Raw genomic sequence first — 53,850 nt, 5'->3', positions numbered from 1 at the left:
GTGTTACGAATTTATTGAATCGTTTTCCTTCGCCTGATGCTGCATCTAATTTAAAATCTGAGGAACAAAAAAGACAATTTAAAAATATTTTTCAAAAAGTTTCAAAACAATATAATATTATTAGTAAAGAATCTGAATTTTTTAAAGATGAAGAGTTACAGAATTTTTTTTCTAAAGACAATTATAAAAATTATCAAAATCAATATAAAGACATAAAGAGGCAAATAGATTTTAATGAAAGAAATATTCCTGGGGACAGCGGTTCATCTCCGACTGATTTCGGTGGAGAAGTACTTGATGGAGAAGAAGTAAATCCAATAATGTTGGAGCACCGTATTATTGATGCAGACCATATTGAAAAATTATTAAAAAATAAAAACAATTATAATAATCCTATAGAAATTAAAAAAATTTCAAAAATGATAGAGCAAAAACTTGCTTTAGATCTCATACTAGAACAAAAACATAAATTAGAAAGCACTAAAGAACAATTAGATTCACGTAAAGCAATTAAACCTACAGATAATTATATTCAAGATCGTGATGAATTTAAACAACGAAAAAAAGAAGAACGTTTATTAAAATTTGAAAGTGATTATGGTATTCCTAAAAATGTTTGTGAAAAATGGTGTCAAGATTTGGCTAAAAATTTAAACATCAAATCCGATATAGATGAAAAATTGAAAAATTCGTCTGCTGCTAAAATAGTTTCGCAAAGAAAAGAATTAATCGAAAAAGAAACCCAAAAATCAAAATCAACATTATCTATTAGAAATGAATTAATAAAAGAAATTAAAAATAATTTACAAGAAATTGTTAATAAATATTTTTAAAGATTGTACATTGTAGTAAACCACCCTAAAACACGATTGAGGATAAAATATAAAAATAAAGAGGGATAGAAAATGTCATCAAAATATCAAAAAGAAGCCAATGAATTAAAAAATACATTATGGCAATTAGCTAATGATTTAAGAGGACAGATGAATGCTTTTCAATTTGGCAAATATATTATGGCTTTGTTGTGTTTTCGATATTTATCTGAAATGTATGAAACGTATTATAAAGATTTAGTTTTGGAGGATCACCAAGATAAAGAAAAAAATCAAGAGAATAGAAAAAACGTTCAAGATAAAGAAAAAAATCAAGAGAATAGAAAAAACGTTCAAGATCAAGAAGTAGATGAATTTTGGAAAGAAGCAAAAGAAGAAATTATACAAAATTCTAAAGCCACAAGATATTACTATATTGCTCCTGAATTTTGGTGGACAAGATTGATTCAAAAATTAAAAGATGAAAAGTTTGACACCAGAGATTTATCAAGTGCTTTTGAAGAAATTTATAATTCTTCGCAAGATTTACAAAAGGATTCAGACAATAAAGTATCTTGGGCGGATATATTCAAAAATATTAATTTACAACCTTTGGGTGATAATGATAAGAAAAGAATTAGCAAATTAAAAAACATTATGTACGCTATTCATGAATTTTGCCCTTATCACAATGGTATCGAAATGTTAGGAGAAGTATATGAATATTTAATGGAACAGTTTGCTTCTAATACAGGCAAAAAAGCAGGAGAGTTTTTTACTCCAGTGAAAACATCAGATTTAGTTTCACAATTAGCAATTCAAAGTTTTGATAAAGAGCATGCGATCGATCATGTTTATGATCCTGCGTGTGGTTCGGGTTCTTTGTTGTTGAGAACAGTTCAAGCAATTGAATTAAGAGATGGATTAATTAAAAAAGAAGAAGATGGTAGGTTTTCTCGCATTAAAGGAAAAAAAGGTTTTAAGGGTAACATTTATGGACAAGAAAGTTCAGAAGAAACTTACCAATTGGCTCATATTAATATGATTTTGCATGACCGTAAACCGCAAAATATTTATTTAGCTAATGCAAATACTATTACAGACCCAAGACACAAAGATATGAAATTTGATATTATCGTTATGAATCCTCCTTACGGTTTAAAAAATAAAACTTTAACTGAGGATTTAAAAAAACCTCATATTAAAAAAGACGACCGATTTGAAAATTATAATTTACCTACCAAAAATGCAGATTATGCTTTTTTATTACACGCCTTACATCATTTAAAAGAAGATGGTACTTCTGTGATAATTATTCCTCCGGGAGTACTTTTTATTACCGATAAAAATGCCAAAAATATTCGTCAACAATTAATTAATAATCATATTTTGCATACAATTATTTTATTACCTCATAATCTCTTTTTTGCAACAGAAACCTATGCTTACATCGTTGTAATGTCTAAAAATAAACCTTATAAAGATGTGTTTTTTATAGATGCTAGAAGTGATTTTGTGCCTGAGAAAAATAGAAATTCTTTGAATGATAAACATATTGAAAACATTGTTAAAACATTTAAAAAGAGAGAAAATGTTGACGGATATGCAACTTTAGTTACTGTAGAAGAGATTCAAAAAAATGATTATAATTTAAGTATTCATAAATATGTCATGAGAAAAAAATTTGAACCTCCTGTTGTTGATGTTGATTGTTTATTGACAGAAATTCAAGAATTAGAAAAACAAGAAATTGATGAATTTAGTGTTTCTAAATTAAAACATTTATTGATAGAAAAATAATCAATAAGTTAAAAAATAGGTAAAAAAATTTATAAATTCCAAATTACCCTAAATTATGTTTTATTTGAGAAATGATAGTTTTCATTGGTTATTCCTTTGTTGNTTTTTTTTTTTTTTGAAATTTTGGTAAAGAAAAAAACCATCATTTTCGATGGTTTTTTTAGATATTTAGTTAGACTCCAATGTTTTAGTCTAGGCGAGATGCCTAGACTTTTTTAATATTAAATAAATATAAATTAATAAATATTTTTTTCTTATTTTTTCTTAAAAAAATTAATTTTATTGTTACTTTTTGTTTTTAGTGTGTTAAAATATTAATAATGAGTCGTCATGAAAAAATAATTTCGTGATTAGCAATTAATTTTTGATAAATAAAACACAGCAAGAGTTGAGCTTATAAGTCGAAAATGAATTGTATGCAAAATCGTTCTTTTCATTTTCATAACCAATTATTTTTTGTAATTATTAATTGTTTTCAAATAAATGAATGAAGGCGAGATTCTTTATGTTTCCTAAAAACAAACATAATATTAAATTAATTATAATTTGTTTAATTATTGTTTTATTTATCATAGGTTTTGTTTATGATTATAAAAATATCATAGACATTTTTGATACTATTAAAAAACTAAATGACGCCCCAATGCCAACACCACATTTGGAACCTAAGGAACTTGATAAAAAAATTATCTTGTTTATTTTTAAGTTTTTTGGAAAAATTACTTTAGCCTCTTTTATTATTAGTTTTTTATTGCATATTAAAAAAAATCACCAAATCAAACGTTTAAAATCTAAATTATTTTTATGGTCTAAATTATCTTTTCATGTGAGTCAAATTGGTGAAGAGGTTTTAAATGAATGGCCAATTGGCATTGTATTAATTGATGCTCATAGTCAAGAAATTCATTGGCTTAATCCTTATGCGAACTCGCTTTTAAAATATCCTGAAATTAATACTCCCTTAAAGCAAATTAATGAAGCAATGGCGCTTTTAGTTAGTAACGATGATGCTAAAACTATTGTTACTTTGGAAAAACAAAAATTTGAGTGTTTTTATAAAAAAGAATTAAGTGTTTTTTATTTGTTTGATGCCACCGAAAAAGAAGAAATTAAACAATTATTTTTAGAAAAAACCTTAGCTTTATCCATGATTGCTTTTGATAACTTAGAAGAATCTTTGATTCGTTATGATCTTTCAGATCAAACCCAAATTCAAGGGGAATATTTAAGCGCCCTTTCTGATTTTATTGAACCTTATGAAGGTTATTTAAAGCAATTAGTTGATAATCGTTTTTTGCTGCTTTTAAATCGTCAAAATCTTGATAAAATGATGGCAAACAAATTTAGTATTTTAGATACTGTGCGCACTATTTCTCATAAATATCAATTAAAAGTTACTCTTTCCATGGGGGTTGCTTGTTGGAATTTATCTTATGATAAATTATCGATTTATAGTCAAAATGCGATTGAATTAGCACAAAAAAGAGGCGGTGATCAAGTAGTTGTTAATATTGAGAATGAAAAAATTAAATATTTTGGAGCCAAAATTGCTTCTTTAAGTAAACAATCCAAAGTTAGTGCTCGTGTTAACGCTCAAAACCTATTGGATATTATTAAAAATCATCCTCATTGTTTTATTATGGGTCATAATTACAGCGATCTTGATTCTTTAGGATCGATGATTACTTTTTATAAAATAGCTTTAGCTCTTAAACCTGAAGCTAATCATTATATTGTGATTGATGAAGAAAAATTAGATAAAAGTTTGATTCCTGTTTATCAGCGTTTTCTTCAACAAGAAACAACGCCTACCATTAATATTATTACCACTCAAAAAGCTTTGAAAATGATTAATTTCCAAGATTTGATGGTCATTGTTGATACCCAAACAAAAGATATGGTGAATAGTCCAGAATTAATTGCTTTAACTAGTAATATTGTGATTATTGATCACCATCGCGCTACTGAAGAAATTATTCCATCTATTTTTTCTTATGTGGAATCTTCTGCTTCTTCAACGGTAGAGTTGTTAGTTGAAATTATTGATTTCTTGGAACAAGAAGTAAAAATCACTCCCTTTGAGGCAAGCATCATGTATGCAGGGATTTTAATTGATACTAATGCTTTCATCTATCGTACCAGTTCAAGAACTTTTGAAGTAGCTTCTAAATTAAAAGATTGGGGAGCTGATGCTATCGAAGTTAAAAGTTGGTTACGTAAAAATTTTGCTAATGTTTTAGAAATTAACGAATTGATTTCTAAAATGGAAATTTTTATGGATCGTTTTGCTATTATTTGCAGTAATAAAGTTTACGATAATCGTTCCTTTTTAGCACAAGTAGCTGAAAATGTTTTAAATATTAATGATATTGATGCGGCTTTTATGATAGCTAAAATAGCTAAAAATAAAATAGCTATTAGTGCTCGTTCTTACAACCAAGTTAATGTGCAAACCATTATGGAGCAAATGGAAGGCGGAGGACATCTTAATAGCGCTGCTACTCAAATTGAAGGGGATAATATTCAAACAATAGTTGACAATTTAAAACATTTTTTAAAATTAGAATATGATGAAAGAGGTGAAAAGAATATGGAAATTATTTTATTAGCCGATATTCCTAATAAGGGCAAAAAACATGATATTATTAAAGTTAATAATGGTTATGGTAATTTTTTAATTCAACATCAAAAAGCTCTTTTAGCTGACAAAAATAACTTATTGCAAATTGAACAAAATCAACTTTTAGAAAAACAACAACAGCAACAACATGAAATTTTAATGCATAAATTGAAACAAGAAATTGATGATAAAAAAATCACCCTATATATTCAATTAGGACCTAAAGGCAAAATTTATGGTAAAATCACTTTAAAACAAATAGCTGATCAATTTCATAAGATTTACAATATTTATATTGATCGTAAAAAAATTATCCTAGAAAATGAGATTGTTTCTACTGGTATTTATTCTGTTGATGTTGTTTTAACGGACAAAATTAAAGCTACTTTCTTTTTAAACGTTATTGAAAGAAAAAAATAAATGAGTCAATATTATAAAAATATCCCTTTTAGTCCTGAGGCTGAACGCGCTTTATTAGGAGTGTTGCTTTTAAATCCTGAAAAAATAGCTTTTGCTGTTGATATGATTAATGAAAATGCTTTTTATGATGTTAAACATCAAGATATTTTTAAAGCAATGAAAAAATTATATCAAGAAGGACAAAAGATTGATTATGTGTCCATAAGTGGCACTTTAGACAATGAAAAGTTATTGCAAAAAATTGGTGGCATTGATTATTTAATTGAATTAGTAGAAATGACCCCTTCAACGCAATATTTAGATACTTATATGGAGTTAATTAAAGAAACTGCTCTTAAAAGAGAAATTATGGATACAGCTTCTTATTTAGCTAATAAAGGATATGAAGATGTTGATGTCCAAACTTATTTAGATGAAGCGGAAGAAAAAATCTTTAATTTAACTCAAAGAAAAAAAACTAATGAGTTATTAGAGTTAAAAAATTTATTACAAGAAATTAAAATTAAAAACATTCAAACTAAACAAAAAAAAGATTTAGTAGGGCTTTCAACAGGTTTTGAAAATTTGAATAATATTACTTTAGGGTTTAAACCAGAAGAGTTTATTATTATAGCAGCACGACCTTCGATGGGGAAAAGTACTTTTATGCTTAATTTGGCTCTTAATGTTGCTAACACTAAACATAATCAACAAAGCCCACATATTGCTATATTTAGTTTAGAAATGTCGAATGAACAATTGGCTATGAGAATGCTTAGTTCTGTGGCTAAAATTGAACATAAAAAAATTCATTTAAGCCGCGTCAATTCTAATGAAAAACGACTTTTAGAGATAGCTATTTATACTATGAATAAATTAAATATTTATTTTGATGATTCAGCAACAGTTAATATTTTAGATATTAAAGCTAAATGTCGTAAATTGAAAAGTCAAAATAAACTTGATGTTGTCATGATTGATTATTTACAGTTAATCCGTAAAACTAAAAAAAATAATCGTCAAGAAGAAGTAGCCGAAATTTCACAAAGTTTAAAACAAATGGCGCGTGAATTAAAAATTCCTGTAATTGCCTTATCTCAATTATCGCGAGATGTTGAAAAAAGAGAAGATAAAAGACCTATTTTAGCTGATTTAAGAGATTCAGGATCGATTGAACAAGATGCTGATATTGTGATGTTTTTATATCGAGAAGATTATTATCAAAAAGATAAAAAAACAAGTCCTGGTAAAACACAAATTATTGTGGCTAAAAATCGTCAAGGCGCCATCGGTGTTCGCGAATTTAATCTTAACTTTGATTTTATGTTTTTTTCTGAAATAGAACCTTATATTAGTGAAAATTAATTTATTTTTTTAATTTCTCTTATCATTCTTATTGAAATTAAATAATGAAATTTTGGAAAAACAAAAAGAGGTACATATGCTTTCAAGATTAAAAATAATGTATCAAAAATATGAAGATTGGCAAAAACTTTTGCTGCAATCACAAAATATATCTGATAAAATTGAAATTTTAAAAAATTTAAGCAAAATAACTCCAACAGTGGAACTTTATCAAAAATATTTAGCTTTGGAAGAACAATTAGAACAAATAGATATTCTTTTTCAAGAAAATCAAAATCAAGATCAAGAATTGTTATTGGTGGCACAACAAGAAAAAAATGATCTTGTGGAACAAAAAGAACATATTTTATCACAATTACGAATTTTATTGTTGCCTCAAGATCCTCATGATAAAAAAAATGTTATTTTAGAAATTAAAGGAGCTGTAGGAGGGAACGAAGCTAATCTTTTTGCAGCCGATTTATTAAGAACTTATATGAAATATGCTGAAAGTAAAAAATGGAAAGTTGAAATTCTTAATTTAAATCCTAGTATTAAAGGTGGCTTATCTTCGGTAGAATTATTGATTTCAGGTCAAAATATTTATTCTTTTTTAAAGTATGAATCAGGAGTTCATCGGGTGCAACGGGTTCCTGAAACTGAAGTACAAGGTCGAATTCACACTTCTACTGCAATTGTTTTAGTCATTCCTGAAGCAGAAGAATTAGCAATTAAAGTAGATTGGAACGACATTAGAACAGATACTTTTAATTCCAGTGGTCCTGGTGGACAATCAGTAAACACTACTAAATCAGCAGTTAGATTGTCGCATATTCCTTCAGGAATTAGTGTTGCTTGTCAAGAAGGAAAAAGTCAACACGAAAATAAAGAAAAAGCCTTTACTTTGCTGAAAGCAAGAATTTATAATCAAATGTTAATCGCTCAACAAGAAGCGCAAAATCAATATCGTAAAAGTTTAGTAGGAACCGGCGAAAGAAGTGAAAAAATTAGAACTTATAATTATCCGCAAAATCGCGTGACAGATCATAGAATTGGATTAACTTTGTCAAAACTAGATATCATTATGGAAGGGAAATTAGATTTTCTTGTTGAACCTTTAATTGATGCAATGCAAAAAGAAAAGTTGGCTAATAATGAATAAAATTCCTCAGTTCCCCTATGCCAATGACAAACCCAATATTATTATTTTTCCAACGGATACAGTTTATGGGATGGGAACTTTATTATATGACCAAATTGGACTTGAACAAATTTATCAACTTAAAAAAAGACCTATTAATAAAGATATTTTAGTATTATGTGCTTCTTTAAAACAAGCTCAATCTTTGGTTGAATTTTCATCAGTAAGTTTACAATTGGTTGCTCGTTTTTGGCCGGGCCCTTTAACTTTGATTATGAAAACAACTCCTGCTTATTTTCAAAAAACTCAAGCAATGAGTTTAGGAGTAAGAATTCCTAATCATCCTTTAGCTTTAGAACTTTTACAAAAATACGGCCCTTTAAAAACTACTTCTGTCAATGAAAGTAAACAACCACCTTTAAATGATTATCATCAAATATGTCAAATTTATCGCCAAAAAGTAGCTTTTGTTTATCCCAATCATTATCCTATGGCGCAAATATCTTCCACTATTGTACAATTAACCGATGCTAAAAATACTATTTTAAGAGAAGGGCCTCTTGATTCATCCATCATCAAACACATATTAAAGCAACCATGATATCCATATTTTATTCAAAAATGTTATTTTGAGCTAATAAAAATAATTCCAAACCGGTATTAAGGTTAATTAATCCTGATTTAACTTGTTCTTCTAATTTGATTAAAGCTAATAAACATTTTTTTAAATATGTCATATTTGTAATGGTTTGCGCTTCTTTTAATAAAAAAAACGCTTTATTAGTAGAGCATTTTAATATTTGCGATATTGTTTCAGGATGCTGTGCATTAGGCGCCATTTCTTTAATTAACAATAAATCTTTAATTTTATTGGTCATTTGATAGATCACTTGGAATGGATTAATTTTTTGTTTTTTTAATTTTTGATACATTTGATAAGTTTCTATTGTGTGACGATTGATAAAAAGATTAATTAATTTAAAAATATGGGCTTCTTTATGAAAAATAGTTAATTGATTGACTAATTGACAAGTTATGGTTTTTTGATCAAATTGACATAATTTTAATTTCTTAATTTCTTGATCTAAAAAATAAAGATTATAATCAGTTTGTTGTAATAACATTTGAATGCCTTGAGCTTCAATTCGAAAACCATCTTGTTCAAAGATATTATTAACGTAATTATAAAAATCTTTTTTTTCTAAAAAGGGTAACGTTTCGCAAAAACAATGTTTTTGAAATATTGTGTAAGTTGATTCATTATAATTTTTTTTTTCTGCTAAGAAATATAAAGAAATGGTTGGATGAGGTTTTTTCAAATAAGATGTTAAAAAAGCTATTTCTTCTTTTTTGGCTTGTAATAAAATTTCGCTTTGCTTTATAATAATGATTTTATGGGAATCTTTTTGAATGAAAGAAGTGGCTTGTAATTCTTGTTCTAAAACTCCTTGAAAAATGTCTTGGGCTTGATAACAAATAACATCTTTTAATTGTTTTTGATAATGGTTTATCAATGCTTTCATTTTATTTTCAAGAAAAAACTTTTGTTGTCCTATAATTAAATATATGTATTTATTTGACATGTTAAGATCTCACTTTTGCTTTTTTGCTTCTTCAGTTTTTAATTTGTTTAAGGATGCTATATTTTTTACATTTATGCTAGTTCTAAGAATTTATAATTGATCTATTAAAGATTCTATCAAAAAACTACGTTTTATCAAAGAAGATTATTGTAAAAACTAAATTACTTCAAAAATAAAAAATTAATCATGAATCATAATTTTGTTATAATGATATTTGTTAAATTAACTAAATTAAAGATTTTAACTACTAGTTTGGTAATATTTCAATTAACCCTCCTTAAATAAATAACAATATGTTGTCAAGAATTGTGATAAAGGAAATATTAAATATGATTAAAAATGCTATTTTTTTGCGCAGTATTACTAATTTTAAAGACGCCCCTTTAGAAAAATATCCTGAAATTATGTTAATGGGACGTAGCAATGTTGGTAAAAGTACTTTTATTAACACTTTAACTCAAAGAAAAAAACTTGCTAAAACTTCTCGTACTCCAGGTAAAACAGTCACTTTGAATTATTATTTGCTTAATCATAATTTTTATTTAATAGATACTCCTGGTTATGGTTATGCTCAAAAAAATAAAACAATTAAACAACAATTATTGCCTATGATTATATCTTTTTTGGAAAACACTAGTCATTTAAAAGCTATTTTACAATTAATTGATTTTAAAATAGGCCCTACTTTGCAAGATGATCAAATTCATCAAGCTTTGCTTCAAGCTGGATTTCAGGTAATCGTTATCTTTGTGAAAAAAGATCAAGTTAAAAAAAACTTACAACAACAACGCTTAAAAATATTAATTAGTCATTTTAATCATATTCAACATTTTTTTTTGATTTCATCAACTAAATTAGAAGGATTTGAAGAATTGAAAGCATTTTTAGCACACTTAACGCAGCAATAATTATGTCGATTCCAGCGTTAAGTTGGCGGTTTTGAAAAGGGTAACAATAAATCACTTTAATTGAGTCAGAGTAAAACCATCTTGTTCCAAGACACAAGAACAAGAACAAGCCATAAATTAACAAAAGGAAAAATTATTTATGAAAAATAAATATGATTTTAAAGAAGTTGAACACCAAAGATACCAAAATTGGTTACAAAAAGGTTTTTTTATTGCCAGTAATAGTGCCAATAAAAAAACCTTTACTGTGGTCATTCCTCCTCCTAATATTACTGGTAAATTACATTTAGGACATGCTTGGAATAATACTATTCAAGATATTATTGTTCGTTTTAAAAAGATGCAAGGTTTTGATGTTCTTTTTTTACCAGGAATGGATCATGCAGGAATTGCTACTCAAAATAAGGTGAAAGAGCAATTAAAGAAAAAAGGACTTTTAACTTCATCTTTGGATAAAGATGTTTTTTTAAAATATGCTTGGCAATGGAAAGACCAATATGCTACTAATATTCGCAAGCAGTGGCGAGCTTTAGGATTACATTTAGATTATAATTGGGAGCAATTTACTCTTGATAATAAATTGAGTCAAACAGTACAAAATGTTTTTATTACTTTGTATCAAAAAAAACTGATTTATCGTGATTATAAAATTATTAATTGGGATCCTGAAACCAAAACAGCGTTGTCTAATGTAGAAGTTAATTATCAAGAAACACAAGGAAAATTATATTATATTAAATATTATTTATCCAGTCATCCTAAAAATGATAGTCCTTGTTTGGAAGCAAATAATCTTTTTTTAGAAATTGCTACTACTCGTCCTGAAACTATGTTTGCTGATCAAGCTTTGATGGTTCATCCTGATGATTTGCGTTATCAAAGTTTTATTGGGCGTCAAGCTATTATTCCTGGAACTAATATTTTAATTCCTGTTATCAGTGATTCTCATGTTGATCCTCAGTTTGGAACAGGAGTGGTTAAAGTTACTCCAGGTCATGATCTTAATGATTTTGAAGTGGCGCAAAGACATCAATTAAAAGCTGTTTTATGTATGCATGAAGATGGGATCATGAATCAATTAGCCAGTCAATATCAAGGTTTAAATCGTTTTGATTGTCGTCAAAAATTAATTCAAGATTTACAACAAAAACAAGTAATTACTAAAATTATCAATCATGTCCATCAAGTTGGATATTCAAGTATTTCAGGAGCTGTGATTGAACCGAGACTTTCTTTGCAGTGGTTTTTAAAAACCAAAGATATTGCTCAACAAGCCTTACAAGCTAATAAAATTAATTTTTATCCTCAACGTTTTCATTATGTTTTTAATCGTTGGTTAGAAAATATTGAAGATTGGTGTATTTCGCGTCAATTATGGTGGGGTCATCAAATTCCTGCTTGGCACAAAGGGAAAGAAATTAAAGTGCAACTTCATTCTCCTGGTAAAGGTTGGACTTTGGATCATGATGTTTTGGATACATGGTTTTCATCTGCTTTATGGCCTTTTAACGTTTTGGGATGGCCTGATGAAACTTCTTTGGTTTTTCAAAAACGTTTTCCTGTTGATGTTTTAGTGACAGGATATGATATTTTAACGTTTTGGGTTTCTAAAATGGTATTTCAAAGCATTTTATTAACAGGGAGAGACCCTTTTAAAGATGTTTTGTTACACGGTTTAGTAAGAGATAGTCAAGGTCAAAAAATGTCTAAATCTAAAGGCAATGGCGTTGATCCTTTGGATGTAATCGATCAATATGGCGCCGATGCTTTGCGTTGGTTTTTAACTACTAATGTTGCTCCTGGATATGATTTGCTTTATGATGAAAATAAAGTTAAAGCTGCTTGGAATTTTATTAATAAATTGTGGAATATTTGTCGTTTTATTAAATTAAATATTAAGACAACTACAATTGCTGTAGAATTTGATATTAAACAATTATCTTTGCCTCAAAAAGCTCTTTTGCATCAATTGCATGCAACAACACAAGCAATTACTAATTTATATCAAAAATATGAATTAAAAGAAATTGGAAAACTTTTATATCACTTTATTTGGGAAGATTTTGCTAATTGGTATTTAGTTTTTGCTAAACATGATTTAAATAAACATAATTCCTCCAATAACCAAAATACTTCTAATTTTTTAACTTCCCTTATTAAAAATATTTTACAATTGCTACATCCTTTTATTCCTTTTGTAACGGACGCTCTTTATTCTTTTTTTGATACCACTATTAACATCACCCAAACTTTATTATCACCCATGTCATATCACAATCCTCAAGCTTTAAGTGATTTTGAAGATTTAAAGCAATTAGTTGTTAAAATGAGACATTTTAGAAATGAATACAATATTGAAAATGATATTTTTTTAAATATTACCTTAGAAACAACAAGCGCACTTCAACAAGATTTGCTCCCTTTAACCAAACCTTTACAAACTTTATTACATGCTAATACCCTTACCATTACTCAAAAAGTAGCAGATTCCCAGAAAACACTTTTATTTTTAGGAAAAAAAATTAATCTTTATATTGATCAAGCGGCATTTCAATGTTTTAATCAAATTAAAGTACAAAATAGTTTTTTAAAACAAAAAAGGATGCTTTTAGAAGAACTTGCTAGAAGTGAAAAAATTTTAAATAATCCATTATTTTTGAGCAAAGCCTCTCCTCAAAAAATTGCAATTGAAAAAAAGAAATATCATACTTATCGTATGCAATATGATAAATTATTAGCAAGTCACACTGATAAATGTTCATAACCTCAATCCCCTTGTGATCTTTCTCTTTAGGAGCACGTATTGTTATTTGAAATCGATAGAAAAGAAAAAATTATATGAAACAAGATAATGCTATTAAAAAAACTGTTACTATTGCCATTAATGCTGCTATTTTTGTTATTTTAAGTTGTTTAGCCTCAATTCCTATTGCTCCTAATGTTAATATTGAAACAGCTTCTCCTTTTTTGGCTTTTGTTGCTGTATTATTTGGACCTTTTGTGGGGTTTTATGTAGGAATTATCGGACACACTATTAAAGATTTTATTGTTTTTGGCAATGTGTTTTGGAATTGGATTATTTGTTCTGGCGTCATTGGTTTTCTTTATGGCTTGTTACAAAAAATCATTAATCTTAAATATCAATCTTTGAATAAAAAAAAAATAGTAGGATTTTGGTTTTATCAAGTTTTGGTAAATTTATTAGTTTGGGGCTTTCTTGCTCCTGTATCTGATTTATGGATTTATCATCAACCTTGGCAATTAGTTTTTTGTCAAGGTTTTTTAATAGTTATCACTAATATTATTGCCTGTAGTTTTATAGGGATTCCTTTGATGTTGCGTTATAATCGCCACTACACTCATTTTGTTTTGCAAATTTCTTGCAATCCAATAACAATATAGTTTCTTGCGCATCCAGAGTAAATATCCCTTTTTTTAATTATTTTGTACTATTGCCGCCCCATTACTAAAAGAGGATTTTATGAAAAAACCATTAATTATTTTTAAAGATTTTAGTTTCAGATATTATAACCAAAAAAAAGATACCTTAAAAAACCTTAATATTACAATTTATCAAGGGGAAAAAATTTTGATTATTGGTAAAAATGGCAGCGGTAAATCAACCTTTCTTAAATGTATTAATGGGTTAGTTCCTTATAGTTATCCTGGTCAAATAACAGGTAGTGCGATGATTAAAGGCAAATCTTTGGCTCAAACTAGCATTTTTGATTTATCTTCTGATGTTGGGACTATTATGCAAGATACTGATAATCAATTTGTGGGGTTAACAGTGGCAGAAGATATGGCTTTTGCTTTAGAAAATGATTGTGTTACTGTTACTCAAATGCAGCAACAAGTAAATCAATGGTCAGAAAAATTACATTTAAAAGATGTTTTAGATAAAAAACTTCAATATTTATCAGAAGGCGCCAAACAATTAGTGGCTATGGCTGGAGTTTTGATTTATAATCCTGCTATTTTATTATTTGATGAAGCTTTATCAAATCTTGATTCTTTGATGCAAAATCAAATAACTACCTTAATTAAGCAAATTCATGATGAAAATCAAAATACTATTTTGATGGTAGAACATTGTTTAGAACATGTGTTAGATGATTCTTTTGACCGCGTTATAGCTTTTAATGATGGTCAAATTATTGCTGACATGTCAAGTAATCAAATTATTCAAGCTAAAATTTTATTGCAACAAGGAGTTCAAGAACCAACTTATCTTAATCTTTTAAGGTATACTGAGATTAATTTAACTAAAATTAATAATTTGCTAAATTTGGATAAAATGCAAGTGGCTGATTTGGCGCAAGAATTTATGATTTTTCTTGACAAGATGCCAAGAGCTGTTCCAATATCACAATCCTCAACCCCTTATAGTTTAAAACCTTTATTGCAACTTGTAAATGTTTCATACGAAAATGCACAAATACAACCACAGGAAAATTCAAATATTTTAAATGATATTTCTTTAACTTTACATGCAGGTGAAATGATTAGCATTCTTGGAGCAAATGGCTGTGGCAAAAGTATTTTGGCAAAAATTATGGCAGGTCTTTTAATTCCTTCAAAAGGAGAAATTACATGGCAGGGTGAACATTTATGCAAAATACCGTGGTATCAAAAAGTTACTAAAATTGGCTTTGTCTCTCAAAATCCTTATCATATGATTTCACAAAAAACTGTTTTTGAAGAGGTAGCTTTAGGTTTGCTTGCTCAAAAATTGACACACCAAGAAATTCAAAAGCGAGTTCAATTTGTTTTAAATATTTGTGATTTAACCCCTTTATCTAATGATTTGATCAATTCTCTTAGTTTTGGACAAAAAAAAAGATTAACTATTGCTGCGATTTTGGTGTTGCAACCGCAAATTATTATTTTAGATGAGCCAACAGTGGGTCAAGATTTTTACCATTATACTAAATTAATGTTATTTTTAGAAAAACTAAATCAAACAGGAACTACTATTGTCATTATTACAAATGATCTTTCGTTGGCATTAACATATACTCACAAAACATGGCTTTTATCTGAAGGAACTATTATTGCCAATAACACTCCTATATCTATTTTCCATAATGATGTTTTAATGAAAAAGGCAGGCATAAAACCTATGACTATGACAACCCTTTTGCAAAAATTATCGATAGGTATTGGCGATAAAGTGAGTTTGCTTCAAAAAATAGCTACTTTAAATAAGGAGCTTGGTTAACTGATGTATCAAAATCACATTTTAGAATATCGCCCGCAAAATAATTTTATTTATCAAATTCAAGGAGCTACTAAATTAGTATTTGTTATTTTAATATCAATTGCTTCTATGCTTGTTTATCATATTTGGTTTTTGTTAGGCATTGCTATTTTATCTTTGCTTTTATTGTATTTTTCTCAAATTAAGTGGTATCAAATAGCAGGAGTAGTTAAGGGAATTTTATTTTTTTTGTGTCTTAATAATTTGATGATTTTATTGTTTTTTCATAAATATGGAGCTGTGGTGTATCAGGATTCTGCTTCTCCTCTGTTTTGGTTTATTACTCGTGCTCAGTTGTTTTATCATCTTAATTTATTTTTAAAATACTGTTGTATTATCCCTTTGTTTTTGGTATTTATTTTAACTACTAATCCTAGTGAATTAGCTGCTAGTCTAAATCAATGGGGTATTAATTACAAAACTAGTTATGCTTTGGCTTTAACAATTCGCTATATTCCTGGAATTCAAAAGGATTATCAAAATATGAATTTAATGCAACAAGCGCGTGGTTTAAAAAGAATTTCTAATAAGATGCAAAAAATCACATTTACTATTATTTCTTTGATTTTTTGGAATTTAGAAAAAATAGATATTATTACTAATGCTATGCAATTAAGACGTTTTGGACAAAATCCAAAAAGAACTTGGTATTATTATAAAAAATTTAGTTTTTTAGATTTATGTACTCTTTTTTTAGGATTGATATTATTATTATTAAGTATTTATTTATTATATCGTTTTAAGAGGTTTTATTATCCTTTTAATTAAAGCACCCTTCTTTTTGATAGAAGGGTGCTTTTTTAATTATAAAGTGTTAATTGTTGTTGTAAACAGTAATATTTATTTTTTGGGTTATTAAAATAAGTAATGATTAGAAAAATAGCAATAGATAATAAAGACCAAATAATAAAAATATAAAGTTGGACGAAATTAATTTGTAATAATTTATTAAAAGCGATATTTAATTTAGGGAAAATAATAAAAGGAAATTCGGGAATAGAATAATCAATAATATCTTGTTTAGAACACATATTTACTAAATTTCCTTGGGAATTGAAAAGAAACCAATTGTTATAATAAGAATTTGTGGAAGACACTTCTTCTTGCAAACATCCTGTTAAAAAAGTAGTATCTACCATAATTTCTTGGCTTTGGTGGCAAATGTCGTTAGCTAAATGACTATGAAAAAGATGTGGTGCTAAAGCTTTTTTAGAAATATCATTGCAATCACTAATTAAATATATAGTTTCTCCTAATATAGGATTATTTGATGCTAAATTAGTAACCAGATATTCTTTATCAGATGTAAAATTGATGTAAACAAAAGGATTAAAAAAAGTTGCTATATTTTGATATTGTCCTTCTTCATCTTGTAAACCATAAGGTGTTTGAATAGTGATTTTGACTTTGTTGTTAAAAGTATTATAGATAGCATCTGTTATTTGATTATTGTTGTTTGGTTTGAAAATAACTGTATACAAAAAATTAGGAGTTTCATTATCTAATTGTTTTTTGTTAATGATTATGCCTAAATTAGAATCTTTCTGGTTATCAATGTTTTGACACAAAACTACAGTTTGTAATATTTCTTTTTTAATAAATTCTTCTTGATTTTGGTGTTTTTCTCTTGGGTCTTTTTCGTTTTCTTCTTGAGAGATTAAAGCTATTTTCTCTTTTAAATTCGTTTGTTCTTTGGTTAACAACGATTCATAAGAAAGTTCTTTGGTTTCAAATGTTAAAAATAATTTTTCAATATCTTGTGGATATATAGAAATTGTTTCTTGATAAGCTGGCTTTGTCGTTTCTTGATTGTGGAATAATTGAAAGGTCAAAAGGAATGTTTGCCATCGAAGATCCTCCTTAACGGTGAGTTCTAATTTATGATATGTGTTGAAATCGCAATTGACAATTTGTAACGATTCGGAACCGTGTAAATTGATTGTTAAAATTTGGTTAGCACCATTGGGAGACTTACAAATTATTTTATGTTCGGGTTGATTTTGTAAATATTTAAATAAATCTTTTAAAATGATTTGTGTTTTTGTGGGGAATTGTTCTTGTAATTGTTTGATTTTTTGCGGAATATCTTCAGGTAATTGAAATTTCGTTTCGTTGTAATTACTTTGTTTTAATTTTAATAAATGATAAAATAGTTGCTTTACGTGATTAATGTTAATTGATTGTGAAATTCGTAAATATTTATAATAACTTTTGTTAATTCCTATGAGTTTCCCTGATGCATTAAAAAGAGGGCCGCCACTATTTCCAGCATCTAAAGTGATATCTAAATTAATTTCTTTTTCGTTTAAATAAGAAATAATACCTTGTTTAAATAAATTTTTTTTATATTGTATTTGATCTTGTTGTTTGAGTTGAAAAAACAAGTCTAAGAAAGAAAATGGTTGTATTTGTGTTTGTAAACCTTTTTGGCAACCCAATGCATAAATGGTTTCTCCTTGTTCAATATTAATTTCTTGTTTTAAATTTTGTTCATCAAAAGCAACATGTTTTTTTATATTTGCATTGATTATTTCAGTTTTTTCCCCTTGATTGAGGGTAAAAGTGATAATAGCTATATCATCATATTCGCGCTGATTTCCAATAAAAGCATATAATTCAGCCGGGATGTTTCCTATAGTTTCGTTTTCGACATAAATTGATTTTGATGTATTTAGATTATTCCGTTTCTGCGCGTCGTAAAAACTTTCAATTACATGACGATTAGTTAAAGTGTAATATTTTATTTTTTCTTGATTTGGTATTTTTTCTTGTTTAACGATTATACCAGTTCCCAAGCTATATCCTGTATTAATAAACAAAGTAATGGTATTTAATTCAGAAAGTAAAGTTTTGATGTGAGATGATTCTGGTTGGTTTTGTGTTTCCTCCTGTGGTGTTGTTTTGGGAATAGTTGCATTGTTGAAGGAGATTGGCAAAATAACTTTTAAATATTTAATCCCTTTTTCATTTTTATTTTTAGCATTGGTTAAAAATCCTAATAAATTGCCGTTTTCAGTGAAAAAGACAGTTTGTGGATTGGTTGAATCATTACGACTAGAAATAGGTATTTGCACATTTGTTGATATATTTTGATTTGTTAAAGTAATGTTTTCGCTAATAAAACTTTCTTGAAAGGCTATTATTCCAGAAGGACTTATAACAAAAGAATGTAGCATTTGTCCTTGATAGTATTTTTGATTACCTTTTTGGCTATCTAAAATAATTATAGGATACTCGTTTTTAGATGAAAAATTAATAATGTCAAAATCTTGGGATAATTTGTTGAATTCTTGTGGCAGATCTTTGTTTTTTTCTCTCTTTTGTCCTATTTCGTAAGTGTTGTTGAATTTGATTTGAATTTGATTTTTAGGTATTTTTTCATTTTTAGGGGTAATTATCCAATATTTATTATTATCAGCAAATATTATAATGCCTAATGCTTGGTTTTGGTTTGATGTTTTAATTTGACATAATTTATTTTTATTTTGACGGATTTGATTTGATTTTATGTTTTCTTTTTTTTGCAAATCGCTTTTTAATTCATTTTTTAATGTTTCTAAGTGTTGGTTTTTTGTATTTATTTCTTGAGTTATTAGTTTTCTATCTGTTTTAGCTAGCGATTGCCATTGATTGTTGGCAGAAATTAAGTTATTTTTATAATAGATGTTTTTAGGATATCTGATTATTTGAATCAAACCTATACCAAAAATAATGGATATACTAAAAAAAAGTATCAATTTCTTATAATAATTAATTTTTTTCAATTTTGTTTATACTCGCTTATTTTTTTATGTAGTTTTAATGCAGATTAAGATTAATTTGATTTGTTATCAAATGTTTATATTGTTTATATATTTAAAACATTAATCTATATTTGCCTTGCTGTTTTAGTTTAATATTTTTTACAATAATATTGTACCTTAAAATGATGCTTGCCGATCTTAAAAAAATAGCACTTATATATTGACAGTGCCAATTTTTTTTGTTAGAATAAAAATGAACTTAAAAGAATAAAGTATTAAGCATTTATATTTAAGCTCTTTTCATGCATGTAAATTTTATGCATGTAAACGGAAGGACAAAACTTTTAAGTTTATTAACTTTATGTTGAATTTAAAAAAATCGTTTTTTAAGTTTTTTGCTTTATATCAAAAAATAAAAATAATAAAAAGGAGCGATAAACAATGTTATTTAATTTAATTAAACACAATCAAGATTTATTTGAAAATGCATTTGATGATATCAAAATTAATCCTTTTAATAGAATGAATAATATTATGAAAACAGATATTGAAGAGAAAAATAAACAATATCTTATAACTATGGAATTACCAGGATTTAAAAAAGAAGATGTTAAAGTGACTTTAGAAAATGGTTATTTAACTATTGAAGCTAAGAATTCACAAGAAAATGTCGAACAAGAACCAAATTTCATTAGAAAAGAAAGATTTCAAGGGGTTTTTAAACGTAGTTTTTATTTAGATCAAGATTTTGTTTTAGAAGATGTTCAAGGAAGCTTGGAAGCAGGATTATTAAAATTAATTATTCCGAAAAAAACAATTAATCATTCAGAAAAACGTTATTTAGAGTTAAAATAAAATATCATTTATAGGTCAATTATCTTATTTATTTGTTTTAGTAATATTTTAATTTAATCATAATACAAGCACAAAAATTAAAAGGCTACTGCGCGCACCTAGACCAAAACATTGAACTCCAACTAAATATCTAATAAAAACCATCATTTATGATGGTTTTTTTATTTACCCAAAAATCAAAAAAAGGAGTTTTTAATAAAAAAGATAATATCTCAAATTGGCCAAAATTATCAATTAATAATCACTTTATTAAAAAAAACACCCTTAACCAACCAAGAACAAAACGAATTTTTAATTTTGCAAAACGAAGAAGTGGAATTAATCCGAAAATATAAAAAAATAGAAATCTATAATCTAATCAAAGAAATTAAATCCCTAAAAAATAATCATAATTTTAAAGAATTAGAAAAACTTCAACAAAAAGCTTTGATTTTTTATGACAACAACGAAAAAAATCAATTCTTAAAAGATGCCATAATCTTATCATATGAATCAATCTACAAAAAAATTCTTAAAAAATTTAAATATAAACTGAGATTTGTTACTTATTATGACCAATTACAAGAATGCCATCTTTTTGCAACAGAAGCACTCAACAACTACAACCTAAAACATCCTAAAAAAGTCAAACTCCCATCATATATATCAAATCATGTCCAAAAATCTTTGAACAAAAACCACCAAAACCTCAATGGTAATAAATCTCACCAAGAAACTGTCAACAAAAAGGAAGAAAACGACTACAAAGACCAAAAAAAAAATTCAAAAACAAATTCACTTCACCAAAATTTGAAAAATTCAATCAAGAACCATTTGGTGAACCAATAACAGAAGCCGCAAAAGTAGAAAAAAATAACCCATTCAAAAACCCCCACCAACACCTTATGAAGCAATCACAACACGAAAAAACTATTGCAATAATTAATAAAATGCTCACACCAACAGAAAAACAAATTGCCATCTTGTCATTTGGTTTCAACTTAAACAATGAAATTGGTTCCAGAGAATTCTCATATGAATTTATGCCATCGACCCTAACCGACCAACAAATTGCAAAAAAACTAAACTTATCAATCCAAACAATCAAAAACCAAAAAACCATCATCCTTAGAAAATTAAAAAATTCTCATTCAATCCAACACTTAACATCAAAAATCTCCCAACCCCCAACAAAAGAAAACTGAAAACTAAAAAAAAGGGGGGGTAACTAAGTGAAATATCCATCAAAACGACTTTATGGTTATAAACAATCTAAATAACCAATATTTCAAAAAAAGATGATATCAAACAAAATCGTTCCACTCTATCAAAAAACTCGAAAACGACGAATATAACAACATTCTTATTCTTAAAGAATGGAAATATCATCATGACTGGAAAGATTAATTAATCCGCAATTCGACCAGAACATGTCGTTAAACTGTATTATTGGAATAACATCAAGTTACGTCGTCTGCCACGAACTTTGATATTCACAATTCGACCTAAACAAGTCCAACTTTTTGGTCTAAGTGCGTTATATCAAAAAATTATTAATATAAATTGATATAATAATAATATGGATTCTAAAAAAAGGAGAAATTTATGTCTGTAGCTACACAACAAAAGATTAAAGTAGTTTATGATGGTTTATTCAAAGGTCAAGTTTATGAAATGGCTCAAAGCTTAGACGCTAATGTCAAACATGTCAATGATTATAACAAAGATGATAGTTCTTGTGAAAAGCTTTTTTTATTAACTCGTAGTGTTAAATTTGGTGAAGTGTCAAAAGAAACCAAAAACTTTTTAGATAAAAACATCTCTTTAGTTATTGGAGTGGCAGTTTCTGGCAATAAAAATTGGGGTTCTAATTATGGCAAAGCTGGTGATATTATAGCAACTACCTATAATATTCCTTTAGTCTTAAAATTTGAAGGCTCTGGCTTACAAGAAGAAAAAGCTTTTTTAAAAAAATGGCTCTTAGCATATAGCAATCAAAAAAAACTACCATCTTTACCCTCTCAAAACACCTATCAGGCATCTCCTTTAATAGAAAAGAAAGTGAATAACCCCCATATTCCAAAAACTCTACCCCCTTGGATTATCCTCAACAATCAAATTATTGACGAAAATGGTCATATTAAAGATTTACAAAAAGATCAAGAAGCCCTAACCAGTTTTATCTTAGAAGAAATAAAACCTAAATTAAAGCGTTTCCCTACTTTAAAAGAAAAACTAACTTTTTTGCAAACTAACGAATATTATGAAAGTGATTTTTTAACTAAATATACTGATAGCCAAATTAAAACTATTTATCAAATAGCTTATCGTAAAAAATTTCGTTTTTCTACTTTCATGGGAGCTTTTAAGTTTTATCGCGATTATGCTTTAAAAACAAGAGATAAGCAATATTATTTAGAAACTTATGAAGACCGTTTAGCTGTCAATGCTCTTTATCATTCTCAAGGAAATTTTGGAATTGCTCAAAGAATGATTACTTCTTTAATTAATCAAGATTTTACTCCTGCAACTCCTACTTTATTAAATACCAGCAAAAAACATCGTGGTGAATTTGTTTCTTGCTTTTTATTAGAAGCAGGAGATTCTTTAAATGATATCGCCCGCATTAATGAATTTTCAATGCAACTTTCTAAAATTGGAGGGGGCGTCTCTATTAACATCACTAACTTGCGCGCTAAAGGAGAAACTATTAAAGGAATCAAAGGAGTTTGCAAAGGAGTAGTCGGTGTTTGTAAATTATTAGACCATAGTTTCCGTTATGCTGACCAAATGGGACAACGAACAGGTGCAGGAGCGGTTTATTTAAATGTTTTTCACGCCGACATCGAAGATTTTTTAAACACTAAAAAACTAAGCGCTGACGAAGATGTCCGTGTTAAAACTTTATCTTTAGGAGTTGTTATTCCTAATAAAATGATTGAATTAGCACGCCTTAATCAAACTATGTATACCTTTTATCCTCACACTGTCTTTTTAGAATACGGCCAAAATTTTGCTGATATTGCTTGCAACATGGATCATTGGTACAATATTTTAGTCAATAACCCTAAAGTTTGTAAAAAAGCCATTAACCCCCGTAAATTATTAGAACTAATCGCTCATATGCAAGGAGAATCAGGTTATCCTTATTTAATGTTTTGTGACAACGTTAACCAAAAAAATCCCCTTGATTTACAAGTTAAATTTTCTAACCTTTGCACCGAAATCCTACAACCAACCATTACCTCCCACTACGCTTCTTATCATCAAACTTCTCAAGACCAAATTGGACTTGATATTTCATGTAATTTAGCATCAGGTCATATGGGTAATATGATTAAAAACAACACCATTGCAGAAACTGTCTTTATGGCTATGGAAGTGATGAATAATGTTGCTAATAACACCAACATCAATTATGTACCCGCTGTTGCAAAAGCAAACCGCCTTAATCGTAGTGTCGGTTTTGGCATCATGGGACATCACGGCTTTTTAGCACAAAATTATATTACTTTTGGCAGCCCTGAAAATAAAGATTTAATTGATGTTTTTTTCAATGCTGTTAATTACTATAGTCTCCTACACTCTTGCCAAAAAGCCCGTCAAACAGGACAAAAGTTTTATCGCTTTGAAAAATCAAAATACGCCGATGGCTCTTATTTTAACAATCGTGGCGAAATTCTACCAAAAACGCCTAAAGTAAAACAAATCTTTTCAAACATCGACCTACCAACCCAAAACGATTGGCAACAATTAAAGCAAGACATTCAACAATTTGGACTTTACAATTCACATCGTTTAGCTGTTGCTCCTAATGGTTCTATCGGTTACATTATGGGTGCTACTCCTTCCCTAACCCCAATTAAACAATTAGTTGAAGAACGCACTTACGGTAATTCTAAAACTTATTGCCCGATGCCTGGTTTAAAAGAAGCTGCTTTTATGTATACAACAGCTTATAAGATGAATAAATATGATTTGATTGATGTCATTGCAACTGCCCAAAAACACATCGATCAAGGCATTTCCTTTGAATTAGGAATTACTTCTGATATTACTACTAGAGAATTACAAAGATATTATCTTTATGCTCACCATAAAGGGATTAACACCCTTTATTACACCCGCACCCAAAAATTAAAAATTGATGAATGTGAAGCTTGTGGCATTTAATCTCATGAATTTTTCTCTTTCGCCCAACAAGGCTATCTTCATTAGATAGTCTTTTTTTATCACTCTCTTATCTCTTTTATTTATCATCGCTTTCTCGCCCATTACCCATTTATCCTAAATATGAAAAAATATGCAAAAGCTAAAAAAAGCCAAAAAGAAACAAGAACATAACTCTTCTAAAAACAAAAGATAAGCTAATAAAATCAAACATCATCACCATAAAGGAGTTCAAATGCTAAAATTTTTACCAAAAACATACCAAGGAGCTAATTGGAATCAATTAGAAGATCCATACACACATTTTTTTTATGAACAAAATTTAAGCCAATTTTGGCGCCCCGAAGATATTAGTTTACAAGGAGACCTTGCTTGTTGGAATCATCTAACCCCTGAAGAAAAAACTGTATACAACCGTAATCTTTTAGTATTGACTTTTTTAGATACTTACCAAGGAGATTTAGGAATGCCTGTCATTGCTCGCTCTTTGGATGAAAAAGAACACCAAAAAAAAGCTACCCTTAATTTTATGGGAGCCATGGAAAATGCTGTTCATGCTAAAAGCTATTCTAATATTTTTATGAGTTTTTTAAGCAATCAAGAAATTAATCAACTTTTTTCATGGGGAAAACAACAAATTAATTTACAAAATATTATAAAACAAATTATTCAAGTTTATGAAATCCTAGAAGAACATATTTATCTTAAAAAAATAAAAGCCCCACAATTTAATCAACTTGAATTCCAAAAAAAACAATGGCAAGCTATGGCAATATCTGTTTTTTTAGAAACTTGGTTATTTTATAGCGGTTTTTATTATCCTTTATATTTTTATGGTCAAGGACAATTGATGCAAGCAGGAGAAATTATTAATTTAATTATCAGAGATGAAAGCATTCATGGTGTTTATGTCGGACGTTTAGCAATAGAATTATATCGTCTTTTTGATATCCCAACACAGCAAGCTTTAAAAAAATGGCTTGATAAAATGATGCAAACTTTATATCAAGAACAACTTTTATTAGTTAAAACAATTTATCATCAATTAAACTTAGAAGATGATGTTAATAAATTTGTCCGTTATAATGGCAACAAAGCTTTAATGAACTTAGGTTTTGATCCTTATTTCCCTCCTGAAAATGTTAATCCTGTGATCATTAATGGTCTTAATACCGAAACTAAAACCATGGATAATTTTTCCATGAAAGGGAATGGTTATCAAAAAATGCGTTCTGAAGCTTTAAAAGATGAAGATTTTTATTTTGATAATTGTTAAAAAAATAAACAAAATAAGCCATCAAGGGATTTGTCATAATGACAATTTCCTTTTTTCTTTTAATATTCTTTAATATTCCTAATTTCTAATAAAACATAATTTTTTCACATTAAAAAATGTTATAATAAAAGAGTTAAAATTTATTTTACTCTCAAAAACAATTCCTCAATTGATTAATTGGCTCATTTGCTCTTTAATCATAATTTTATTCATTTCTTGTTCTTGCTCTTTTATTTTTCGTTCTAGCTAAATCATTTCGCAACTTATACCATATTTTGAAAATATGTAATTTTTATATAAAATATCAAAGGAGTTTTTTTATTTTAATCGATACTCATAACTTAGCCGAAAAATCTTTAAAATTCACCAAAGGTTTTAAAAATTTTATTACTCGCGGTAATGTCATAAATTTAGCAGTTGCTGTTGTCATTGGGCAACTATTTGCTAAAATAGTAAGTTCTTTGGTAGCCGATGTCATTATGCCTCCTTTTTCTTTATTATTTGGTTATACCTCTGCTTTAAAAGACTTAAGGTTTAAAATCAAAGGCGATGTTTATCTTAATTATGGCAATTTCTTACAAAATGTTTTAGAATTCATCATGCTTTCATTTGTTATTTATAGTATTTTAACTATTTTTATCCATACAGCCAAAAAAACTCCAGATACAAGCAAAAATGAAACAGCCACTATTTTAAAAAGTTTAAAACAAGAAGTTGCCTTATTAAAAGAAATTAAAGAAATATTACAACACCCCCCTAGTAACCAACAACCAAGCAATAACAAAAAAACAAAAAAGAATCACAGTCAACAAACATCATCAAAGGGACTATTCAATAAATAGTCTTTTTTATTGTAAATTAAAGCAATTATGATATCCTCTCATATTCACATTTCATCTTTTTTCAATTAAAATTTTTTTATTTCTCGTTTTTGCGTAATTTTTCATCTCTTTTTAATAAAAAGTAAAAAGTAAATGTAAACAAAATAAGCAGAAGTGAGAAAAATAAAAATATCTTTTAAAAATTTATCAGACAAAGGAATTATAAATTTAAGCTTATGAAAATCATTTGGAAATATTTAATAAAATATAAAGCTTTATTATTTTTAAATTTAATCGCTGTATTATTCGTATGTTTTGGCGAATTAGGGATTCCTTTTGTTATTGGTAAATATATTGTAGATTACGCTAACAATAAATTAGATCCTTTACATTTATTACTAATTTTAATTTTATTTGCTTGCTGTGGTTTTGTTGGTAATTTAATTCTTAACTATTGTTCTTCCCGAGTTTCATCCCTCTTATTTCGCGATTTAAGCGGGGATATCTTTAAAAAAGTTCAAACCTTTTCCCCTGCAGAAATACAACAATTAGGAATTACTTCACTCTTAAGCCGTACTACTTCTGGTGTTTCTCAAATTATGAATTTTATTTCTGTCTTTTATCGTACTGCAGTTGTTTCACCAATTATGTTAATTATTAGCGTCATTGCTATTTGTTATGTCGCCTCTTTCTTAATTTTAGGAATCCTTTTTATTTTCCCTTTTTTAATTTTAGTATTAATCATCATTATTAAAAAATGCTATCGCCTTTCTCAAGAACAACAAAAAAAATTAGATAATCTAAACGTTATTACCCGAGAAAACTTAATTGGGATCAAATCCATTCGCGCTTTTAGACAAAGTAATTATGAAACTCAACGTTTTGCCAAAGTAAATAAAAAATATAGTCGCTTTTCTATTAAATTATTTAGTTTTATGGTATCAATTGACCCTATTTTTTATTTTTTCCTTAATTTCTCCATTTTAATTAATTTTGGGATTGGAGCTATTATACTCACTGACTCAAATTACCGTAACTTATTTCCTAATTTTACTATCGGTCGATTATTATCTTGTATTGATTATCAATTCCATGTCTTATTTTCTATTTTAGATTTTTTACTTCTTTTTATGATGTTCCCCAAAACTTTGGTTTCCATCAAAAGAATTGAGCAGCTACTAAGCATGACTCCCACCATCAAAAACACCATTTCCCCCTTACAACCACAAATACCATTTCACAAATTATCTTTTGAAAATGTAACTTTTTCTTATCCCAACACCTCCAAACCAACCTTAACAAATATTAATTTCACCCTTAATCAAGGAGAAGTAATTGCTTTTGTCGGAGCAACAGGGGCAGGGAAATCCACTTTAATCGGGTTAATCCCTCGTTTTTATGATGTCAACCAAGGAGTGATTAAAATTAATGATATTAATATCAAAGAATATGACCTGGCTTATTTAAGAAACAAAATTAGTTTTATTTCCCAAAAAAATGTTTTATTCAAAGGAACCATTAGGAGTAACTTAGCATTCGGCAAAAACGATCCCCAAAAAGAACAAATGTTAGAGGCCTTAAGGTTAGCTCAAGCCCAAAATATTATTCAAAATAAAAGCCATAAATTACAAGATAGAGTCAGCGAATTTGGTGCTAATTTTTCTGGCGGTCAAAAACAAAGACTTTCTATGGCTCGTGGTTTTATTAAAAAACCAGATATTTATATTTTTGATGATTCTTTCTCAGCCTTAGATTATCAAACAGAATATGAAATTAGAAAGGCTTTTTTAGAAATGAAGCAAAAAGCTTTAATTTTGATTGTAGCTCAAAGACTTACTTCTGTTTTAACCGCTGATAAAATCGTTGTTTTAGATGAAGGATGCATCGTTGCGATAGGCACACATGAAGAATTAATTAAAAATTGCCTTTTATATCAAGAAATTGCCAAATCGCAAAATTTAGAGGTGTCCTTATGAAATACATTTTAAAATACCTAAAACCTTTTAAAGCCAAAATTATCATCAGTATTTCCCTTATTTTAATAGTTACTACTATGAGTTGTTTTATTCCTTTTTTCGAAGGCAAATTTATTACTGATAGTATCAAAAATCAAATACAATCACCTAAAATCAACAATTTTACCACATATATCCTTCGAGTTTTAATTTTAAATTTATTACTTTATTTATTTATAGTTATCTGTCGTTTAATTTTTAATAAATTGTTAATCCAATCTATTCACCAAAGTATGCGTGCTTTAAGACAAGACGTCCAAAGAAAAATTCATAATTTACCCATTAAATATTTTGATCAAAATACTTTAGGAAACATTATGAGCCGCATAACTAATGATATTGAAGTTATTTCTAACTGTTTGCAACAATCATTTTCAATTATGATTTCCGCTTTTTTATTAATCTTTATGATTATTAGTTTTATGTTTGCCTTACATTGGTTTTTAGCATGCATAGTTTTTATTATGATTCCTTTATCTTTTTACAGTACTTATTGCATTTTTAAAAATTCACAAAAAATATTTATTCAAAGATTTGAATCAACAGGTAATTATAATGGATTTTTACAAGAAAAATACACTGGATATAAAGAGATTATTCTTTACAACCAACAAAAAGAAACAATCAAGGAATTCAAGGAACACAACACTCGTTTACAACAATTAATTTTTAAATCCAATTTTTTATCTGGATTATCAGGTCCTATAGTTAGTTTATTTACTTATTTAACTTTAGTTGCGGTAAGTATCACTGGATATTTTCTAATCCAACCCCAAACACCTAATTTCTTAATGAATTTAGGATTGAAGGTAATCGAAATTGGATTATTTAGAACTTTCCTACAATTTGTATGGCGCTTAGGGAACCCCATTATTGAATTAGGACATATGTCAGTTCTGATTCAATCTGCTAATGCTGCTTCTAAAAGAGTTTTTTCTTTCTTAAATGAAATCGAAGAAGCTCCTGAAGTAACTAATCCCTTAGTTTTAACTCAACCAGAAGGACAAGTTATTTTTGAAAATGTATCTTTTAGTTACAATAATAAAGATATGCTTTTAAGAAATATTAATTTTACTGCCAAAAAGGGACAAACTATTGCTATTGTAGGACCTACTGGCTCTGGGAAATCAACTTTAATCAATCTTTTAATGAGGTTTTATGATGTCAACTTCGGTTCTATTCAAGTTGATGGCTTCGATATCCGTAAATTAAAAAAAGATAATTTAAGAAGTATCTTTGGCATGGTCCTACAAGAAACTTGGTTTTTTAAAGATACTATTTGGAAAAATATTAAATACGGCAATCAGCAAGCAAGCGATGAAGAAGTTTTGAAAGCTGCTGAAAAAGCCCAAGTTAATTATTTTATTAAAAATAAACCTGGCGAATACCAAATGGTAATCAACGAAGACGCCGATAATTTATCACAAGGAGAAAAACAACTCATTACTATTGCAAGAACTGTTTTAAGCAATCCTAAAATTTTAATTTTAGATGAAGCTACTTCTAGTGTTGACACTCGTATTGAAATTTTATTACAAAAAGCTATTAATAAATTGATTCAAAATAAAACAGCTTTTGTTATTGCTCATCGATTATCAACTATTATCAATGCTGATAAAATTTTAGTATTAAACCGTGGCGCCATTATCGAACAAGGGACACACCAACAACTTTTAGCTAATAAAGGTTTTTATTATAAACTTTATCAAAGCCAATTTCAAAAATAAACTGTTTTCACAATTCAACCAAGATATCCAAAATATAAATAAAAAAGAGACCCTTATCAAAAGGGTCTTTTAAATTTTATATAAACACACCAAACAAACAAACGCATAATCTTAATTAATTATAAATATTGATGAATTTTATGAGTAATATTTTTAAAATTACATTTAGCAATTTTTTTTAAAATATCATAGCCATATCGTTTAACAATCAAAGCAATTTGTTGATCAACTGCCTTAGTGGCTCCTAATTTTAAGGAAGTAGCAACCAATTCCCCTATTTTATCAATAGCCATCAAAAAAAAATAACGAGCAATAATAGATGCAGCAGCAACACTTAAATAATAACTATCAGCTTTGGTTTCAAAATGAATTGTTTGATAAACTGTTGTTTCATCTTTTAAATATTGAAAATAATTTTGAGGCTTGCAAAATTGATCTAAAATAACAACTACTTGATGAGGCACTTTCGCTACAGTTTTTTGAATAGCTTGATTATGCAACAAAGCTTTTATTTTATTAAGATTATATTTATGAATAACTTTATTATAATCCTCAGGCATCATCGTTTCCACCGAAAATAACAAATTTTTAACCATCAAAGGCGCCATTTGAAGAATTTTTTGATCTGAGAGCTTCTTAGATTCCAAAATAAGATCTACTTTTTTTAAAAAAATAATGTTTTGGGGAGAAAGATAGACACAACAAACAACAACAGGACCAAAAACATCTCCTGTTCCGACTTCATCAGAACCAATAGATTCCAAATAGTAATTTTTAGATAAATGATAATCTTGAGTTTTTTTGGGAAAAACATCATTTAAATTGTGAGAATTATTTGTTTCTTGAAGAGGGATTTGTAATAATTTTTTCAAAAAATTCATTTTAACCAAAGCTTTATTGCCTTGTACAAGCAAAGTATGATTGCGATACACAGTTATTTTATCATCAATATCACAAACGACAAATGCTACATCCTTATTAGAAGTCGCTTGCAATTGTTTATGATAAAATTTTTTTATTTTCAAGAATTGCGATGTATCTAATTTTAAAACATAATTTGACATATATTGATAATTTCCTTTTATTTATAAAACAACAAAATCAAATCAAAATAACTAAATATCATCAGTTATCATCAGATAACAAAGGTTTATAAAAATTCCTTTTTTCTAAAACAGGAATAGATTCTGTAAATGTTTGTGAATCTGTTTTTTGTAACATTTCACTCAAGGATGTTAATTTACAATCAATATTATCTAAATACCACAACAAAAGAACTTCTCCTATTTGAGGTTTTTTCGCAGAACCATATTCTAAAAGTCCATGATGAGCAATTAGCATATGTTTTAAAAGCAAAATTTCTTCTTTTGTTTGATAGCCTAACAAATTAGCTTCTACTTCCACATCACAAGCAATCATCACTAAATGTCCTAATAATTTTCCTTCTTTAGTATATTCTTTTTTGTTAAAATCTATTTCTTGAATTTTGGCCATATCGTGCAAAATAATGCCTGCATAAAGTAAATCACTATTTAAAAAAGGATATATGTTTAAAATCGGTTCTGCCATTTTTAACATAGTTAAAGTATGATACCCTAAACCACCATAATAATTATGGTGAATTTTCAAAGCTGCTTTAGAAATTAAAAATTTATTTTTATAACGTAAATATAAATTAGTAGTGACTGTTTTTAAAATATGATTTTTAATTTTATCAAGGTATTTTTCTAAATCAGTTGCAACAACCGCAAAAGAAATAGGAGCACATTCATAAAAACTTTGAAACACTTCGTATAAAGTTTGCATATCCAAACTATCTTGTGCTAAAGTAAATTTTTGATGCATAAAAATTAATTCTGTATTTTTCACTAGGCAAACAGTTTCAAAGCAATATATCTGTCCTAAAATAGGTTTAGGGGAAAGAATGTCTTTATTTAATTTAATATTAACATCGCTTTTATTAGTTAATTGAAGATTAATATTGGCGAAATGATAACCTTGATTTACACTAGTTACTTTTCCTATAAAATAATTAATTTTTCCTGGTTCTTTAATTGGTGCAATAATATTTGGGTTTGTATTCATAATGTCGTTTTCTCTTTTTTTAATTTTAAAAACTTCTTAAAACAAATCATATTAACTTATTTTTTTAATATAATTTGTGATAAAACACATAAGTGCGTCTTTTTGATTAGGTAATTGTTGGTTTAAAACTTTACCAATTAATTCTTTTTTTAAATTTTTTAACAATATAAAGGAATTATTAGGAATTTGTTCAAAAACTTCTTTCAAGCAAATGTTTAAATCAGTAATTTTTTTTAAAGGGAGATGTTTATAAATAGTTTGAAGCTCTTGCATATATATCAAAAAAGAATGGGTCAGCGGGCAAGAATAAGAATTTAAAAGATAATTGATTTTAGCAGCTAATAAACAATTTGCAAGACCATATTGAAATAAATTAAAAGTTAACTCGCATTTTGAGGTTATTTGGTCTTTTAAATGGAGTAACAATTGAAATTGCTTTTTTTTAGCTTTTGGAATAGAGTAAATAGTAAAAATATTTGAATTAAAAGTTAAAGCTATGCTCCAAAAAATACTTTCTGGCAAACTAGTTTCTATTTGAAGTTCTTTGAGGGTACGAGAATTTAAAGATGCAAAAAGAGCAATTATAGCAGTTAAGGAGTTACAAAAGAAATGAGATTTTGTTTGCATCATATTTTGAAAACTAATGTGCCAATAAGGATAAATTATTATTTTTTGTAAATATTCATAAATTCTTTGATAAGAGATCTTAGTCAGTAAATAAGATTGTTGAAACAAGGCTTGTTGAGTGTTGGTTTCTATGCGAAAACCTAATTTAGCCTGGAAATAAAAAGCTCTCATAATTCTTAAAGCGTCTTCTTGAAAACTAATAAAGGGATCTTTGACAGTGCGTAAAATTTTTTGTTCTAAATCTGTTCTACCTGATGCAAAATCAAAAATTTGTCCGTATTCATCCATAAGTAAAGCATTAACAGTGAAATCGCGTCTTAAAAGGTCTTCCTGAATATTTTTGATAAAAACCAGTTTTTCAGGATGACGATGGTCGCGATATTCACCTTCTTTGCGATAAGTAGTAATTTCAAAGGTGTTACTTCCTATTACAAGTTTCATACTACCATAAGATACAATTGGTTTTTGTTGTGGGAAAAGCTGAATGATTTGATATGGTAGGGCATTGGTGGTAAGATCGATATCAAAATTAATAGGAGCATTTAATAAATAATCTCTGACCACACCGCCAACCATAAAAGCTTCAAATCCTTGGTTTTTTAATTTTTTGATAATAGTTTGAGCTATTTTAATTTTTGCACATTGATTTAATTGTAGCATATTTTAATTTATCTTTCTTTTAAAAGATAGGAAGGGGATGAATGAGAGGAGGAGAGGGAGAGAAGAGAGGAGTGACTTTGAAAAGATGATTTCCTTTTTTGATTTTTTTCATTTAAAGTGTTTATCAAACTATTATCATTAAAGACAAAAACGATTGTAAAATGTAAACGGCGCAAGCAAAGCAAATGGAAAAAGGAGAAAAAACAAAAAGACCATCAAATGATGATCTAAATAATAATTGTAAATAATTTTTATGTTTTTTGAAAACCATCTTTTTGTCTTAATTTTTGAAAAAAGTGTTTTAAAAGATCTGAGCTTTCTTGAGCCAAAAAACCTGATTTAGCAATAACTTTATAAGAAGAAAAAATACTTAAAGAAGAACACATGTTTTCCATAGAGTTTGTTTTAAAATCACTAGCTCCATAATATAACTTTTTAACTCCTGCTTGGATTAAAGCGCCAATGCACATTAAGCAAGGTTCTAAAGTAACATAAACTGAAATGTCATTTAAACGACGAGTCTTTAATTTTTTATTAGCTTTAATAAGGGCTAAAAATTCAGCGTGACCAAAAAAAAAGTTTTTTTGATGACGATTATTATGAGCACGAGCAATAATTTTATCATTTAAAACTACTACCGCTCCTACAGGAACCTCTTCTTTTAAATAAGCCTTGCGGGCCTCTTGCAAAGCAGCTTTCATAAAGAAAATATTTTTGCTTTGGTTTTCCATAAAGAATCAAAACACATCCAATTTTTTAAGCTTTTTTGTTTTTTATAAAGCGATAATGGTTTTATCTACATCCAATAAACTATGATATTGACGAGCACGAGGCTCATGGGATTCTCTGGCCCCTACCAAGATAATAGGATCACTACTTTTAGCTGGTTGGCCATCAATTAATCTTTGAGTTTTAGTAGCTGGTTTACCACTAATAGCACAAACTGCTGTCAATTTAGTAACCTTTTCAGCCAAAGCTAATAAATAAGGGATAGGTCCAAAAGGTTTTCTTCTGAAATCTAAATCTAAACCTGATATAATAACTTGAATATTACGATTAGCTAAATAATCGGCAATAACCACAATATCATTATCTAAAAATTGAGCTTCATCGACGATAACTACATCAGTTTTTGCATTAATAAAATGAAGAATTTCGCTACTTTTATCAATTAAAATAGCAGGAATAGTATTAAAGTTATGAGATACTATTTCTTCTTTAACAGAATAACGATTATCTATACGAGGTTTAAAGGATAAAATATTTTGATTAAGTTGTTGAGCACGTTGACTACGTTTTATAAGTGTTTCTGTTTTTCCTGCAAACATTGGGCCGCAAATAACTTCAATAAACCCTTGTTTTTCTTGAGTCATTATATTTTAATTCCTTTATAAATTTGAAAAGTAACTAAATTAAGATAAATTTTCAGGTCATTTAATTAATTATGTCGACTAGAATCCTCATCAGTATCGGTATTATTTACTTTTTTTAGATTTTACGCCGTAACGTTTATTGAATTTATCAATTGGACCTGCTGCTACCACAAAAGTTTGAGCTCCGGTGTAAAAAGGATGACAATTAGAACAAGTTTCTATTTTAATACTTGCAACCGTTGTCCCAATAAGGTGTTTTTGTTGACAAGTGGCGCAAGAAATTTCAACTTTTTGAAATTGAGGATGAATCTTAGCTTTCATATGGTTACAAATGCTCCTTGTTTTTTTAATTATAATTTAAAAATATATATAAAATGATATAATATTGTTTTAGAAAAAAAGCAAGAAATGTCATCAAGCTCTTTGTAATTTGAGTTTTTTTAAAGCACGAGCGGAAATTTTTACTTTTTGGACCTTTCCTTTTTCATCAATAATACGAACATTTTGTAAATTAGATTTCCAAATTCTTTTGGTAGCATTCATGGCATGGCTACGACGATTACCAAAAAGAGTAGTTTTACCAGTAATATAACATTTACTCATTTGTTTATCTCCTTTGTTAATATTTACATATTTATTTTACATATACTCTAATTATAACATAAATAATAAATCTATGGATAAAAATATATTTTTTGTTTTGTACTTTTTTATTTATGCTTTTTTTATTTATGCTTTTTTTGTATATGCTTTTTTACATTTTTAATAATTTTATTTAATGCCTTTGTTATTGCTGATGTTGTTAATATTTTTTTCAAACACACAATTTTAAAAATTTGATATTTAAAAGATAACCAAATAAAACAGCCATTCCTAAAATAAAAATTAATTAATGATAAATATCTCGCCTATCCCAAAATAAACAACCACACAACTTAAAGATTGCATCCCGCATCTCACATATCTTACTTTTATTTTTTTGTTGTAACAGTGCCAAATTAAAATATGTTATAATTAAAAAGAGGTTTTTATTATGATCATTTATTAGTGGCTTATTTGTTGGTATAAACATCAATAGCGCAAATGAAAGCAAATGCAAATAAAGAAATCTTTTAAAATCGTCAATAATGAAAGAATAGCAATAACATATTATATCAACTTGATTTGAAATAATTAAAAAAGAAAAAATTAAAAAAACTAATTATTAAAAAATTTCAAAGAAAGACTAAAACTATGAAACAAAAAGAAATGATTAAAAACATCGATGGTCAATTATTTAAAAACATGATTATCAATGGAGCTATCAATTTACAAAACAATTACCATCAAATTGATAATTTAAACGTTTTCCCGGTTCCAGATAGAGATACAGGAACCAACATGAAAATTACTATGATGTCGGGAGTAAAAGCAATTCAAAATTTAACAACTGATTCCATAGTAGAAGTTTCACAAACCTTATCCAAAGCTTTATTAATGGGAGCTAAGGGTAATTCAGGAGTTATTTTATCGCAGTTTTTTGCAGGAATGGCAGCTACTTTTATTCACTTACAAAAAAAAACCATTAATTTAGCAGAGTTTGTGCAATCACTTGAAAATGGTTATCAAAAAGCTTATCAAGCTATTATTAAACCTACCGAAGGAACTATTTTAACCGTCTTTCGCGAAGCAACCAAAGAAACAGTCAAACACGCCAACCAATTTCAAACTATTACCGACGTAATCGCTAATTTTTTAGCAAATGCTCAAAATACATTAACTCAAACAACTGATTTATTACCTGTTTTAAAACAAGCTGGAGTTGTTGACAGTGGTGGTGCTGGCTTTGTGGAAATTTTAAAAGGGGTTTTACGCTTTTTGCAAGAAGGCAAAAACATAGAAATGCAAGATCATACTTCCAGTAAACATGAAACTGCTCACCACATTAAACACTTAGGACAAATGGATATTAAATATACCTATTGCACAGAATATATATTTAAATTAAAAAATAGCGATCAAATAGATATGGAGCAATTAAAAAGTTTTTTTTTAAAAAAAGGTGATTCTTTAGTTTTGGTACAAGATCACGAAGTTTTAAAAATTCATATTCACACCAATAAGCCAGGAAATATTTTAGAAAAACTTTTAGAATATGGCGATTTACAAACTAGCAAAATCGATAACATGAAAGAACAGCATCATCAAGTCCTTCATGAAAAAAGCAATATATTAAATCAAACCACCCCTTCAGAATCAAAAAATGGCATCTTAACGCAAGAACAACAAGAAAATAAATACTATTTGATTGCCTTTGTCAAAAATTCCAAAACAAAACAACTATTAGAAGAATTTCAAGTAAACCAAATTATTAAACAACAAGACTTTTCCAAAACAACTTTAGTTAATTTAGTTAACCAAAACAAAGCACCATATATCGTTGTATTCCCTAATAGCGATGACATCTTGGCTACTTTAACCCAAGACCAAATCAAGACCTCAAAAGAACAACAACAAATCATTATTTTACCAACTAAAAATATTGCTCAAACTCACAGCGTTCTTTTAGCTTTTGATCAATCATTGACTTGGGATCAAAATTATCAAAATATTAAAGCTACTCTTAAAAACATGAAAACTGGTAAAATTATTGCAGCTGGCAATATGCACAAACAAACCCAAATAAATAATCAAAATCAGATCACAAATATCAATGAAAAAGATTATGTATCTATTTATGAAAATAAAGTTATATCAACAAACCCAAATAAATACGAAGCTATTAGCGAACTTTTACAAAAAATGATTACACCTGATCATACTTTTTTAACTATTTTTTATAATACCGCCATCACTGATCCTCAAGAATTAGAAAAAATAAAAAAATATTTAAACCAAACATATGATTTTATAGAAGTAGAAACTATCGAAAATGATCATGATAGCGATCCTTATCTTGTATCTTTAGAATAAATATATCTTTAAACTTTAAATAAAGATGATCATACAAACATCATCTTTATCTTTTTTGCGGGTATGACGGAATGGTAGACGTGCATGTTTGAGGGACATGTGAGATATTTCTCGTATGAGTTCAAATCTCATTATCCGCACCATTTTTAATTTCAACAACTTTTAATTTAATAAACTTAACACTTATATAAATAAGAGCAATCTTTTGTTATGCAAAAGATTGCTCTTATTTATATATTTAATAACATTATATTAACTAATCATTTAAAAACACAATAGAACAAAACAAATGGTTTAACAAAAAAATCTCATATGTTTATAAATTAATATAATATTATTAATTTTTTATTTGGAGCGGGTGAGGAGAATCGAACTCCCGTCTCATGCTTGGCAAGCACGTGTAATAACCACTATACAACACCCACATTTAAAGTAGCTACTGTTTTTGGTGCCCTTAACAAGAATTGAACTTGTATTTCAGCATTACCATTGCTACGTTCTGCCATTAAACTATAAGGGCTTAACATTTCTTATTATAACATAATTTTGATCATTATCTCAAATTATCTTTTTTTTCATAAAAAAATAATATTATTTATGATATTTACGATATCTTCATAAAAATAAACACAATAAGAAAAAAAGTAAGCAAAAAAGATTGACTCAGAAAATAAATAAGTTATAATAGATATTAGGTTGTAAAACCGAAATATTTTCAAAAAGGAGTATTAGTAATAATGCAAGAAACAAAACAACAAGGAACATGCAGATGGTTTTCCAAAGATAAAGGTTATGGTTTTATTTGTTCATCTGATGAAAAAGATATTTTTGTGCACTATAGTTCTATTCAAACAGAAATTTATGGACGCAAAGTATTAAACGAAGGCGATAAAGTTGAATTTAACGTTAAAGAAGGCAAACAAGGCATTCAAGCAGTAGATGTTGTCGTTATCAACGAATAAATATAATAACACACTCACAAAAAAAGGATTTGAATCCTTTTTTTGTTATGTCAAATTATATCAAATATACTAAAAAAACATGGCTTTTATCGCTTCAAATTTAACTTATATAACTTTTTTATTGATTTCCCACTTAAAATTAGTTAAAATAAAAGTATGGGGATGTTTTGGATTTGCCAAAGTCATTAAAATTTATATAGCATATCTTGGTTACGCAAGTAAAAACGTCGAGGTTAAAATAACCGGAAAAAATACAAACACAATTGGTGTAGATTCAAGCACAGAACAAAACGTATATAGTTATGTTCCTGCTTCTTACAGCAATTATTCTTCAACTCTTGCTTGTTATTAATTAAATAAAGCAAAACCTAAACTTAAATTAGCTTAAGGTTTAAGTTAGAATAACAAAAGTAAGCTTGCTCAAATGGTTTGTCTTTGGCTTTTTGTTGCAAAATTAACAAAGACTCGTAGTTTATATTTTTGTCTATTTCGCAATAAATTATCAAATATTTAAAATAGACTAAATATGTAGAATATATAAATGAAAATGATTTTGTACATGGGTTCGACTCCCATCATCTCCACCAAAAAATTTCTAAAAATATAAAAACTCGATTGTTTTTCCTAAAAAGAATTTTTTTAATACAAATGCAAATTAAGAAGTTTCTTTTTTGGAAAAATCATAAAATCGGGTTAACTCGTTAATTTGAGTAATAATTTTAGCAACTTTAATATAATTACTATCCGCTATATTATTGGATAAATGTTTTTCTAATTGCAAAAAATTATAATTACTACTAATAAAAATAGGTAGTTTGTTTTCGGATCGATAATGTAAAAGAGGCAACAATATTTCATCGCGAAACCAAGAATTCATATTTTCTGCTCCTAAATCATCTAAAATTAAACAATCAACTTTTTTTAATTGTTGAAACCTAGTTTCTAATGAATTATTATGAAAAAAACTCTTAAATTTACGAGTTAAATTAGGCATAAAAAGAAACATAACAGGAATTTGTTTTTTTAACAATTCATTAGCCAACACTTTTAAAAAAAAAGTTTTTCCAATTTTAAAAAAACCATAAAGATAAAAACCTTTTTCAGCAGTTACAAAATTTTTAATAATTTTTTGCATAGCTTGTGATACTTTTTTTTTATTTTCATTATCAACTATTAATTTATTAAACGAATATTGATCTAAATTACATTCACCTTCAAATAAAGCGTTTTGGCTTTGCCAATATTCTTGAAATTGCATTTTTTTAGATTTTTCGGTAGGAACCCAAACAACTCTTGTAAAAGGAGTTGTTTTTAATTCTTGACGATACCCATATTCATTAGCTTTTTGATTATTTTGTAAATAATAATAATAAGTTAATAAATCTTCATCAGCGATATTTAAATTTTTATTATTTTCATCTTGAGCAATCATTTTTCTTATTTGTTTTTTGATGTCTTCTAAATTCATTATTTATCACTCCTTTTAAATTGATATTGCTTGTATCCATTTTTAAATCAGATAAAATTTAATCATATTATCTTAATTCAATGAATTGTTTTTCTTCAAACAAATATCCCGGTCACAACATAACACAACACGCAACACAAAACCTACTTTTAACCGTTACTACATTAATTCTTATATTTTATTTTTATAAGTTGTAACAATATCACAACAAAAATTTACCAAATCATGATTGCCAATTTTTTTTCATATTATCTATCCACTTAGGTTTATTAGATGATTTTTTAAGATCAGATTGATTTTGTACTTTATTTTCAACCAAAAAATCATAGGCTGTTTCTGTATCTATAATTCCTTTATAAGCCCATGATTGCAATGTTTTTTCTAAATAAACCACAGAAGGTAAAATCCCTTCGCGATACCTTAAAATATAAATTAATAAAGCGTTAACCAATCCTAATTCTAAATCATTTCTTTCCAATAATTGAAAAACTGTATCACTTGCCATAGATTGAATGTTTTTTTGACAATAATCTTTAATAATTCTTTGTGTTGAATTCGCTTTTTTTAAAAAAGAAATCATTTCTTGGTCATCATTTCCTATTTTACGAGAAGACACAATTTTTTGATCAGAATTACTTTGATGGTTGTTTTTTTTCACATTCAAACGTAATTTTAATAAATCAATGTCATTTGCATTAAGAAAAGTTTTTTGATACATATCAGCCATTTTTTTAGGAGTTAAATTATACACTAAACTTAATTTTTGAATAAAATCAATTGTTTTCCATTCAATTAAAAAAGGTTTTTTAAATCGTTCAGGAAGGTGTTTCAAAAAAAGTTCATAATCAAAATTAGTTTTTAACACCATTTTTGGAGAATTGCTCATATTTTCATTTTTATTTAACAAAGATTGATTAAAATTAATTTTTTGAAATTGATAAACATCAGTAAAATTTTTACTTATATCTTTAAAACCTTCTAAATTGCCATTTTCGGGTAAAAAATGATTTTGTAATTTAAAATAATGTTTTTCACCAATTTCGCTTAATAAAAAATCACTTAAAAGCGGATCTTGTAAGAAATCTTGAAATTTATAAGGAGCGATTAAAAAATAAATTTTGGATTTTTTATTTTGATTAGCACCAGCATCTTGACTTTGATAAGTAGATAGCAAACGTAATGCTTCCAGTTTTGTTTGCGCTTCATAAAAAACATTTTCCGAAATGTTTCCAAGATCAAATAAAAACTGATGTTGATATTCATAATGATTTTTTAAAGATAATAAAATATTATAAATACCTAAAGCTTGAGGCCCTATTAACGGTTGATAAAGCAAATTTAAAGCTCTTTGTTCTTCTAATGTTAAAAAGATTTGATTTTGAATTTGAAACAAATGCAAACGACTAGACATAACTACCTCTTTTAAAAAATTAATAAATACATGGAATTAGATATCTAATTCTTGTAATAAATATTGAATAAATTGACATTAGCAATTCGATAGATTTCATAATAAATTGTTGTTTTAAAAATTTTAATTTTAAAAATTCAAAAATTAATGAAGTGAATTTTTTTGACACAAAGGACAAAGATAAGTTCCTCTACCGCCAACTTTAATTTTCATAATTTTAGTATCACAACGACTACAAAGCTGATCTTTTTTACCATGAACTAAAAGGCAATTTTGAAAATATCCTTGTGACCCTTGTTGAGCTTCAAAAGTGCTAATAGTGGTCCCCCCTAATTTAATAGCTTTTCTTAAAACTCTTTGAGCAATTATTAAGATATTTTTAGTTTGTTTTAAAGTTAAAGAATTAGCTTTAAATTCAGGATGTAATTTGGCTAAAAATAAGATTTCATTGACATAAATATTGCCTAATCCAGAAATTATTTTTTGATTTAGCAAAACTTTTTTTAAAACACTCTTGGTTTTTAAAATTCTTTGATAAAAAGTATGTATATCAATTTCAAAAGGATCTAAAGCTAGTTGATGGAGAGTGGTCTGAGTTAAAAAATTATTTTGATGACAAACTTCAAACCTTCCAAATTTACGAAAATCATAATATCTTAAGGAAGTGTTGTCATTTAAGATTAAAGCAAAGTGTTCGTGTTTGTCATGTTGAGTTTGAATAGGTTGTATAAATAATTTCCCTTCCATTCTCAAATGACCAATTAAAATCAATTCTTGTGTTAAAAAAAATAATAAGAATTTCCCTTTTCTTTGGATATCTAAAATAATTTGTCCTTCGATTTGCTTAAATGTATCCTTATTTTTAACAATAGGTTCATAAAATACTTTAGTTGCAATAATTTTTTTACCTTGCAACTTATTTTTTAAAATACGCACAATAACTTCCACTTCAGGCAATTCTGGCATAATCATTAATTCCTTGTTTTCCTTGTTTTTCAATATTTATTAGATAACATTTGTTTAAAATTAAAAACAATATCAAAAAAACAAAAGCGCAACCAATAAAATTATTAAAAATGTTAACTTTTTTTTAAATTATGGTTTAAATGTAATTTAATATCTAAAAAATAGTTATAATATTGAGAAACTAATGGCATATTATTTTGACAATATTTAAGCAAAAAAGAATAAGTAATTGGGGGGTCATCAGAAAAATTTAAATAATTTACTTTTGTATCACCCAAACTACCATTATTTTTAGTTAAATAACGAAATGATTGCAATATAACTATTTTATGAACATCTAACATGTTTTCCTGCAAAAAAAAATATAATATTGATAAACCATGATCTTTTGTTGTGGGGGAAAAGGGAAGTTTGAAAAAAACTTTTCTTTTTAATAGTGTTTCTAAATATTTATTTTGATTAATTTGTTCCAATAAACACTTAACATATGCCCATATTTCGCTATCAACATGTAAATATTGATTCACCAACATTTGGGATTCTGTTTCAGCAATATTTAACTCTTGAGATAAATGAAAAGTGATATCGCAATTATCATGATTAGTTTGATTGCTTGTGTGATGCATCAAATCTGAATTATTATTAGGGATTGAAGTTTCATTGATGCCAAAAAAACGTAATTTATCCTGATTTGACCCTTGAAGATCAACATTTTGAAAAAAAGCTTTAATCTTTTGAATATTACCTAAAGTAGCTAATGTTTTTAATAGTATATGAGGCATTAGGAAAAGATATGAAGTATTTTTTTGCACTAAATCATTGATAAAACGTGTACCTGATATATAATAACACTGTTGAAACAAAAAAGATTCGAATAAATCATTTTGTCTGGGTGTGGATTTAGATGCAAATGACTTTTTTACATGAGTTGCCATCTTTTGAGGAATCGCTTGTTTTAAAATAGTTTGATATTCTAAATTAGCTAAAAGATTAGATAAAGGGAGCTCTATTTCTTGAAATAAAAACAATTGATTTTGTAATTTTAATTGATGATAAACATTTTCTTTAGTTTTTGCTATAACAAAAGCTTTTAAAGACACGCTTTCTTCTAATTGAGCAACTTTATTTAATAATTGCTTACAATAATTAGTATTATTTAAGTTATCTATTTGAGCAACCACATTAATAAAATCCAGTTTTTCCAAGGAAGAAAGTAGATAAATAGCTGATAATAAATCAAAAATAACACCAGCAATTTGTTGTTGTTGAAAAAATAAAAACAACTGTACTTTATGATAGTTAAAAATATGTTTTAAATGATGTTCATCCTTTAAATAAGTAAGAAAAAGATGATTGTTTAAAGCTATATTGGGTTCTAAATAAAAATTATTAATGCCATCAGAAAAGCCAATTCCTAAAAGCGAACTTGGAGAAGTTAGATTGTTGGTTGTGATGGTATCAAAATCAAAATAGCAAGACCAGCTTTGTGAAGGGGTAATGCGTGCCATCAGATTATTTAAACTAGCATCATCCTTAATGATTTCATACCCAAAATCATTTTGATTATGATAAGAATTTGAATTGATTGCAGATGAGGGGGGCATCATCGGATCTTCTTGTTCAAAACGAACATATTTAGTAATAGCTAATCTTCGAAAATCCATTTCTTCATAAAAGTTTTTAAGTTGATTGTAAGACGCTTGTTGCATTTGAGTTTCTAAATATGTAAAGGGTAAGGGGACCAAAGTATCAATGGTTGTTAGTTGTTTACTAATATTTAAAACAGCCATACTATTATTAATTTTAGTTTTTAAAGCAGGTTTAATTTGTTCTAAACATTTGATTAAATTATCTAAATTATTATAAGTTTGAAGTAGTTTTTGCGCTGTTTTAGGGCCGATTCCCGCCACTCCTTTAATATTATCAGAAGCATCTCCTACTAAACTTTTATAATCAATCATTTGACCTTCTTTCAGTCCATATTCTTCTAATAAAGTTTGTGGTCGGTAATATTTAATCTCTCTTAATCCTTTTTTAATTAAACAAACAGTAATTTGTGAATCTACTAATTGCAATAAATCCTGATCACTTGAATAAATCAAGACTTTGATGTTATTAAGACTAGCTGATTTGGCTAAAGTGCCAATAATATCATCAGCTTCATATTCATCTTGAAAATGATGCTTAACTCCAATTAAAGTTAAATATTGTTTAATTAAAGGAATTTGACTAATTAATTCTAAAGGCGTAGGAGGTCTTCCTTTTTTATAATCATCATATATTTGATGTCTTTTGGTAGGTTTATGAGTGTCAAAAGCTACTAATATATAACCTTTAGTTTCTTGCAAAATTTTTTCAAACATTTTAATAAAGGCTAAAAGAGCATTAGTATAAACGCCTTTTTTATTTTGTAACATTTTTTTACCATTATTAGCCGTTGCATGATAGGCTCTAAACATTAACGAATTGCCATCAACTAAAACTAAATGTTTCATATTTATTTCTCCTATTGCCATCATTCATTAAGTATTTTGTGTGGCGCAACCAAGCCAAAAAATTAATGTCTTAATAATTCAAGGTTGAAGTTAACATAAAAAAAAGAAAGTTTCAAAAACTTTCTTAAAATACCTTGTTTAAATTTATTTTTATTTTGGTGAAATAATATTTTTTCTCGACACAAGAAAGTTATTATTAAATTAAAATTATTGATACCTATAAACGTCTTTTTTAAAAATATCAATTTTTTCACAATTATTGTAAATTATTAAAAAAAGATAAAGGGTCATTTTGTAATTTTGACACATCTTCATCATCAAATTTTTTCATTTGTTTAGCCATTTTTTTTTGTTGTTCCAAAACATTAATTAACTGACTAACATCACTTAACTTATTACCAGAACCTGAAGCAATTCTTAATCTTCTTCGACTACTTGAAGCAATTAATTGTGGATTTTTCTTTTCTGCCAAAGTCATACTTTGAATTAAAACTTCAAATTTTTTTAACCCTTCATCATTAAGACTTGACGAAAAATGCTTCATTTTGCCCCCTAATCCAGGAATAAAATTTAAAATTTTACTAAAAGAACCCATTTTTTTTAAAGTTTTTAATTGTTTTTGAAAATCATAATAATTATAACTATCCTCAAAAAATCTATCTACCATTTTTTTACCTTGATCAGGGTCAATTTTGTCTGTAACTGTTTCAATTAAGGTCAAAATATCTCCCATACCCAAAATTCTAGAAGCCATTCTATCAGGATTAAACTGCTCTAAAAAATCAATAGTTTCAGAAGATGAAGTAAATTTTAAAGGGAGTTGTGTCATAGTTCTTACAGATAAAGCGGCTCCTCCTTTGATATCAGCGTCCATCTTCGTTAAAATGACCCCTGTAGCACCCACTTGTTGATGAAAAGATTGCGCATTTTCAGCTGATTGTTGTCCTGAAAGAGCATCTATGATTAATAAAACTTCAGAAGGTTGGCATTGGGATTTGATTTGTTGTAACTCTTGCATCATTCTCTCATCTATAGTTAAACGCCCTGCAGTATCAATAATAGCAGCATCATACCTTTGATTTTTGGCATATCGCAAACCTTCTTCAACAATTTCACTCACAGAAGGATTAGCAGAATCTTCTTTTGAAAAAACATCGATATTAATTTGTTTCCCAATGGTTTTTAGTTGTTCTATGGCTCCTGGACGATAAATATCACAAGCAATTAATAAAACTTTTTTATGATTTTTTTTTCTTAACCAAAGAGCCAACTTTCCTGCTGTAGTTGTTTTTCCACTACCTTGTAATCCAATTAACATCATAGTAGTTAAGTGAGGTTCAGGCATTAATGATAAATCAACACGAGTGGCTCCTAAAATTTTCGTTAAAGTTTCATTAATGATTTTAATAATTTGTTCTTTCGGTTTTAAACCTTTTAAAACTTCTTGTTTTAAACTTTTTTGATAAATAATATCATGAAATTTATCAACAACTTTCAAATGCACATCTGCCTCTATTAAAGACAAACGAATATCTTTCATAATGATTTCAATATCTTGAGGTTCAATTATTTTTTTACCACTAATTTTATTAATGATTTTTTGTAATCCATCTCCTAATATACTCATTTAAAATGTTCGACCTCCTTGTGAGTTTTTAATCATTTCCGTTTAAATTTAAAATGGCAAAATCAAATTATAATTAATATTTTTAATTGTTGATTGCGCTTGTGCTTTATTATGAGGTGCAACTGAAAAAGACGACCAAAATTTTCAAATAAATGTTAGTTTTTTTCGTAAAATCATTATTTTCAACCCTAAAGCAAATATGATTTAGGGAAAAAATTTTCAAATAAATGAAAAAGATAATTTTGAATCTCAAAATCAATAAGGTCTTCGGGTTTTTCTCCTAATCCAATATATTTAATGGGCAAATTATATAAATATTTAATTGAAAAAACCATTCCTCCTTTAGAAGTGCCATCTAATTTAGTCAAAATAGCCCCTGTCAAGGGAACTGCTTCATTAAACAAAGCCACTTGATTAAGAGCATTTTGCCCTGTAGTAGCATCTAAAACTAATAAAGACTGCAAATTTTCTAAAGGCAAATGTTTTAAAACAACCCTACGAATTTTAGCAAGCTCTTGCATTAAATTCGTTTTATTTTGTAATCGACCAGCAGTATCACACAAAACTACATCATATTTTTCGTTTTTAGCCAATTGTAACCCTTCAAAAGTAACATTTGAAGGACTAACGACACCATGTTTCGCAAAAACTTCACTTGAAGCACGTTTTCCCCAAATTTGAAGTTGAGCAGTTGCCCCTGCGCGAAAAGTATCTCCCGCAATCAAAAGTACTTTTTTGCCTTCTTTTTTCAACTTAATAGCTATTTTGCCAATAGTTGTGGTTTTCCCAACCCCATTAACTCCTATAAATAAATATACTTGAGGAAATGCGGGATTTGCCATTTTTGGTTCTAAAGTGTTATCAAGATCGCAATTTGAAGCTAGTTTATCGGTGGCAACACCACGACTATTAACACTTTTGGCAAATAATGAATCAGATATTGCACAATTTTCGTATAAATGAAGCATTTGTTCTAAAATAATTGATGGCAATTTCAAAGCATCTTTAATATTTGTTTTTTTCAAATAATCTTTAATAGATTGCATCAAAAAAAGAGTAGTTTTAACACCAAAATCACTTTGAATCAAAATATTTTCTAAAGATTGTAACAAAGATTCTTCAATATTTTTAGTTTCTTTTAAAAGTGTTTGAAAATTAGCGAAATTATTTTTTGTACTTTGGAGACCTAATTGATATTTATATTTATCTTTATTTGGAAAAAATTTTTTTTTCAACCATTTAAACATCTTAAAATCTCCCTTTTATCTTTATTTTATCTATTTAATCGCCAAAATGATATTAAAGGGGATATTGAAAAATAGATACCAAACCAAAAGTATATATATACTCATGAAAAAACTCTACGTCTTTATTATAACTTAAAAAAATGAAAAGAATGAAAAGCGCGATTTTACATACAATTAATTTTCGATTTAACTTATAAGCTAAACTTTTGCTGTATTTTATTATCAAAAATTAATTGCTAATTACAAAATTATTTTTTTGTAACTATCAATTACTTATAGTATAACATAGCATAAACAAAAGTCAACATAAAAAACAATTTTTTTAAAAGAAAAAGAAAACAAGAAAAAGAAATTATTATATATATAACTGTCTTAGACATTATATTAAATATATATAATAATTAATTTTATTTATTATATAATATATCATATCTAGAAATCATTATTATACTAACGTATAAATATACGGTACAATAAATTATGTTGTTTGTCAATACAAAAAAATAAAAAAATGCATTTCTTTTAAATAATTTATTTTATATATAAAAAAACAACACTAAACACCCTCTTTTTTAAAAGAAGGTGAATTGAATATTAATTTATTTTTATGATTTTATGATTTTATGATTTTATGATTTTTTAACAGTTTTTAAATGTTTTTACTTTGTTTTTACAATTTTTCACATTTTTAACCCCATATATAGTTCATATTTTTTTTTAAAACTGCTTTTTTTAACTCTCTTTTATATATTTTTAAAACCTTTTTTCTTTTTTTTATTACTAAACGGACAAGTATAACCACTTTGGATAATTCTATCACGTTTATCGTTGTACTGTTTAATAAAATTATCAGTTATTTTAATTATTCCTAACTGGGTTAAATCTTCTTTATGTTCTAAATGGATTGTATTTAATTTAAATTGACTAAAAAAATTTGCAATATATGGATTGTCCATTGGAGTTCGTGGTCGTGAGAAGCTTTGTTTGATGTTTTTAACTTTTAAAGCCTCTCTGTATTGGTTAGTTTGATATTGTGTACCTCTATCAGAATGTAAAAAGCAACCATCCTCTACCTTTTTTACTCCATTTAAAGTCTTTAAAACAAATTCTTTGTTTTGTTTGCTCCCTAAATTATAACTAACAATTTTTTTGCTATGTAAATCCATGATCGTAGATAAATAAAATAGACTATTCCACCGTCCATATGGTACAGCGGTTATGCCAGTACAATATATTTGCCCCTCTTTCGTTGTTTTTACATTTCCTCGTAATAAGTTTTCTCTCTTTTCTTGTTGTTGTCGTTTCTTTTTCGTTAAATGGGATGTGTTTTGTTTTGTCTTACAAAATAAATTATGATCTTTCATAATTTTTTGAACTTGATATGAGGTTTTGAAAATATTTTTTAATTCCAATTCTCTTACAACAGCACGCCAACCAAAGGTATAAAATTTATCATCTCTTTTATTGGCATAACTAAACTTATCAGAAATTAATTTGATATTAGTAATTAAATCGTGGTCTTGTTCCGGGGTTGTGTTTTCTTTCTTCTGATAATAAAAAGTACTTCTTGCAAGTTGTAAATATTGCATCAATTGAGTAATGTTTATTTTAGCTTTTAATTTTTTAATAGCATTAAATAATACATCTTTATTTTTGTTATCATGATAGTCCTTAATAATTTGTTTTATTTTGGGATCATTAAAATTAATTACCTTTCTTTTAATCCCTTTGACTTTTCTTTTATCATTAAATCCTTTAAAATCATTTTTTTTACTAAGGTTAAACCAATAATAAATATTGTGATGATTGGTAATGTTTAATTGTTTGGCAATCTCTTCCGCATCGCTTCCCCTTTTCCATGCTAAGATTGCTTCCCATTTTACTTTTTCACTATATGTTTGATTATGTTTTGGTCTCACGATCTTTTTCTTTTGTATCAATATTTGGTCCTCTTTCTTGAAAAAATGGTTTTTTTAATTATTTAAGATGGTTTTTTAATTTATTTACCAAAATTTGTTTTTGATTTTCTAACTCATTAATTTTTTTTAAATTGCTGCCATTGATTGTTTTTTAGCCATAATTCCTTTTGGTTGTAATTTAGTTTTTAAAAAATCTTTTTGATGTAATCTTTGTCGCACCTAGACCAAAACATTGGGCTCCAACTAAATATCTAATGAAGTGAATGATAAAAAAAACATACAATTAATTTTAAACTTTCTACCAAAAAAACGACCATTTCCATAAAAACTATTAACTTTATTTTTTAAACAATAACAAAAAAACTAACCAATATTTTCTACAATAGTTCAAAAACACATAATTCCTGGTTCTTTTGGTTTAGCCTCTATCTCTTTGGTTGTTTTTTTTCCAAAAGAATAGAAAAACTGCCAATATTACAGCAAGTATTAAGAAAACATCAGTACCTATTTCATGTTTACTTTCCATTTTTTCCTCCTATTTATTAATTGTTAAATAAAAAGCCATAAAGATAGAACCATGACTAACTATAATCCCTAAAAGCATTGAAATAAAAAAACTTAAAATTGATTTGCTTTTATCATAATATTTAATATAAAACTTTATAGCACCAATTGCATTCATTAATAATACTACTAAATGCAATAACAACATTTTATGAATAAAAGTTAATTCTATCATTTTATTTTTTTTATCCTTTTATATATATTTATACATCAAAACCTGCATCTCTTAGTTCTTGAAGAGTAAAACCTGCATCTCTTAGTTCTTGAAGAGTAAAACCTATTCTTTTTAAGCTTCGTGCTTTATATCCTACTTTTTTTAACCTTTCAGCCGTAAATCCTGCAGTTTTTAGTTCTTGTGCTGTAAATCCTGCATCGCTTAGTTCGTTCGCAACATAACCCGCAACTCCTAGTTCTTGTGCTGTAAATCCTGCATCTTTTAGCTCTTTTGCAGTAAACTTTGAAACTCTTAGATCTCTTAAACTATAACCTATATCTTTTAGGGTTTCAAAAGTACAGCCCGCATCTTTCATTTCTTTTGCAGTATACCCCCCCTCTCTTAAATCTTTAAGAGAATACACAACTTTTAAATCTTTTGCAGCATAAGCATTAGCCTTCTTCTCTTCAAAAACCAAAGCAAGTTGGTCTTCCGAATAACCCGCTTGTTTTGCTTCTTGGTAAGTATAACCCATTTCTTTTAGTTCTTGAAGAGTAAAGCCTGCATCTTTTAGTTCTTGAAAAGAAAAACCTATATATTTGAGATATCTTGCACTACTGCCTAAATTCGTATCTTTTAGTTCTTTTGCAGTATAACCCACAGCTTTCAGCTCTTTTATATCAAAACCTGCTTTGTCGAAACGTTCTAGTTCAAATTCAAGTTCTTGTGCTGTAAATCCTGCAGCTTTTATTTCTTGAAGAGTACAGCCTGCATCTTTTATTCCTTTAAGTGTATATCCAACATCTTTTAGTTCTTTTGCAGTACAGCCTGCAGCTATTAGTTCTTTTACAGTATATCCTACTTCTTTAAGTTCTTTTGCAGTATTTCCTGCTTCTTTAAGTTCTTTCGCTGTACACCCACCAACTTTCAGTTCTTGCGCTGTATATCCAAAACTTTTTAAATTCTTAACTGTATATCCAGCAGCTTTTTGGTCTTGCACTGTATATCCACCATTTTTTAGTTCTTGTGTTGAATAAATTACGTTTCCACCACTAAGTTTTAATTCATTAATTGTATATCCAGCAGCTTTGAAATCCTTAGCTGTATATCCTGCATTTTTTAAGCCTTCAGCTGTATATCTCAAACCCCTTAATTCATCAAGCGTGTATCCAACAGCTTTAAAATCCCTATCCGTATATCTTACATCCGCTAGTTCTTTTACAGTATATCCTGCATCTTTAAATTCTTTAAGAGTATAACCCACATCTTTTAATTCTTTAAGAGTTGCTCCCATCTTTTGATAAACTTTAAAGTTTGGTTGTTTTATTTTATAAAACTTAGTTTCTCCTTCTAAGTTTTCTTCTTTTATTAATTCCTTAGTAATTTTTGTATAGTACTCTTTTGTTTGATTTTCTTTAATTTCACAATAACATTCAAACTTTAATGATTCATTTTCCGAGGTTAATTGACTATTAGTTTGTTTTAATTGTTTAATTTCTTCACGGATTGAACTATTAAGCTTAGTTGCCTCATTTTGAATATCAGTTTGCATTAATAAACGACGTTCCTCGGTTTCTACATGATATTTATAAGCAGCACTTGCTATCCATAAAACACACATTATCAAACTAGCAACTGTTATTAAAAACGGAATAATCTTATAATGTTTACCTTTAAAAGTAAATGTTCTCACAATATTTTATTTTTTTTTCACCTTTCTATTTTTTCTTGAAAAACTCAATATAAGCATTTTTTAGTTCACTTGGTACATAATTCCTGGTTCTTTTGGTTTAGTTTCTATCTCTTTGGTTGTTTTTTTCCAAAAGAATAGAAAAACTGCCAATATTACAGCAAGTATTAAGAAAACATCAGTACCTATTTCATGTTTACTTTCCATTTTTTTATCCTTTTATATATATTTAACATATAAATTATTTTTTATTATATTTAGCATACAATTTTAGAGCATATTGTCTAAGGTTTTCAGCATCCGAGATTTGTTGTGAAGTAAAATTTGAACTTTTATCTTCAAGCAAAGTCCCTATACTTCCCCTTAAGCACCCCTTTAAATCATAAGTCTTTAAACTTTTTATACTCCCATCAAAATTATAAACAAACATTTTCTCTCCTGTTAGTTCGAACTCCCCAAATATGAACTCCCTAAATATTTCAACTTCGCCCCCTTGTCGGAAAATGATATTTTTAACCCGTGTGCCATCTTGGGCGTATTCTTTGACACAAAAAACTTCACCATGATATTGATAACGTATTTCAGTTTTTTTGCCATCCTGACCACGTTCTTGGACGGAAAAAACTCGTCCTCCATGATAATGCACTTCAGTTCTCTTATTTTTAAAAAATCATTCATATCGTCCTCAGAGTTCATGTTTTTCGTTTCAGATTCTATTCTTTTATTAACCTTTGATAATTTCTTTGATATTTTAGAATAATATTGCAATTCTTTATCTGTAATTTCTGATTCTTCTAACTTCTCCTTTATCTCTTTTGGAATTTTTGGCATTGACGGCTTAAAATATTTGTAAGTAAACCAGCCAACAATTGAAACTACAATTAAAAAAACAGCCGCCACCGAAGAAATGATAATTTTTTTCTTTTTGGACATTCGAGAATTCAAATTTGGAGGAAAATTGGGGTTTTGAGGAGGAGAAGATGGAGATTGTTGAAATATTGACATATTTTTATTCCTTTTCTATTTTGATTATTTTATTCTTTACTTCCAATAACTATTTATAAAAAATTACAAAGTAACTATTATTTAAAATTATACACCNAAAAAAAAAAAAAACAAGTTTTATGCTCATATAATCTTGATATCTGAGTATTTTACTTGTTTTTTTACATTTTAATTGAGGATCAAAGAAAACAT

42 protein-coding genes, 3 tRNA genes and 1 other RNA gene are annotated in these 53,850 nt (G+C 27.5%); 23 read left to right on the top strand and 23 right to left on the bottom strand.

From position 1 onward, the window contains the following. The 6 genes from CHTY_RS02020 to CHTY_RS01995 all read left to right on the top strand — a co-directional run. Nucleotides 1–833 (top strand): type I restriction endonuclease subunit R, EcoR124 family (locus tag CHTY_RS02020; RefSeq protein WP_203552258.1); only part of this gene is annotated, 833 nt, incomplete at its 5' end. A gap of 72 nt (nt 834–905) precedes the next feature. After that, on the top strand, nt 906–2,612 hold the full coding sequence (locus tag CHTY_RS02015; RefSeq protein ID WP_203552257.1) for a type I restriction-modification system subunit M: 1,707 nt from the start codon (nt 906–908) through the stop codon (nt 2,610–2,612). Nucleotides 2,613–3,117: 505 nt separating this feature from the next. Beyond that, nucleotides 3,118–5,652, top strand: a complete 2,535-nt coding sequence (rplI, locus tag CHTY_RS02010) for a 50S ribosomal protein L9 (protein WP_203552256.1) — start codon at nt 3,118–3,120, stop codon at nt 5,650–5,652. Then, a complete protein-coding gene (gene dnaB, locus CHTY_RS02005) occupies nt 5,653–6,996 on the top strand; it encodes a replicative DNA helicase (RefSeq protein ID WP_203552255.1) in 1,344 nt (447 codons plus the stop codon). It begins immediately after the preceding gene. A gap of 76 nt (nt 6,997–7,072) precedes the next feature. After that, nucleotides 7,073–8,137 carry a peptide chain release factor 1 gene (gene prfA, locus CHTY_RS02000; protein ID WP_203552254.1) on the top strand — a complete coding sequence of 355 codons (1,065 nt, stop codon included), beginning with the start codon at nt 7,073–7,075 and terminating at the stop codon, nt 8,135–8,137. Further along, nucleotides 8,130–8,717 carry an L-threonylcarbamoyladenylate synthase gene (locus tag CHTY_RS01995; protein ID WP_203552253.1) on the top strand — a complete coding sequence of 196 codons (588 nt, stop codon included), beginning with the start codon at nt 8,130–8,132 and terminating at the stop codon, nt 8,715–8,717. Before prfA ends, CHTY_RS01995 begins: the two co-directional genes overlap by 8 nt. A gap of 10 nt (nt 8,718–8,727) precedes the next feature. Here the strand turns inward: CHTY_RS01995 and holA are convergent, their stop codons facing one another. Beyond that, nucleotides 8,728–9,699: a DNA polymerase III subunit delta gene (gene holA, locus CHTY_RS01990; RefSeq protein WP_203552252.1), complete on the bottom strand. Its 972-nt coding sequence runs from the start codon at nt 9,697–9,699 to the stop codon at nt 8,728–8,730. Nucleotides 9,700–10,028: 329 nt separating this feature from the next. On the opposite strand from holA, the gene yihA reads away from it, so the two are divergent. From yihA to CHTY_RS01965, 5 genes are all read left to right on the top strand, one after another. Continuing rightward, nucleotides 10,029–10,607 (top strand): ribosome biogenesis GTP-binding protein YihA/YsxC, encoded by a 579-nt coding sequence (gene yihA, locus CHTY_RS01985; protein WP_203552251.1) that lies wholly within the window; start codon nt 10,029–10,031, stop codon nt 10,605–10,607. A 139-nt stretch (nt 10,608–10,746) separates the two neighbouring features. Beyond that, entirely contained in the window at nt 10,747–13,371 is a 2,625-nt protein-coding gene (locus CHTY_RS01980; RefSeq protein WP_203552250.1) for a valine--tRNA ligase, read from the top strand. A 74-nt stretch (nt 13,372–13,445) separates the two neighbouring features. Continuing rightward, nucleotides 13,446–14,009, top strand: coding sequence for an ECF-type riboflavin transporter substrate-binding protein (locus tag CHTY_RS01975; RefSeq protein WP_203552249.1), 564 nt, complete (start codon nt 13,446–13,448; stop codon nt 14,007–14,009). A 79-nt stretch (nt 14,010–14,088) separates the two neighbouring features. Next, nucleotides 14,089–15,828, top strand: a complete 1,740-nt coding sequence (locus CHTY_RS01970; RefSeq protein ID WP_203552248.1) for an energy-coupling factor transporter ATPase — start codon at nt 14,089–14,091, stop codon at nt 15,826–15,828. A 3-nt stretch (nt 15,829–15,831) separates the two neighbouring features. Next, nucleotides 15,832–16,635, top strand: a complete 804-nt coding sequence (locus CHTY_RS01965; protein ID WP_203552247.1) for an energy-coupling factor transporter transmembrane component T family protein — start codon at nt 15,832–15,834, stop codon at nt 16,633–16,635. A gap of 32 nt (nt 16,636–16,667) precedes the next feature. On the opposite strand, the gene CHTY_RS01960 is transcribed toward CHTY_RS01965, so the two are convergent. Further along, complete coding sequence (locus CHTY_RS01960; RefSeq protein WP_210634606.1) at nt 16,668–19,562, bottom strand: S1 family peptidase; 2,895 nt, start codon at nt 19,560–19,562, stop codon at nt 16,668–16,670. A 489-nt stretch (nt 19,563–20,051) separates the two neighbouring features. Here CHTY_RS01960 and CHTY_RS01955 point away from each other — a divergent pair, with 489 nt between their 5' ends. From CHTY_RS01955 to CHTY_RS01920, 8 genes are all read left to right on the top strand, one after another. Then, nucleotides 20,052–20,465 carry an Hsp20/alpha crystallin family protein gene (locus CHTY_RS01955; RefSeq protein WP_203552245.1) on the top strand — a complete coding sequence of 138 codons (414 nt, stop codon included), beginning with the start codon at nt 20,052–20,054 and terminating at the stop codon, nt 20,463–20,465. 297 nt (nt 20,466–20,762) lie between these two features. Beyond that, nucleotides 20,763–21,293 carry a hypothetical protein gene (locus tag CHTY_RS01950; protein ID WP_203552244.1) on the top strand — a complete coding sequence of 177 codons (531 nt, stop codon included), beginning with the start codon at nt 20,763–20,765 and terminating at the stop codon, nt 21,291–21,293. A 56-nt stretch (nt 21,294–21,349) separates the two neighbouring features. Next, nucleotides 21,350–21,649 (top strand): helix-turn-helix transcriptional regulator, encoded by a 300-nt coding sequence (locus CHTY_RS01945; RefSeq protein ID WP_203552243.1) that lies wholly within the window; start codon nt 21,350–21,352, stop codon nt 21,647–21,649. Nucleotides 21,650–22,049: 400 nt separating this feature from the next. After that, a complete protein-coding gene (gene nrdE, locus CHTY_RS01940) occupies nt 22,050–24,617 on the top strand; it encodes a class 1b ribonucleoside-diphosphate reductase subunit alpha (protein WP_203552242.1) in 2,568 nt (855 codons plus the stop codon). A gap of 232 nt (nt 24,618–24,849) precedes the next feature. Then, complete coding sequence (gene nrdF, locus CHTY_RS01935; RefSeq protein WP_203552241.1) at nt 24,850–25,890, top strand: class 1b ribonucleoside-diphosphate reductase subunit beta; 1,041 nt, start codon at nt 24,850–24,852, stop codon at nt 25,888–25,890. A 275-nt stretch (nt 25,891–26,165) separates the two neighbouring features. Beyond that, nucleotides 26,166–26,732, top strand: coding sequence for a large conductance mechanosensitive channel protein MscL (gene mscL / locus CHTY_RS01930; RefSeq protein WP_246454069.1), 567 nt, complete (start codon nt 26,166–26,168; stop codon nt 26,730–26,732). Between the two features lie 215 nt (nt 26,733–26,947). Then, complete coding sequence (locus CHTY_RS01925) at nt 26,948–28,687, top strand: ABC transporter ATP-binding protein (protein WP_203552240.1); 1,740 nt, start codon at nt 26,948–26,950, stop codon at nt 28,685–28,687. Then, entirely contained in the window at nt 28,684–30,453 is a 1,770-nt protein-coding gene (locus CHTY_RS01920; RefSeq protein ID WP_203552239.1) for an ABC transporter ATP-binding protein, read from the top strand. Before CHTY_RS01925 ends, CHTY_RS01920 begins: the two co-directional genes overlap by 4 nt. Nucleotides 30,454–30,572: 119 nt before the next feature. Here CHTY_RS01920 and rnhC read toward each other — a convergent pair whose 3' ends face one another. The 7 genes from rnhC to rpmB all read right to left on the bottom strand — a co-directional run bounded on the left by rnhC (nt 30,573) and on the right by rpmB (nt 35,801). Then, on the bottom strand, nt 30,573–31,517 hold the full coding sequence (rnhC, locus tag CHTY_RS01915) for a ribonuclease HIII (protein ID WP_203552238.1): 945 nt from the start codon (nt 31,515–31,517) through the stop codon (nt 30,573–30,575). A gap of 61 nt (nt 31,518–31,578) precedes the next feature. Then, a complete protein-coding gene (locus CHTY_RS01910; protein ID WP_203552237.1) occupies nt 31,579–32,538 on the bottom strand; it encodes an HD domain-containing protein in 960 nt (319 codons plus the stop codon). Nucleotides 32,539–32,589: 51 nt separating this feature from the next. Continuing rightward, a complete protein-coding gene (locus tag CHTY_RS01905) occupies nt 32,590–33,825 on the bottom strand; it encodes a tRNA nucleotidyltransferase/poly(A) polymerase-related protein (protein ID WP_203552236.1) in 1,236 nt (411 codons plus the stop codon). Nucleotides 33,826–34,076: 251 nt separating this feature from the next. Next, nucleotides 34,077–34,556 (bottom strand): nucleoside deaminase, encoded by a 480-nt coding sequence (locus CHTY_RS01900; protein ID WP_203552235.1) that lies wholly within the window; start codon nt 34,554–34,556, stop codon nt 34,077–34,079. A 42-nt stretch (nt 34,557–34,598) separates the two neighbouring features. Continuing rightward, entirely contained in the window at nt 34,599–35,198 is a 600-nt protein-coding gene (locus CHTY_RS01895) for a thymidine kinase (RefSeq protein WP_203552234.1), read from the bottom strand. A 102-nt stretch (nt 35,199–35,300) separates the two neighbouring features. Further along, the gene (rpmE, locus tag CHTY_RS01890; RefSeq protein WP_203552233.1) at nt 35,301–35,519 is read right to left on the bottom strand and encodes a 50S ribosomal protein L31; all 219 of its coding nucleotides are present in this window, start codon (nt 35,517–35,519) and stop codon (nt 35,301–35,303) included. 93 nt (nt 35,520–35,612) lie between these two features. Then, nucleotides 35,613–35,801 (bottom strand): 50S ribosomal protein L28, encoded by a 189-nt coding sequence (gene rpmB, locus CHTY_RS01885; protein ID WP_203552232.1) that lies wholly within the window; start codon nt 35,799–35,801, stop codon nt 35,613–35,615. A gap of 630 nt (nt 35,802–36,431) precedes the next feature. Between rpmB and CHTY_RS01880 the strand changes: the two genes are divergently transcribed. Together CHTY_RS01880 and CHTY_RS01875 are read left to right on the top strand one after the other, a co-directional pair. Then, nucleotides 36,432–38,150 carry a DAK2 domain-containing protein gene (locus CHTY_RS01880; RefSeq protein ID WP_203552231.1) on the top strand — a complete coding sequence of 573 codons (1,719 nt, stop codon included), beginning with the start codon at nt 36,432–36,434 and terminating at the stop codon, nt 38,148–38,150. 57 nt (nt 38,151–38,207) lie between these two features. After that, a tRNA-Leu gene (locus tag CHTY_RS01875) sits at nt 38,208–38,293 on the top strand. Between the two features lie 207 nt (nt 38,294–38,500). Here the strand turns inward: CHTY_RS01875 and CHTY_RS01870 are convergent. Together CHTY_RS01870 and CHTY_RS01865 are read right to left on the bottom strand one after the other, a co-directional pair. Next, nucleotides 38,501–38,575, bottom strand: a tRNA-Gly gene (locus CHTY_RS01870). A 21-nt stretch (nt 38,576–38,596) separates the two neighbouring features. After that, nucleotides 38,597–38,670, bottom strand: a tRNA-Thr gene (locus CHTY_RS01865). Between the two features lie 217 nt (nt 38,671–38,887). On the opposite strand from CHTY_RS01865, the gene CHTY_RS01860 reads away from it, so the two are divergent. Then, nucleotides 38,888–39,112, top strand: a complete 225-nt coding sequence (locus CHTY_RS01860) for a cold-shock protein (RefSeq protein ID WP_203552230.1) — start codon at nt 38,888–38,890, stop codon at nt 39,110–39,112. Between the two features lie 158 nt (nt 39,113–39,270). Further along, nucleotides 39,271–39,699, top strand: a transfer-messenger RNA (tmRNA) gene (gene ssrA, locus CHTY_RS01855). A 68-nt stretch (nt 39,700–39,767) separates the two neighbouring features. Here ssrA and CHTY_RS01850 read toward each other — a convergent pair. The 12 genes from CHTY_RS01850 to CHTY_RS01795 form a co-directional block, all read right to left on the bottom strand. Further along, the gene (locus CHTY_RS01850; protein WP_203552229.1) at nt 39,768–40,580 is read right to left on the bottom strand and encodes an ATP-binding protein; all 813 of its coding nucleotides are present in this window, start codon (nt 40,578–40,580) and stop codon (nt 39,768–39,770) included. A gap of 223 nt (nt 40,581–40,803) precedes the next feature. Further along, nucleotides 40,804–41,991, bottom strand: coding sequence for a replication initiation and membrane attachment family protein (locus CHTY_RS01845; RefSeq protein WP_203552228.1), 1,188 nt, complete (start codon nt 41,989–41,991; stop codon nt 40,804–40,806). Nucleotides 41,992–42,135: 144 nt separating this feature from the next. Next, nucleotides 42,136–42,957: a DNA-formamidopyrimidine glycosylase gene (gene mutM, locus CHTY_RS01840; protein ID WP_203552259.1), complete on the bottom strand. Its 822-nt coding sequence runs from the start codon at nt 42,955–42,957 to the stop codon at nt 42,136–42,138. A gap of 113 nt (nt 42,958–43,070) precedes the next feature. After that, nucleotides 43,071–45,452, bottom strand: a complete 2,382-nt coding sequence (locus CHTY_RS01835; protein WP_203552227.1) for a 5'-3' exonuclease H3TH domain-containing protein — start codon at nt 45,450–45,452, stop codon at nt 43,071–43,073. A 256-nt stretch (nt 45,453–45,708) separates the two neighbouring features. Further along, nucleotides 45,709–47,079 carry a signal recognition particle protein gene (ffh, locus tag CHTY_RS01830; protein ID WP_203552226.1) on the bottom strand — a complete coding sequence of 457 codons (1,371 nt, stop codon included), beginning with the start codon at nt 47,077–47,079 and terminating at the stop codon, nt 45,709–45,711. A gap of 188 nt (nt 47,080–47,267) precedes the next feature. Then, on the bottom strand, nt 47,268–48,326 hold the full coding sequence (gene ftsY / locus CHTY_RS01825; RefSeq protein ID WP_203552225.1) for a signal recognition particle-docking protein FtsY: 1,059 nt from the start codon (nt 48,324–48,326) through the stop codon (nt 47,268–47,270). Between the two features lie 743 nt (nt 48,327–49,069). Beyond that, nucleotides 49,070–50,245 carry an IS3 family transposase gene (locus tag CHTY_RS01820; RefSeq protein WP_210634604.1) on the bottom strand — a complete coding sequence of 392 codons (1,176 nt, stop codon included), beginning with the start codon at nt 50,243–50,245 and terminating at the stop codon, nt 49,070–49,072. 535 nt (nt 50,246–50,780) lie between these two features. Further along, nucleotides 50,781–50,984 carry a hypothetical protein gene (locus CHTY_RS01815; RefSeq protein WP_203552223.1) on the bottom strand — a complete coding sequence of 68 codons (204 nt, stop codon included), beginning with the start codon at nt 50,982–50,984 and terminating at the stop codon, nt 50,781–50,783. Between the two features lie 28 nt (nt 50,985–51,012). Further along, the gene (locus CHTY_RS01810) at nt 51,013–52,656 is read right to left on the bottom strand and encodes a hypothetical protein (RefSeq protein ID WP_203552222.1); all 1,644 of its coding nucleotides are present in this window, start codon (nt 52,654–52,656) and stop codon (nt 51,013–51,015) included. 60 nt (nt 52,657–52,716) lie between these two features. Further along, nucleotides 52,717–52,860 (bottom strand): hypothetical protein, encoded by a 144-nt coding sequence (locus tag CHTY_RS01805; protein WP_203552221.1) that lies wholly within the window; start codon nt 52,858–52,860, stop codon nt 52,717–52,719. 34 nt (nt 52,861–52,894) lie between these two features. Next, complete coding sequence (locus CHTY_RS01800) at nt 52,895–53,083, bottom strand: hypothetical protein (protein WP_203552220.1); 189 nt, start codon at nt 53,081–53,083, stop codon at nt 52,895–52,897. Nucleotides 53,084–53,094: 11 nt separating this feature from the next. Next, nucleotides 53,095–53,658 carry a hypothetical protein gene (locus CHTY_RS01795; RefSeq protein ID WP_203552219.1) on the bottom strand — a complete coding sequence of 188 codons (564 nt, stop codon included), beginning with the start codon at nt 53,656–53,658 and terminating at the stop codon, nt 53,095–53,097. Nucleotides 53,659–53,850 lie beyond the last annotated feature (192 nt).

It is taken from the genome of Candidatus Phytoplasma meliae (assembly GCF_016876135.2).
The sequence above is the reverse complement of the archived record's forward strand: the minus strand, read 5'-3'. Positions and strand labels throughout refer to the sequence as shown.

Coding starts and splice junctions, on each gene's coding strand:
- CHTY_RS02015 (WP_203552257.1), top strand. CDS start 906: ATGTCATCAAAATATCAAAAAGAAGCCAATGAATTAAAAAATACATTA.
- rplI (WP_203552256.1), top strand. CDS start 3,118: ATGTTTCCTAAAAACAAACATAATATTAAATTAATTATAATTTGTTTA.
- dnaB (WP_203552255.1), top strand. CDS start 5,653: ATGAGTCAATATTATAAAAATATCCCTTTTAGTCCTGAGGCTGAACGC.
- prfA (WP_203552254.1), top strand. CDS start 7,073: ATGCTTTCAAGATTAAAAATAATGTATCAAAAATATGAAGATTGGCAA.
- CHTY_RS01995 (WP_203552253.1), top strand. CDS start 8,130: ATGAATAAAATTCCTCAGTTCCCCTATGCCAATGACAAACCCAATATT.
- holA (WP_203552252.1), bottom strand. CDS start 9,699: ATGTCAAATAAATACATATATTTAATTATAGGACAACAAAAGTTTTTT.
- yihA (WP_203552251.1), top strand. CDS start 10,029: ATGATTAAAAATGCTATTTTTTTGCGCAGTATTACTAATTTTAAAGAC.
- CHTY_RS01980 (WP_203552250.1), top strand. CDS start 10,747: ATGAAAAATAAATATGATTTTAAAGAAGTTGAACACCAAAGATACCAA.
- CHTY_RS01975 (WP_203552249.1), top strand. CDS start 13,446: ATGAAACAAGATAATGCTATTAAAAAAACTGTTACTATTGCCATTAAT.
- CHTY_RS01970 (WP_203552248.1), top strand. CDS start 14,089: ATGAAAAAACCATTAATTATTTTTAAAGATTTTAGTTTCAGATATTAT.
- CHTY_RS01965 (WP_203552247.1), top strand. CDS start 15,832: ATGTATCAAAATCACATTTTAGAATATCGCCCGCAAAATAATTTTATT.
- CHTY_RS01955 (WP_203552245.1), top strand. CDS start 20,052: ATGTTATTTAATTTAATTAAACACAATCAAGATTTATTTGAAAATGCA.
- CHTY_RS01945 (WP_203552243.1), top strand. CDS start 21,350: ATGAAGCAATCACAACACGAAAAAACTATTGCAATAATTAATAAAATG.
- nrdE (WP_203552242.1), top strand. CDS start 22,050: ATGTCTGTAGCTACACAACAAAAGATTAAAGTAGTTTATGATGGTTTA.
- nrdF (WP_203552241.1), top strand. CDS start 24,850: ATGCTAAAATTTTTACCAAAAACATACCAAGGAGCTAATTGGAATCAA.
- CHTY_RS01925 (WP_203552240.1), top strand. CDS start 26,948: ATGAAAATCATTTGGAAATATTTAATAAAATATAAAGCTTTATTATTT.
- CHTY_RS01920 (WP_203552239.1), top strand. CDS start 28,684: ATGAAATACATTTTAAAATACCTAAAACCTTTTAAAGCCAAAATTATC.
- rnhC (WP_203552238.1), bottom strand. CDS start 31,517: ATGTCAAATTATGTTTTAAAATTAGATACATCGCAATTCTTGAAAATA.
- CHTY_RS01910 (WP_203552237.1), bottom strand. CDS start 32,538: ATGAATACAAACCCAAATATTATTGCACCAATTAAAGAACCAGGAAAA.
- CHTY_RS01905 (WP_203552236.1), bottom strand. CDS start 33,825: ATGCTACAATTAAATCAATGTGCAAAAATTAAAATAGCTCAAACTATT.
- CHTY_RS01900 (WP_203552235.1), bottom strand. CDS start 34,556: ATGGAAAACCAAAGCAAAAATATTTTCTTTATGAAAGCTGCTTTGCAA.
- CHTY_RS01895 (WP_203552234.1), bottom strand. CDS start 35,198: ATGACTCAAGAAAAACAAGGGTTTATTGAAGTTATTTGCGGCCCAATG.
- rpmE (WP_203552233.1), bottom strand. CDS start 35,519: ATGAAAGCTAAGATTCATCCTCAATTTCAAAAAGTTGAAATTTCTTGC.
- rpmB (WP_203552232.1), bottom strand. CDS start 35,801: ATGAGTAAATGTTATATTACTGGTAAAACTACTCTTTTTGGTAATCGT.
- CHTY_RS01880 (WP_203552231.1), top strand. CDS start 36,432: ATGAAACAAAAAGAAATGATTAAAAACATCGATGGTCAATTATTTAAA.
- CHTY_RS01860 (WP_203552230.1), top strand. CDS start 38,888: ATGCAAGAAACAAAACAACAAGGAACATGCAGATGGTTTTCCAAAGAT.
- CHTY_RS01850 (WP_203552229.1), bottom strand. CDS start 40,580: ATGAATTTAGAAGACATCAAAAAACAAATAAGAAAAATGATTGCTCAA.
- CHTY_RS01845 (WP_203552228.1), bottom strand. CDS start 41,991: ATGTCTAGTCGTTTGCATTTGTTTCAAATTCAAAATCAAATCTTTTTA.
- mutM (WP_203552259.1), bottom strand. CDS start 42,957: ATGCCAGAATTGCCTGAAGTGGAAGTTATTGTGCGTATTTTAAAAAAT.
- CHTY_RS01835 (WP_203552227.1), bottom strand. CDS start 45,452: ATGAAACATTTAGTTTTAGTTGATGGCAATTCGTTAATGTTTAGAGCC.
- ffh (WP_203552226.1), bottom strand. CDS start 47,079: ATGAGTATATTAGGAGATGGATTACAAAAAATCATTAATAAAATTAGT.
- ftsY (WP_203552225.1), bottom strand. CDS start 48,326: ATGTTTAAATGGTTGAAAAAAAAATTTTTTCCAAATAAAGATAAATAT.
- CHTY_RS01815 (WP_203552223.1), bottom strand. CDS start 50,984: ATGATAGAATTAACTTTTATTCATAAAATGTTGTTATTGCATTTAGTA.
- CHTY_RS01805 (WP_203552221.1), bottom strand. CDS start 52,860: ATGGAAAGTAAACATGAAATAGGTACTGATGTTTTCTTAATACTTGCT.
- CHTY_RS01800 (WP_203552220.1), bottom strand. CDS start 53,083: ATGTTTGTTTATAATTTTGATGGGAGTATAAAAAGTTTAAAGACTTAT.
- CHTY_RS01795 (WP_203552219.1), bottom strand. CDS start 53,658: ATGTCAATATTTCAACAATCTCCATCTTCTCCTCCTCAAAACCCCAAT.